Genomic DNA, 57,671 nt, shown 5'->3' with positions numbered 1-57,671 from the left:
TAAATTTGTATATCATAAAGAAAAAAGACCTTGCCATATATTTTTTCATTTGATCCATTGAAGCGGAAGTGTCCATTATGCATATTATTACTGCATTATATTCTTTATTTTTATTAAGTTTAACTCTACTATATCTTAAATCATCTTTTTTAAAAGGAAATCTTTCAGCTATATCTCTTCCCAATACCTTTTGGGTAGCCTGTTTTCTTTTTACTTTTTCTATAGCTGTTCTTCTTTTAGCTAACCTTGGAGATATACCATGTTTTTTAAATCCTTTTTTCCTTTTAAAACTATCATTTAATATCTTATTAAATTTTTTCTTTTTTAAATTAGGAAGTTCTAAATCATCAAATATACTCTGAAATATTTCCTCTATAGTTACTTCAGTTTCAAATATATCCTCACCTTCTATTTCTCCTGCTCCAGCTCCTCCACCTTGCTCTGATGCTCTTTTTAATGCTATTTTCTGCCCCTTCTTTTCATTTCCTTTTCCTACTACCACAAAGGATCTATTTTGAGAATATGTGAACTCATATTCCTTAACCCCCTTTATAGGTACCTTTATTTTTATGTTTTCTTTTTGTATAGATATATCTTCCTGTAGTAATACATCTACCAAATTATCTTTTATAGATTTCTCCACTAATTCTCTATGCCTTTTTCTATCCTCCCCTGCTCTATTATAAGAAATTGGTGTATAGATTCTAAAGATTGCCATTAATCAGTCCCTCCAAAAGTTGTTAGCAGCATATCTTAATGTATAAAATGCACATGTATCACAATATCCATTATTTTTTAACTTTTCTACTATAAATTTATATTTTTCATCTTGGGCTTTATTTCTTATTTTAGAAGGATTTATTATCCTACTAATCTCTCTTGATGATGATATTAATTTTCTTTCAATAGCTTCCTTTAAAGGTTTATAACAATTACAATTTATTTCTTCTCCCTTTCTAATAAGATATAATATATATGCTACTACATCCTTCCTAAAACCCTTGGATGAATTTTCAGTAACTCCTATTTCTTCTTCTATTTCTCTCATAAATTCTTCATCTGGGTCTAAATTTTCTCCTGTAATATTATCTTTTAGATAAACTTTATTTACATAGGCCTCCGCATGGTCTAGATAATTATTAAACAAAGCCTCTCCTTGTGAATTGAAACTTTCTATAAAAAATTTAGTAATTTCTTTATATAAAATTTTATTATATTCTTTTCTAACTACATCTTCTAAAAAACTAATATATTTATCCTCAACTTCCTCACATAGATCTTTTTCCTTTACTGCTGTTATAAGACTATTTATTACATCTATAGGATTTATGCAACTGCAATTACTTTCACATATAGCATTGTTTATTGCCTTTATTATAAACCTTGTAGAAACTCCTGTCATACCTTCTTTTTGTCTACATTCTTCTTCTAATTCTTCTCTTTCTATTTTTTTTATTGAAGCTTTTTCTACTATTTCTTCTCCATTGTATATTTTAAGTTTGGTCATTAAATCTACTTTTTCAGAAGAATTTAATCTAGTTAATATAGCAAACATAGCTGCCACATCTATAGTATGAGGTGCTATGTGCACTTGAAAATTACTATTCTTTAGTATCTTTTTATATATTTTTTTCTCCTCATCTAATTCTAAACAATAAGGAACCTCTATTTTTACAATTCTATCTAATATAGCTTCATTAGTGGGATCTGATTTAAACTTGTTCCATTCTCCTTCATTGGAATGGGCTATTATAACTCCATCATAATATACCATAGAGCCTTTTCCTGGAGAAGGAATTAATTTTTCTTGTGTGGCTGTAATTATAGAATGTAAATATTCTATATCATTTTTAAATATTTCTATAAACTCAACTATTCCTCTATTCCCAACATTAAAAGCTCCATTTAGGGAAAATATTCTGGGATCATGTTCCGAATATATATCCATTTTAGATATGTCCACAGATCCTACTAATACAGAAGTATCTTGATTATTAGGATCTACCGGCGGCACAACTCCTACTCCTCTTCGTTCCTTTATAGAGAAACCTATCTTCTGTACTGGAAATTTTTCAATTTCACCATTAAATTCTTCTCTAAGTCTATAAGTACATACTGGACATAAATCCCCTTCTATTTTCAAGTCTAACTCTTTTTCAAACTTTCTTCTTAAATTATTTGGAATTAAGTGTAAAGGTTCTTCTCTCATGGGACAATTTTCTAAGGCATATATGGGCTCACTATCTTCTAATGCTATTTTTATAGCCTCAACTATAGAAGATTTGCCAGATCCTACTGGTCCAACTAGATAAAGAACTTGTTTACTTTCCTCCCCTTCCATGGAAGCTGCATAAAAATAATTAACAATTTTCATAAGTGTTTTATCTATACCAAAAAAATCTTCTCCGAAAAAATTATATTTTTTTATACTTTCATTTTTATCTACTATATGAAACCCCTGTTTAATTATCAGATCATATATTCTCTTATGAGCAAACTTACACACCTCTGGATTTTCCTTTACTATATCTAAATAATCAAGAAAACTGCAATTAAATGCTTTTTTCTTTTGGCAATTCCTCTCTCTTTCTATTAAATCTTTTAAGTTCATAATTTCCTCCAAACAAATTTATAGTAAATCTTTTATTTTTATTGTATTTATATTAAAGATATCCTTTCTTTAGAACAAGTTCCAAAGCGAATTCAATGTTTAATTTTTAGAATAATTAGACTATAATTAAAAATATAACTATTTTAATTTTGGGATGGAGGTATAAAAATGGATTTTTTAGATTTGAGAAGTGATACCGTAACAAAACCAACAGAAAATATGAGAAAAGCTATGTTTAAAGCTAATGTTGGTGATGATGTATATGGTGATGACCCTACAGTAAATGAACTAGAAGAGTATGCTGCTAATTTGGTGGGGAAAGAAACAGCCTTATTTGTTCCAAGTGGAGTTTTTGGTAATCAACTGTCCCTTTTTACTCATTGCAAAAGAGGTGATGAAGTTATTTTAGGAGAGGATTGTCATATAATAATGCATGAAACGGGAGCACCTGCTGTTATAGCTGGTGTACAATTAAGACCTATAAAAAGCGAAAATGGATTCATGTCATTAGATGATATACAAAGTAAAATTAGAGGTGAAAATATTCATTTCCCTGATACTTCTCTTATATGCGTGGAAAATGCTCATTCCTGTGGAAGAGTTATCTCTTTGAAACATATGGAGAAAATATATAATATATCAAGGCAACATAATATACCAATACATTTAGATGGAGCTAGGCTATTTAATGCAGCTGCATATTTAGATGTAGGTGTTAAAGACATAACCAAATACTGTGATTCTGTAATGTTTTCCATTTCTAAAGGACTTTGTGCTCCTGTTGGATCAATACTTGCAGGTAGCAAGGATTTTATTAAAAAAGCTAGAAAGAAAAGAAAACTCATGGGTGGCGGCTTAAGACAAGCAGGGGTGTTAGCAGCACCTGGACTAGTAGCTTTAAAGGAAATGATTCCTCAATTAAAAAAAGACTATGAAAATGCATTATTATTAGGAAAAGAATTAAGTAAAATACCAAATATAAAAGTAAATTTAGATGATATAAATATTAACATGGTATTTTTTTCTATAGAAAATATAGATTATGATGAAGTAGATATAATAAATAAATTTTATAGTAAGGGTATAAAAATTAATGGTACCGAAGACGGTAAATTTAGATTTGCCACACATTATTGGATTAAAGAAGAGGATATTTCATATATAATAGAAACCATGAAAATTTCTCTGCAATAACTGAATTAATTTAACCTGCCTCTTTGTTATTAATTAGTATCATGTAATATTTGGTAACAGAATTAGTACTTTATTATTTTATAATTAGACTGTATAATGAAATAAAGAGGAGGGATTTTTATGAAAAAATTCATAGCATTATTAATTGTTCCATTTTTATTCTTAGCTTCTTGTAATAAACCTGAAACATCAGAGCCTAATTCTAAAAATGAAAATACAGCCTCCAATAAAGAGGTATTAAATTATACTGTTAAAGATTTTTATCCATTTAAAGAAAATATAAGGCTTAAATATAAAGGTGAAGGTAACGAATTTGCTGATAAAGATATTTATACTGACTTTATAAAAGGAGATAGAATTCAAATAAGGGAAGTAAATCCTGGAACTACTTCAGCTAAAGTAATGGAAATTAAAGATGGAGAATTAAGACTTATAACTGCAAAATCAGAGTTTTATTATAGAGATAATATAATAGATACTGATAATAAAGAATACGAGGTTTTATTAAAGGAACCTTTTAGTAAAGGAACCTCTTGGAATCTTCCAAATGGAGATAAAAGATATATATCAAATATAGATAAAGAAATCCAAGTACCATTTGGAAAATATAAAGCTATAGAAATAACCACAGAGGGTAAAAATTATAAAAACTTTGATTACTATGTAAAAGATATAGGACTAGTTAAGTCTTTATATTCTTCTGATGGCATGGAAATTAAATCAGAACTTGAGTATGCAAAAAATAACGTTCCTGTAGTTCAAACTGTAAAGTTTTATCATTATAATGCTGCTACAGATAAAATTGTCTTTGTACAAAACAAACTAAATTTCAAAACTAATGATACTGTTGTATCTCAAATGGAACCGTATTTTAAAAAATCACCATCTGAAGAATTAAGTCCATTAATTAATTCGGCTATTAAAATTAATAAGATTTCCTTAGATAGTAGCAAAAATACAGTAAATGTAGATTTCTCAGATAATTTTGTTAAAGCTATGAATGTAGGCGGGGGAATTGAAACATCCATGCTAACATGTATAACTAATACTCTATGTAATTATTACAATGTAGATAAAGCTTATATAACGTTAGATGGTAAACCATATTCTTCTGGTCATATTCTTTTAAATGAAGGAGAAACCTTTAAAGTAAATTATAATAATATAAGTGAATACACTAAATAAAATATAAAAAATACCCTGAATTATTTGTTCAGGGTATTTTTACTAACCTTTAATTACTACTTTTAAGATGAAAATATGACATTATAGTTTTATCATCTACAATTTCTCCTGAATTTATTTTATCCTCTAATTCTTCAAAAGAAAGCCATATTCCTTCAGTTACATCTACATCTTTAATTTTACTAGAGTTAAAGTCATCTTTTTTAATTCTAGTTTTAAATATGGTCATGTTACTTGCACTAAATCCAAGTATTGGTTTATAGGAAACTATTCTTTGTAAATTATTTTTTTCTACTTTTAGGGCTGTTTCCTCTTCTAACTCTCTTATTATGCAAGACTCTTCTGGCTCACCTGTGATATCTAATACTCCAGCGGGTATTTCTAAAGTTTCTCTCATTACTGAAGGTCTAAATTGTTTTACAAGTAATATTTCATCAAATTCATTTAGAACCATAGCCGAAACTGCATCATGATTTTTTAAAATTTCATATTCTTTATTTCCAATTAACCTTTTATATAATTTTAGCCATCCGCTGTATACTAGTCTTTCACTCATAAAAATCACCCCTTAGTTTTTAAAGCTATGTATAGGTGCAGGAATTCTTCCTCCTCTTTTTACAAAGTCTACACTTGAAAATTTGCTAACTTTCATAATTGGAGCTCTTCCTAAAAGTCCTCCAAACTCTACTTCATCGCCTAAACCTTTTCCTGGCACTGGTATAATTCTTACTGCTGTAGTTTTATTGTTTATAACTCCAATAGCAGCCTCATCTGCTATAATACCAGATATGGTTTCTGCAGAAGTATCTCCTGGTATTGCTATCATATCTAATCCAACAGAGCATACACAAGTCATAGCTTCTAGCTTTTCTATAGATAATGCTCCTTTATTTACAGCATCAATCATTCCAATATCTTCGCTAACAGGTATAAAAGCTCCACTTAAACCGCCAACATGACTACAAGCCATTACTCCTCCTTTTTTAACAGCATCATTTAAAAGTGCAAGGGCTGCTGTAGTTCCTGGTGCTCCACATCTCTCAAGTCCCATCTCTTCTAAAATATGAGCAACACTATCTCCCACAAAAGGAGTTGGGGCTAAGGATAAGTCTACTATACCAAAAGGTACATTTAATCTTCTAGATGCTTCTTTAGCTACTAATTGTCCCATTCTTGTAATCTTAAAGGATGTTTTCTTTATAGTTTCTGCAACTACATCAAAACTTTGTCCCTTTACATGTTCTAAGGCTGCTTTAACAACCCCTGGTCCACTAACACCTACATTTATTACGCAATCTCCTTCTCCAACACCGTGAAAGGCTCCTGCCATGAAAGGATTGTCTTCTACAGCATTTGCAAACACAACAAGTTTTGCACTTCCTATGCCTGCATTTTCCTTTGTAAGTTCTGCAGTTTTCTTTATAATTTCTCCCATTTGTTTAACAGCATCCATATTTATACCGCTTTTAGTGCAACCTATATTTACTGAAGAACACACTTTTTCAGTACTGGCTAATGCTTCAGGAATAGATTCTATTAAAATTCTATCACCTTTTGTGTAGCCTTTTTGTACTAATGAAGAAAATCCCCCTATGAAATTTACTCCCACAGTACTTGCTGCTTTATCTAATACCTTAGCAAATTCTACATAGTTTGTATCCTGAGATGCACCTGCTATAATAGATATTGGAGTAACTGAAATTCTTTTATGTATTATTGGAATACCATATTCCTCTTCTATTTCTTCTCCGGTTTTTACTAGTCTTTCTGCATTCTTACATATTTTATCGTAAATCTTCCTTCTAGCCTTTTCTCCATCTAAGTCTGCACAATCTAACAGTGATATTCCCATGGTTATAGTTCTTATATCTAATTTTTCTTTTTCTATCATTCTTATAGTTTCAAGTATATCGTATGAATTAATCAATTATAGTCCCCCTTTTCTATATTCTGTGCATAGAATTAAATATATCTTCGTGTTGAACTTTTATAGAAACCTTTAATTCTTCTCCCTTTTTAATTAACTCTTCTTTCAAATCTGTAAAAGAAACCTTTGACTTTTCCATATCTACAAGCATAATCATAGTAAAATATCCACCAATTATAGTTTGGCTAATATCTAATATGTTTACATTGTTTTTATATAATTCTGTACTAACTCCTGCAATTATTCCTTCTTGATCCTTTCCTATAACTGTTATCATTGCTTTCATATTATTTCCTCCTTTTTAATGCTTTAATTATAAACAGAGTTCTTGGCTTTAGAGGGAGTTTTTACTCCCTCTAAAGCTTATAAATCGTTATCCAGGGACTTAGCTGCCTTTACTCCCACTTTAAAGAAGATAAGAGTATTAGAGCTGGTAGTCATCGGATAAATCAAAATTTATATTCATATCTTTTAAAAATTTAACTTTTCTTATGTATATTTCTTCTCTTTCTTTTATTATCTCTTCTGCAGGAATACCCCTACATATTTCATTATATTCTAATTGCCATTTTCTTAAAAGTTCTAGGCATTTAATTATTGCTGTGCCTTGATTTGTAAACTGTTGTCCTTGCATTCTCAATGTCAGCTCTTTGCAAAAATCTAATAGAAGTTCTTTTTCTAATGGTCCTCCTCCTGCCCACACATGCTTTGGTTTAAGTCCACTCCATAATTCTGATTTAGTATCCTTCCAAATTTCTATAGCCTTATTCATATCTTCTTCTCTATTAGATAGCTCTTTTAAGCCTACATCCATACTTTCCTTTATTTCCCCATAAAACATATTTAAAACTCCACCAGTCTTTTTATAAGTGGATTGATATAAAAATTCTACCTTATCTAAAGGTAACATTCTTTCATATTCATTTAGTATGGGAGAATCTTTTACTTCTGGTAATACTTTAACCACTCCTGATAAATCTTTATTTAGTATGGTATATTCATAAAGTGTTTTACCTTCTAATTGTTCATAGGCTTCATTTATAGAACATTCTATTTGTATTAAAAATAACTTTACTGCAGATAGTTGATTTGGAAGCCATATACTTTTTTCATTAACATTATTATTTTTCATTTAAAGTCTCTCCCTTCAGCGTTTTTATAATTTCTTCATTAGTCATATTCTTATAGTCCTTATTACATAGTTCTTTTAATTTTCCTTCATCTTTTTCTACTAATTCATAATAAAACAATATACTACTTATAGCTTTATTTTTTAAGTTCTCTGGATTTAATGTGTAATCACTGTATTTTATAGCCTTAATATAAAATTCAAAAAATTTTTCAAATATTCCTAAAAGATAGTATATAAACCCTAAATTATAATAACAATCCCCATCATCACCTTTTAATTTTATCGCATTATTGAAAGCATCTTTAGCTTTAAATAAATCTCCATAATACATAAGATTTATTTCACCTAAAACATATTCTACATAATAGTTGCTTTTATATTTTCTTAGTTCTTTATGGTATTTTTCTACTAGAGTAACATTTTTCTCTTTACTAGCTTTTATAAATAAGACCATTAAAGTACTCCAGTTTAAATCCAATCCATTTTCTTTATCCATATATTCTTGAAAATAATCCTGTAAAAATTTACTATATTCAAATTCCTTAAGAATAATTTCCCTATAATTTTTTTCATAGATTACTATATCATAGTTTTTTTTAATTTCATCAACATACTTTTTATAATTAGCCATTTTCTGCCTCCTCTTTAAAATGTTCAATAATCATATTATATATCTTTAGTCCTTTAAAAATCCAGTCCCATTTTTGGTAATGAACAACTAACAATGAATAATTTAGGTGGATTTTCTTCCGCTTTGCTACAAAATAGCTTGTGTGACAAATGTAAATATCGCTTTACTTCTTATAAAATAGACTTAAAAGTTTTTGCTTAATAAACAACTAAAATAAATTCAAGGCAGCCTACTGACTTGCGACACAGTCGCTAGATTAATAGTAAATAATTTAATAAAAGTTTCGCTTCGCAAAATTTTTATTTTATGTTGTATAAAGAAAATGTAGCACAATAATTGTGCTACTAAGTATACAAATTTTATTTTTTGGAAATCCAAGGATTATCTTCTATGTAAAATCTCCATAAAAAATCTTTAGCTTCTTCCGCGTATTCTATACCTATTCTTTTGCTTTCCACTATATTAAATTTTTCTTTATCATTATGTTCTATGTAAAGAGTTCCTTCATTGCAAAGATCTTGCTTATTATTACTTTTATCTATATTTAAGGCTATACATAATTTTCCTGGCCCTGTGGTTAAATTTTTAAATTGTGTTTTACTTATTTCACTTATAGGCTTCTTGTATCTTAAATATGCCATTTTTTCAATTCCCTCTAAAGGTTCTATTGCCCTTATAAGAACTCCTTCTGCTTCTCCTTCTACTTTTGTAATCACATTAAAACAATGATACATTCCATATATAAGGTAAACATAGGCAGTGCCTGGCTTTCCATATAAAGGCATTACTCTTTCTGTTTTTTTCCCACCATAGGCATGACTTGCTTTATCAATAGCTCCAATATAAGCTTCCGTTTCCACTATCTTTCCCTTTAGGGTTATCCCTTCTACTTCATTAACAAGAATCTTTCCTAAAAGGTATTTAGCAACTTGCAGGGCACTTTTTTCATAAAACTTTCTTTGAATTTTCATAGGATACCTCCAAAAGCATACTTTAACTCTAATTATATAAATAATTTAAACTAAATTCCTATTTAGAGGTAGTTTTAGATTATTTAAAGTAATTTATTCCCGCTTCAAATATTCTTTGGTTCTTTTCACCTGGAATATTTTTATATAATCCTTCTCCTATTCTTTCTGAGTGAGCCATTTTACCAAGAATTCTTCCATTTGGACTTGTTAATGCTTCTACTGCATATAATGATCCATTTGGATTAAATTCTATATCATAGGTTGCGTTTCCATTTAAGTCCACATATTGTGAAGCTATTTGACCATTATCTATTAATTTTCTTAATACATCTTCATCAGCCATAAATCTTCCTTCTCCGTGAGATATAGGTAATGAGAAAACATCTCCAACTTTTATATTGTTAAACCAAGGAGATAAATTAGATACAACCTTTGTTCTAACTATTTTAGATACATGTCTTCCTATTTTGTTTTGAGCTAATGTAGGAGATTTTTCATCTAATTCTCTTATTTCTCCATAAGGTATTAAACCTAATTTAATAAGTGCTTGGAAGCCATTACATATACCTAAAATTAATCCATCTCTGTTCTTGATAAGATCCATTACTGCATCTTTTATTTTTTCATTTCTAAATACTGTAGCTATAAATTTACCAGAGCCATCCGGTTCATCGCCAGCACTAAAGCCTCCTGGAATAGCTAATATATTAGAATTTCTTATTTCTTTTGCATAAGCATCTATGGTTTCTTCTATATCTTTTATAGAATTATTTCTAAATACTAAACTAGAAACCTGTCCTCCTGCTTTTATAAATGCTTTTGCTGTATCATATTCTGAATTGGTGCCTGGAAAAGCTGGTATAAATACTTTTGGTTTTATATTTTTTATTATAGAAACATTTTTATTACCTTTTTCAAAGCTTATATTATTTATATTATCCTTAATCTGATCAGTTTTTGTGGGAAATATACTGTCTAAAGGTTTTATCCAACTTTCTAAGGCTTCGTCTATTTTTATAACTTCATTTTTGATTTTTATACACTCATATTCTATAGTGTCACCTATTAATTGCCAATTACTATCTTTTAATTCTCTATCTAAATCCATCTCCTTAGAAAATTCTAATATAATTGAACCATAACTTGGATATAATAACTCTTCTAAATTCCATTCTTTACTATTGTCAAAGCTTATTCCTATTTTATTTCCAAAGGCCATTTTATTTATAGCCTCTATTATTCCTCCCTCTTTAACGGTATAAGAAGATAGTACTTTTCTCTCTTTTATTAATGAATGAACTACTTTAAAGTTTTTCTTTGCCATATCTAAATTAGGAATGTAATTTTCATCTGTATCAACTTTTAACATTACAACTTTACTATTTTTCCCTTTAAATTCTTGTGAAATACTGTACTTTGTATTTAGTATCCCTACTGCAAAAGATATAAGCGTTGGCGGAACATTTAATTCTTTAAAGGTTCCTGACATACTGTCTTTACCACCTATGGCAAAGGTCTTAAATACCTTTTGTGCTTTAAGAGCTCCAAGTAGCGCCGCAAAGGGTTTTCCCCATTTAGTTTTATCTTCTCCTAGGCTTTCAAAATATTCTTGGAAGCTTAGATATATATCTTTATAATTTCCACCTAATGCTACAATTTTTGTTATAGATTCTAATACTGCATACAATGCTCCATGGAAAGGACTCCACTTAGATATATATGGATTAAATCCATAGGACATAATTGTAGCTGTTGTAGTTTGCCCATGTAAAACAGGAATTTTCGCAACCATACCTTCACTTGGAGTTAACGCGTATTTGCCTCCAAAAGGCATTAAAATAGTAGACGCTCCAACAGTATTATCAAATCTTTCAACCATACCTTTTTTACTACATACATTTAAATTTGAAAGAGTTTCTAACCATGCTTCTTTAATAGTTTTATATTTATCTGTACACTTAGTAAAATAGTTTTCTTCTTTTTTAGGTGATAATACTTCTACATCTATCTTCTTTTTTACTCCAAAACTATCTAAGAATTCTCTTTTTAAATCTAATATTTTATCTCCACGCCAGTACATTTCAAGTGTTTCATTAGAAGTTACATCTGCGATTTTAGTAGCTTCTAGGTTTTCTTCTTCTGCAAGACTTATAAATCTTTCTAAATTTTTGCCATCTATTACTATAGCCATTCTCTCTTGTGATTCAGATATGGCAATTTCAGTTCCATCTAATCCTTCATATTTTTTAGGTACTTTATCTAGGTCTATATAAAGTCCTTCTGTTAATTCTCCAACTGCTACAGATACTCCACCAGCTCCAAAATCATTGCATCTTTTAATCATTTTACATACTTCTTCGTTTCTAAAAAATCTTTGGATTTTTCTCTCTGTTGGAGCATTACCCTTTTGAACCTCTGAACTACATTCTACAATGGATTTTTCTGTATGTTCTTTAGAAGAACCAGTAGCTCCTCCACAACCATCTCTTCCTGTTTTTCCTCCAAGTAATATAACTACATCTCCTTCTTGTGGAGCATTTCTCACTACATTAGAAGCTTTAACTCCTCCTATTACAGCTCCAACTTCCATTCTTTTAGCTATATATCCTTCGTGATATAGTTCATCTACAAATCCTGTGGAAACACCTATTTGATTACCATAGGAGCTATATCCTCCAGCTGCTTCTGTAGTTATTTTCTTTTGAGATAATTTTCCCTTTATAGTGTCCTCTATTTTTCTTCTAGGATCTGCACTTCCCGTTACTCTCATAGCTTGATATACATAAGCTCTACCTGATAATGGATCTCTTATTGCTCCTCCAAGACAAGTAGCTGCTCCTCCAAAAGGTTCTATTTCTGTGGGATGATTATGAGTTTCATTTTTAAACATAATAAGCCACTCTTCAGTTTCTCCATCTACTTCTGCTTCTATTCTTATACTACAAGCATTAATTTCTTCACTCTTATCTAGTCTTTGTAGCATTCCTTTTTTTAAAGCTTCCTTCATGCCTATAGTAGCAATATCCATAAGTGATTGATATTTATCATCCTCTCTATCTTTATGGGTAAATTCTCTACTATTTAAATAATCCTCATAAGCATCTTTTATAGGTTCTGTTAAATGAGTCTCTTCTATTTTCACATTTTTTATTTCTGTATTAAAAGTTGTATGTCTGCAGTGATCTGACCAATATGTATCTATAACTTTTATCTCTGTTATAGTTGGATTCCTATTCTCTTTTTTAAAATAAGCTTGACAATATTTTAAATCTTCTATATCCATAGCCAAACCTTCCTGTTCTAGAAATTCTTCTAAGCCTTCTTCTTTTAAATCTATAAAATCTTCTAATATTCTCACACTTTTAGGTTTAGCAAAATTTAAATCTAGAGTATTAGGTTTATTAATACTTCCTTCTCTTGAATCTACATCATTTATACAATAATCCTTTATTTTATTAAAATATTCGTCTTTTTTTATTCCCTCTAGTATATATAACCTTGAAGTTTTTATATTTATACCACTTTTTCCTGTAAGAATCTGTACACATTGTACCGAAGAATCTGCTCTTTGATCATATTGACCTGGCAAATATTCTGATACAAAAAACTTATCTTTCTTTCCAATAGGAAATTCTTCTTCATACACGTTATCTACAACAGGATCTGAAAATATAGTGTTTTTAGCCTTTTCTAATTCCTCTGCATCTAATCCTTCTATATCATAGACATTAACTATTTTTAATTTTGAAATTCCTTCTATACCTAAAGTAAGTTTTAAATCCTGTTGAAGGTTTGATGATTCTACGTCAAATTTATCTTTTTTTTCTACATAAAGCCTAAATATATTTTTTTTCATAGAGTTTTATCCCCCTTAACGAATATTATGTATATATTTTTAATTTATGTTCGTATATATTATAACATATATTTTTTTCATTTCCCATATTATTTTAAAGTTTATAGAAAATTAATTGTTATTATAGCTTTAATGTGTTATTTTGATTTAATGAGGATAAATTTACTGGAGGTAATTAAGGTGATGAAATATAATACTAATAAAAAAATTTATAATTTAGGTGCTTTTAGATTTTATGCTATCCTATTAGGTTTATTTATTATAATTTTGACTTATAAATCTTATAAATTAGTGAAAATTATTTCTCCAATATATTTTAATAAAAATATATTATTCCCCACTCTTTATTGTGTAATACTTTTAATTGGCATTTCTATGCTCTTTAAGGATAAAATAAGTTTAATTCTTAACTTAATAATAAATTTATTATTAAGCATAGTTTACATATTTGATATATTTTATTTTGAATTGAAAGGAGATCTTTTATCCGTTGTTTCTATAAAAAATGGAACACTGGCTAAACTAGTATATTCTAATTCCATATTTAAAATATTAACCTTTAAGGACATGTTGTTTTTTATAGACTTAATTTTTTTAATACCTATTATTTTTATTTATTTTAAAAAAGTTAAATTCACTGTACCTTATTATTTTTACGCTATACCTTCTATTTTGTTTATAACATTAGGTATTACTTTAAATAATAAATACATAAATAAATTGGACAAGGAGCAACCTGGTTTATTGAAAAATATGTCCAACAAACTATATGTATCTAGAATGATAGGAAATATAAACTATCATGCATTAGATGGATATAATTATTTCTTTAGATGGAAAGAAGACACTCCTAACAAGTACTCTAATGAAGAAATTTATAAATTTTTTAATGAATATAGTAAACAAAACTCAGATAATAATCCTTATTTCAAAAAAGGTGAAGGAAAAAATTTAATAGTCCTTCAATTAGAATCTTTGCAGGAATTTGTTATTAATGAAAAATTTAATGGAAAAGAAATAACTCCTAATTTAAATAAGTTTATTAAAAGAAGCGTATATTACAAAAACTGTTTTTATCAAGTAGGAGAAGGAAACACTTCCGATGCAGAATTTTTATTTAATAATTCCCTGTATCCTTCTTCTAATGGTGCAACATATTATAAATATGCAGGAAATACATTTAATTCTCTCCCAAAATCTTTTAGGGAAAAAGGTTATAATTCTTATGTATTTCATGGAAATAATGAAGGCTTTTGGAATAGACATGTTATGTACAATAGCATAGGTTTTGACAAATTTTATGGTATAAAAGACTTTTCTCAAGGTGAAATATTAGGTATGGGAATAAGCGATAAATCTCTTTTTAAAGAGGGATTAGAAAAAATGGATACTTTTAAACAACCTTTTTACTCATTTTTAATTAGTCTGACAAGTCATTATCCTTTTAAAGACGTTGAGGAAATATTTCCTGTTGGTAATTTAAAGGACACTTTTATGGGTGATTACTTAAATTCAATACATTATTTAGATAAAGAACTTGGAATATTTTTGGATAATCTTGAGAAAAAGGGTTATTTAGATAATTCTATAATCGTAATGTATGGAGATCATAATGGAGTTCCTCCATATTTAACAGATGAAATTTACAAAGTAAGAAAAGATTTAGTAAATAATAATTTTAATAATTTTATGTTAAATAAAGTTCCTTTAATTGTACATTTCCCAGAGGATAAATACAAATCTTCTAAAAATGAATGTGTTGGACAAATAGATATGTATAATTTAGTAGCTAATTTATATGGTATAAAAAACCCATATATTTTTGGAAGAGATATTTTATCAACTTCTAATAATAAAGTTTTATTCAACAATGGGTCATTTATATATGAGGATATTTTATATATTTCAAATTTAAATAAATATTTTAATATAAACACTGGGCAGGAATTAATAGAAAATCAAAGACTCATAGATATAAAAGCTCTTTGTAGAAAAGAACTTGACATGGCTCAGCAAGTTTTGAAAGACAACCTTTTATTAATGAACAAGGAATAATGAACAATTTAGGTGAATTTTCTTCTGCTTTGCTACAGAAAGTCTTAAATTTTATTAGATAAAGCAGATAGTTAATCTCTGAATTAGTTCGTTTAGCAAAGCTAAACATCAAGTTTTTATATAATTAAAATCTTTTCGCAATGACAATGGAGAAAAGTTATCCATAATTGTTCATTGTTAGACGTTCACTAAATAAAAAAACTGTGTCGCAGTTTTTTTATTTTATGTTATAATTAATGTGTTTAATAATTTTTATACTAAGGTGGTATTTATATGAAGAAAAAATCTTTAATATATCTTATAATATTCTCATTAATATTTATGTTAGTTGGTTGTAATAAAGAAGAAAAAGTAATCACTAAAGAAAATTACCTTTTAGACACCTTAATACAGCTTAAAGCATATGGTAAAAACTCTGAAAAAGCTACTAATGAAGCTATGGACGCAATATCAGATATAGATGATATTATGTCTCCTACGAAACCTACCAGTGATGTAGTAAAAATAAATAATAATGCTGGAAAAGATTTTGTTAAAATAAATGAAAATACATTAGAAGTTATTAAAACTTCTATAAAGTACTCTAAATTATCTAAGGGAAACTTTGATATAACTGTGGGTCCTCTAGTAAAACTTTGGGGTATTGGTACTGAAAATGCTCGTGTACCTTCAAAAGAAGAAATAGATACTACTTTAAAGCTAATTAACTATGAAAATGTATTAATTGACGAAAAAAATAAGTCTATAAAACTTAAATCTCCAAAGGAAGCCATAGACTTAGGTGGTATAGCAAAAGGATTTGCTGGTGATAAAGCCCGTGAAATCTTAGAAAACAAAGGTATAAAAAGTGCTTATTTAAATTTAGGGGGTAATATTGTAACTATTGGTAATAAAACTGATGGCACTCCTTGGAATATAGGTATACAAGATCCTTTAAGTGATAGAGGTGAATATTTTGGTATAGTAAGGGTGTCTAATAAATCTGTGGTAAGTTCGGGAAATTATGAAAGATTCTTTATTAAGGATAATAAAAGATACCATCATATATTAAATACCAAAACTGGCTATCCTTCAGAAAGTGGTATTTTATCTTCTACTATAATATCAGATAAATCCATTGATGGGGACGCTTTATCCACCATTACATTTATCTTAGGTTTAGAAAAATCTATGGAAATTATAGAAAACATAGATGGTGTAGATGCTATTTTTGTTACTACTGATAAGAAGGTACATACCACATCTAATATAGCTAAAGATTTTAAGTTATCAAGTAAGGAGTATATTTATGAAAAAAGGTGATAAGATAGTTTCTATAATTATAGCCTCAATTATAATTTTAAGCTTTATTGGAATTTATGTTTATAAAAACAGTATTAAATCTGATACTAAAATTGCAGTAATTAAACAAGATGGTAAAATTATAAAAAAAATCAATTTATCTACAATAGATAAAACAGAAACTTTTTTAATAAAATCTAAAAATGGCAATGATGATAATAATGTAAAAATAGAGAAGGGAAAGGTAAGTATTTTAGAAGCTACATGTCCTGATCAGGTATGCGTAAAAGCAGGTCCCATATCTGAACCTGGAGACACCCTAGTTTGTCTTCCTAATAAACTTATAATAGTTATAGAGGGAAAAACTTCTCATGATAAAGATAAACTAGATGCTGTTACCTATTAAATGAGAGGTGATGTTTTGAAAAATATTAAAAAGCTTGTATTTATAAGCTTACTTGTAAGCATAGCTCTAATAATTTACATAGTGGAAGCTCAACTTCCTTTATTATTACCAACAATACCAGGTATAAAACTAGGACTTTCAAACTCAATATCTTTATTTGCCCTACTTACTTTAGGTGGCAAAGAAGCCCTTTTAATTATGTTTTTAAGAACGATTTTAGGTTCTTTTTTAGGAGGAAGCATGTCTTCTTTCTTTTATAGTGTTGCTGGAGGATTGTTTAGCAATATTATTATGATTTTTTTATATAATAAGTTTAAAGACAAGCTAAGCTTATGGTCTATTAGCATAATAGGTGCACTATTTCATAACATAGGTCAGCTGCTGGTGGCTTCTATAATAATTCAAGATTTAAGAATATATATGTATTTACCTATATTAATGCTATCTGGTATTATAACAGGTTATTTTATAGGAATTCTTACTAATTTGCTATACAAACATACTTCTAAAGTGCCACTTGTTAAGAATTTAAAAAATTTAAAATAAAAATCTGTGTTCCAATTATATGGAACACAGATTTTTTTATTTATCTTCAGTTTTCTTAGCTTCTTTAACTTCAGTTGCTGGTTTAGCTTTTGGAGCTACCTTTTGATCTTTCTTAAGATTTGCAATAGCTTTTGTAGGACATTTCTTTACACAAATTCCGCATTGAACACATTTGTCATAGTTTATAACTGGTAAATTATCTACCATTTCTATAGCTTCTACTGGACAATTTCTCGCACAAAGACCACAGGATATACATCCAACAGCACATGAATTCTTAACTGAAATTCCCTTATCATGTGAATTACAAGCAATACGTACTTTCTTTGACATTGGTGTTAATTCAATAACAGCCTTAGGACATATATCTACACAAGCTCCACAGCCTGTACATTTTTCTTCATCTATAACAGCTATTCCATCTTCTATAGTTATAGCATCAAATAAACACACTTGAGTACAACTTCCAAGTCCCATACATCCATATGAGCATTGTTTAGAACCTGCTCCTGGAATATTAGCAGCATCCACACAGGTCATTGCTCCATAATATTCATATTTTTCTTTAGCATTATTACATGTTCCTTGACATTTTACATATGCTTTTTTAGGCTCGGATGTATCCACTGTTACTCCCATTATTTCTGCTATTTTACTAGCACATGCAGCTCCTCCAACAGGACATCCACTCGGTGAAGCTCCTGCATTTACAACTGCATCTGCATAAGCATCACAACCTGCAAATCCACAACCACCACAGTTTGCTCCTGGAAGAGCATCTCTTACTTGAGGTACTCTTGGATCAACTTCTACAGCAAATTTCTTTGATGCATATCCTAATAGAGCACCGAAAATTATACCAAGTCCCCCTAAACTTAAGACAGGGGCTATTAAATTATTTAAATCCACGTTAACACCTCCTAAACTTTTACTTTATATTAGTCCTTGGAATCCTAGAAACGCTATAGCCATTAATCCTGCTGTAACAAGTGTTATTGGTAGACCTTTTAGTGCTTCTGGTATATATTCGTTAGTATCTAACTTTTCTCTAATTCCTGCAAGTAAAACAAGGGCTAATGTAAATCCTAGTGCCGCTCCTACAGAGTTTACTAATGATTCAATTAAAGTATATCCTTCATCACTGTTAATAACTGCAACTCCTAGAACAGCACAGTTTGTTGTTATTAAAGGTAAGAATATACCTAATGCTTTATACAAATCAGGACTTACCTTTTTAATTACCATCTCAACAAATTGAACTAGAGATGCTATAACAAGTATAAATGCCAATGTTGATAAATATGTTATCTCAAATTTTACTAGTATAAATTTTTCAACTAAATAAGTCATAATAGACGCTAACGCCATAACAAACGTAACTGCTGCCCCCATTCCTGTAGCAGTTTCTACTTTTTTGGAAACACCAAGGAAAGGACATATTCCTAAGAATCTAGATAAAACGAAGTTATTAACTAATAGCGCACTTAAAAATATGGTAAATATCTTCATATCCTTTAAAATCCACCTTTCTTATAAAATAAGCTTCAACTTATTTTTAATTGTTTTTAGCTTTCTTTAATTTTCTAGCATTTAATATTGCCAATAATATTCCTAATGTAAAGAAAGCTCCAGGTGCAAGTATCATTATTAGTGCTGGATTATATGCTTGTGGCATTAATCTCCAACCAAATACTGTTCCATTTCCTAATAATTCTCTTATTATTCCTAGTACAGTTAAGGATAAAGTAAATCCTAATCCCATTCCCAAACCATCAAATAACGAGCTTACTATACCATTTTTTGATGCATAAGCTTCCGCTCTTCCAAGTATAATACAGTTAACAACTATAAGTGGTATAAATATACCTAAAGACTTATTTAAATCTGGAAGATATGCTTTAAGTAAAAATTGCAACACTGTAACAAAAGTAGCTATTATAGTTATATATGCCGGTATACGAATTTCATCTGGAATAACTTTTCTAAGTAATGATATAGCTACGTTTGATCCTATTAATACAACAGTTGTTGATAATCCCATTCCTGCCCCATTCATAGCACTTGAAGTTACCGCTAGGGTTGGACACATTCCTAATACCTGAACAAAAGTTGGATTTTCTCTAATAATACCATTGTATAATCTATCACCCATTGACATTATTAATTTCCTCCTTTCAATTTGGAGTTATAAAATTCTATTGCTTTATTAACCCCATCTGTTACTGCATTACTTGTTATTGTAGCACCTGTTATAGCTGCTATTTCAGTATCCTTTGATGCAGTTCCTTTAACTACTGAAAGTTTTTCAGTTGGCTTATCCTTATATTGATCTGAAAAATCTGGGCTATCAGCATGAGCTCCAAGTCCTGGTGTTTCTGAATGATTTAAAACCTTTATACCAGTAATTTTCCCCTCTGTTGATATACCAACCATCATTTCAATAGCACCACCATATCCTTTAGGTGCAACTTTTATAGTATATCCCTTAACTTCAGAACCTTCTTTACCTTCTGATAAAGATAATATTCCTTCATCTAATTCTACATCCTTCTTCTCTTCAAAAGTAGATGCTACTGGAAGTATTTCTTTATTTGCTTCGTCTATAGTTTTCTTAGCTTGAATAGCTATAGGCTCTGCTGTTACTTGATTAATACCACCAAGTATTAATCCACAGACACCTGCTATAATTAATAAAACAATACCTAATTTTAAAATACCATTTTTCTTCATATTACTTCACCTTCCCAAATGTTCTAGGTGTTGTCCATCTTTCTATAAGTGGAACAAATAAGTTCATAATAAGTATAGAGTAAGATACTCCTTCTGGATATCCACCAAATATACGTATAAGAGAAGTAATAATTCCGCATCCAATACCAAATATAATTCTTCCTTTTGGTGTAATTGGACAAGTTGCATAGTCAGTTGCCATAAATATAGCCCCTATCATTAATCCACCTACAAATAATTCATAAATTACATTTCCTGATCTTCCTGCAATAGCAGTTATTATTAAAGTAGTTCCTATAAAAGTTACTGGTATTTTCCAGTCAATTACTCTTTTATATAGAAGATAAGCTCCGCCTAAAAGTAATGCTAAAGCTGAAGTTTCTCCTATACATCCACCAACATGTCCTATAAAAGCATCCATTACTCCTGGTAGAGTTGCTCCAGTTGCTTCAGCTCCCTTTAATATTGCAAGTGGTGTAGCAGTTGTAGCTCCATCTAAAGTCCAAGTTGTCATTTGAACTGGCCAAGAAGCAAGTAACATTGCTCTTCCTGCTAATGCTGGGTTAACTACATTTTGACCTAAGCCACCAAAAAATTGTTTTACAATAATAATAGAGAAAAATCCTCCAATTACTGGTAACCATAATGGCACTGATGCCGGTAAGTTAAATGCTAATAATAATCCTGTAACAACTGCACTTAAGTCACTTATTGTAACTTTTTGTTTAGTTGCTTTTTGCCATATGTATTCCGCTAATACACAGGATATTACTGATGCAAGTATAACTAGTAATGCTTCCATTTTAAAGAAATATACACCTGCAACTGTAGCTGGTAATAATGCTATAATAACATCTCTCATTATAGATTGTGTAGTGTCTTTTTCACGTATATGTGGAGATGATGACACTGTATACATTGTTGTTTCAGACATTAAAATTCACCTCTCTAAAATTATTTCTTTCTAGATGCTGCTTTTTTACCTGAACGTATTCTTTGCAATAAATGTCTTCTTGCTGGACATATGAAAGAACAACATCCACATTCAATACAATCTCTTCCATTAAACTCATTAAACATATCATAATTTCTTATAGATGATGCTACTGCAAGTTTTGTTGGAATTAAATTCATTGGGCAAACTTGTACACATTTACCACAATTTATACAATTTGATTCATCTTCGATTTCTGCAACCTTTTTAGTTAAGCATAATATTCCAGATGTTCCCTTTGCTGCTGGTACATCTAATGAATACATAGCTATTCCCATCATAGGTCCACCTGAGATTACTTTATAAGGTTCTTCTAAGAAACCGCCTGCAGCTTCTACTAATTCTTTTACAGAAGTTCCTATTCTAAATCTAATATTTTTAGGTTCTTTTATAGCATCTCCTGTTACTGTAACTACTCTTGAAACAAGAGCTTTTCCATTTACTACTGCATTGTATATCTCATATACTGTATCTACGTTTTGAACAATACATCCTGCATCAGCTGGTAATCCGCCTGATGGAACTTCTTTCCCAATTAAAGCATATATTAATTGTTTTTCTGCTCCTTGAGGATATTTAGTTTTAACAGATTTAACTTCTATTCTTTCTTCACCACTAGCTGCTTCTTTCATAGCTTTTATAGCATTTGGCTTATTGTCTTCAATTCCTATAAGACCTTTAGCATTTGGGAATAATTTAAGTATTACCTTTAATCCTTTAATTATTTCCTTACTATGTTCTAACATCATTCTGTGGTCACAAGTTAAGTAAGGTTCGCATTCAGCAGCATTTACTACTATATATTCTATTTTTTTATCTGGTGGTGGAGTTAACTTTACATTTGTAGGGAAAGTTGCTCCTCCCATACCTACTATACCTGCTTCTTTTACTATATTTATTATTTCTTCATTAGATAATTTTGTGTAATCCCTTTTTTGGGTTTCCACTTCTTCATACTGTCCATCATTTTCTATGATAACAGCTTTGCACTTAGCACCATTAAATTGAGTTATTTCTGATACATTCTTAACAGTACCTGAAACACTGGCGTGAACGTTTGCAGAAATAAATCCCTTTGCTTCACCTATTTTTTGTCCAACTAAAACCCTATCTCCTTTTTTAACTATAGGTTCTGCTGGTGCACCAATATGCTGTGACATAGGAATAACTATATCTCCCTCTGGTAAATATTCTTCAATTGCTTTGTTTTCACTGTAATGTTTACCATGAGGAGGATGTACTCCATTTTTAAACGTTAATATTTCCATAAAGACCCTCCTATCTCTTAATTTACACTTAATTAACTGCAAAATATAGTTAAATCATAAACAATGTCCATCCTCAATATTAAATTGTTATGTGAACCATGTCAAGAGTTTTTGGCTAATTTGAAATCTATGCCTTATCTTTAAAACCCAGCTTGTATCCATACTATCTATATTATACATTATTTTATGTGGAAAACTAATATTGTAGTAATAGTGAAACAAATGAATGAATTTCGACATACTATTTCATTTAAATTATAGCCTGCAATTATACTTGCACTATTCAAAGCTTTTTCTTACCATGTTCTATGGAATATGGTATAATATATTAAAACTTATCAAAGTAGAATAAAATAGGACAGGTGTATTTTATGGATATAACTAGAATACTTCATTTATCTACCTTTGCAGGTGAAATAATGCTCCAAAGTGGAGCAGAAATATATAGAGTAGAAGAAACTGTTTATAGAATTTGTGTATCCTACAGGTTAAAAGAGGTAGATGTATTTGCTACACCTACAGGCATAATAATCTCCGCTACAGATGAAAATAATAATACCATATCAAAAGTCAAAAGAATTAAATCTCGTACTGTAGATTTAGATAAAGTCTCTAGAGTAAATAATCTCTCTAGAGATATATGTACTAAAAACCTTTCTTTAGCATTAGTTCAAGCTTCACTTGAAAATATAAATAAATCCGAAAAGTATAGTAAGAAAACTATCTTTATAGCTTCTTCCATAGTTGCAGGTTTTTTTACCTTAGTTTATGGAGGAAATAGTAGAGATTTTTTAGTATCTCTTTTCATAGGCCCAATTATACAATTTTTTTCTATACTTTTATGTAAAATTCAAACAAATTCTTTTTTTATAAATGCCTTAGGAGGGGCTATTGCATCTTTTATAGCTCTATTAGGAACTTCTATTGGAGTTGGACATAGTACAGATCACATAGTAATAGGTTCTGTAATGCTTTTGGTTCCTGGATTAATTATAACAAATGCAATAAGAGATACCATAGAGGGGGACTTAATAACAGGTCTTACTCGTGCCTCTGAAGCTTTCTTAATTGCAATAGCTATTGCTCTAGGTAGTGGTGTTGTTTTTTCATTATGGCTTTATTTAGGAGGAAAATATCAATGATACTTCTACATTCTTTTTTTGCTTTTATAGCCACCTTTGCTTTTAGTATACTTTTCAACATAAAAGGCAGAAACACCTTTTTTGCTGCTGTTGGTGGTGGATTAGGATGGTTTGTATATAGCTTTTCTTTAAAGTTAGATTTTTCCACAATACTTTCTTTTTTTTATGCTTCTATAGTAGTTGCTATTTATTCCGAAACCATGGCTAGAATATTAAAAACTCCTGTAACAACCATCTTAATTTGTGCTATAATCCCTTTAGTTCCAGGAAGTGGAATGTATTACACTATGCTAGAAACTATAAAAGGTGATATTAATAAAGCTCTTTCAGAAGGTCTTATCACTCTCACTATAGCTGGAGTTATTGCCATTGGAATTATATTAGTTTCGTCTATAGTAAAACTAATAAACTATTATAAAACATATAAAAAAGGATTAAAGTAAAATTAGTTTTACTTTAATCCTTTTTTGATATTCTAAACTTTAATATCTTCCCTTTTATTTCATAAACATGGTCAAAGTTGATATCAATTCATCTATCTTCTCTTCAGGCATAGATTCAGCATCTTGCACAAAACAACCTTTAGCATAGTTTTGAAGTATTAAGCTCCCTACTTTATTTATTGCAGCTCTAATTGCAGCAATTTGAATCAAAACCTCTTTACACCCAGCATCTCTTTCCAACATATTTTGAATACCCTTAACTTGACCCTCTATTCTCTTTAATCTATTTTGTAAATCTTTTTTCACTAAATTCTCATTGTCCATAGAAATCACTCCTGTTAGTACCATTATGGGGTATGTAAATATTATTATAATATTTATTCATTTGTTAATCAATACACAAAATAAAAATTTCGCAAAGCAAAACTTTTGCTAATGAACAATTATGGACATTTTTTCTCCATTGACATTACAAAAAAATTTTAATTTTATAAAATACATCAAGATTTAAAATAAATGAACTGTTATATAATATAATAATTTATTTTAATTATTTACTATTAATCTAGCGACTGTGTCGCAAGCCGGTAGGCTGCCTTGAATTTATTTTAGTTGTTTATTAAACAAAAGCTTTTAAGTCTATTTTTTTATGCTGCGAATCAAAGAATATTATATAAATGCTTCTCATATTCTTTTAATATAAATACTTTTTAAAGGTGATTTAATTGAAAAGAAAATATATTTTTTTTATATTATTAGTTTCTTCTATATCCTTTATATTTATAAACTTTTCTATAGGAAATTTTAAGCTTCCTAAAAAAAACAAAGAGCTAAATCATTATACAAATAAGTTAATAGAAAATATAAATTCACAACCTAATTATCAATGTCTAATAGTAGATACTAATTTCTACAGAGAAGAAAATTTACAAAAAGAACATCTTTCAATTATAAAAAATTTCTTAAACAATATTAATAAAAATTCCTTTATTTTATACGATGAAAAAAAAGTGCCTAAAAATCCGCCCTATAAGATGTTTCTTATATTTCATAATGAAAAGTTTGTAATTAATGTATATAACGAAAACTATGTATCAATACATTCTTGGGATGGTTATCATAAAATGGATTATATAAACACATCCTCTATACCCTATTCCTATAATTTATATAATCTATGTAATTTTTTAATACCACGATAAAAAACTAGTTGGATATATTAGTTTTTTATTAATATATCAACTAGCTTTTTTATTTTAAAATTTCTTTAGTTTCTTATTATATTAAATAAATCTATATGGTATTATGAGCAAAGGATGCTATTCTATCAATAGGAATATCTGCTATTGATCCAGTGTTAGTTCCTCCACAAATAGGTCCTCCTGGTACACTTTGTCCGGGTTCTACACCCTCTTGAATACCTGAACAACAGTTTCCAAGAGCACATGCAGGTGCTGGTCCCATTCTAGTTAAAAGTCTTACAAAATCTTCATTAACTGCTAAAAGAACTCCTGTAAATCCAGCTCCTGAATCTCCTCCGCTAGTAGTAAAGATTGTAACTACTTTTCCCACAAAATCTTCCAAGTGATCTGCAAAAGTATCTTCTCCAATAGGCATTTCACTTTACCTCCTATAGTAGTATATTTTCAGACTCTTTTTAGTCTTTACTCTATATTATGTTTTTAATCTTAAATTGTTACTTTTAATATTTTTATGTGATATTATGGATAAAAGCTACTATTTTATCTATTGGTATATCCACTTCACAACCTAATTGGTTAATTTGTATATGCTCTTTTTGAGATTTTTCTATATTTTCCTCTTCTACCACCTTTTCATGAGATTCTCCTATATTCCTAACTTCTATTACTTTTTCATAAGATTCTCCTATGTTTTCCACTTCTATTACTTTTTCATAAAGTTCTTCTATAATTTCCACCTCTATTATTTTTTCATAATCTTCCTTTTCATAAATTATTTCTTCATAATATGGAAAATTTACATCTTGTAACTTATATTTATAAATCTGAGATTTATTTTTATCAATATGCTCTTTCATTTCCACCTCCAAGGCTTGATCATTCTCTCTATTCTCTTTTTTATGTTTTGAATATATTTCACTACAATAATTAGTCCAATTTAGAAAACTATTAAATTCACACCAATAAATACAATCCATTATTATACAATAGAGAAAACCACAAACTATAAATTTTATATGGATATTCTTTTCCTCCTGACTAAAATAAAATCTCTTCATATAATACACAATATGTATATATTAAAAAATAGCTACAACTTTATACCAAATTGACAAGGAATGTTGTTATCAATTGATAATATATTTCATTATTTTTTTCATGTGAATCATGGACATTATCAAGAAAATCTAATATAATGATATTATCATTTGAAAACTCGGAGGATATATTATGAATATTTATGAAGAAGGTAAAAAAGTTTCTTTAATCACCATATTGTTAAATATAATATTGTGTGTATTTAAAGTCGTTGCAGGTATATTAGGTAAAAGTAGCGCCATGATAGCTGATGGTATACACACTCTCTCAGATGTAATTACAACTTTTATGGTCATATTGGGATTAAAAATTTCAAATAAAGAAAAAGATAAGGAGCACCCCTACGGACACGAAAAGTTTGAGCCTGTTTTCGCTAAAATAATAAGTACTCTTTTACTTTTAACAGGTATATTTATAGCTTATGAAGGAATAAAAATATTGAGAAGTGGAAATTATAACACTCCAGGTAGAATAGCTCTAATGGCTGCATTTATATCTATAATATTTAAAGAATTTATGTATAGATATACAATTAATACTGCGAAAAAAATAGACAGTATTTCCATGGAAGCAGATGCATGGCATCATAGATCTGATGCTCTATCTTCAATAGGTACTTTTTTAGGTATTTTTGGTGCAAGAGCTGGTTTTAAAATTTTAGATCCCTTAACTGGTATAGTTGTTAGTTTCTGTATTATAAAAGTTGCTATTGAATTCTATCTAAAATCCGTTAAAAAATTAGTAGATACTTCCGCAGATGAAGGTATTATTAATAAAATTAAAGATGAAACCTTAAAAATCACTGGAGTCAAAAGTATCCATGATTTAAAAACTAGAATGTTTGGAAATAAAGTATATGTAGATATTGAAATATGTGTAAATAGTGAAATGACTGTTGCGGAAAGTCATAATATAGCTACAAAAGTTCATGACAATATAGAAAGTGAAATAGAAAATATAAAACATTGCATGGTTCACGTGGAACCCTTTTATAATGAATAACTAACAACTAACAGTGAATAATTATGGATATTTTTCTTCGCTTTGCTCTGAAAAATTTTAATTTTATCAAGTATGGTATCCATGTTCATCTTTAACCGAACATGAATTATATACAATTAAAAACTTTTCGTAATGACTATCTGGAAAAGTTCTCCTTAGTTATTCACTATTCACTATTAGTTATTCACTATTTTTGGTTAGCTAATCAAAAATGCATAGTATCCTTTTAAGGCTTCATATATATCTGCCTTGCTTGCTACTTCCCAAGGAGCATGCATATTTTGAAGAGCTATACCACAGTCTATAACTTCCATTCCATAGTGAGCTAATATATAGGCTATAGTCCCCCCTCCACCTTGATCTACTTTTCCAAGTTCAGCTGTTTGCCAATACACATTGTGTTCATCCATAATCCGTCTTAGTTCTGCAATAAATTCTGGATTAGCATCATTACAACCAGATTTTCCTCTAGCTCCTGTATATTTATTAAATACTAATCCTTTTCCAAAATAAGCCGCATTTCTTTTTTCCATTACTGATGGATAATTTGGATCATAGGCTGCACTTACATCAGCAGATAGCATTCTAGAATTAGCTAAGGCTTTTCTTAAATTTAATTCACTATATTGATTAGAACAATCCATTACTTCAGCTACAGCATTTTCAAAGAACTTCGATTGCATACCTGTAGCCCCAACGCTTCCTATTTCCTCTTTATCAACTAATAAAGTAATACAAGTTTTTTCAGTATTTTCTAAACTCATTATAGCTTCAAAAGAAGTATAGGAACAAATTCTATCATCTTGACCATAACCTATTACCATACTTTTGTCTAATCCATAATCTCTAGCTTTTCCCGCAGGTACAACTTCCAATTCTGCTGATACAAAGTCTTCTTCGCATATATCATATTTTTCATTTAATATTTTTAAAATATTATCTTTAACAGGATTTTTTGACTCTCCATTCTTTAATGGAATACTTCCTATTAGTATATTTAAATCTTCTCCTTCTATTCCCTTTTTTAACTTCTTTTCTAGTTGATCTCCTGCTAGATGAATTAAAAGATCTGATATTCCTATAACTGGCTCATCATCCTCTTCTCCTATTACTATTTCTTTTTTAGTTCCATCTTTTTTAACAACCACTCCGTGCAATGCTAAAGGAAGTGTTACCCATTGATATTTTTTTATACCGCCATAGTAATGAGTTTCAAAAAAAGCCAAATCTGTATCTTCATAAAGAGGATTTTGTTTTAAATCCAATCGTGGAGAATCCACATGAGCTCCAAGTATATTCATTCCTTCCACCATAGGTTTTTTACCAATTACAAATAAAGCTAATGTCTTATCTTTATTATTTACATATACCTTTTGTCCTGGATTTAATTTTTCACCTTTTCTAAATATATCTTCTAAATTTTTATATTCGTTTTCTTCTGCTATTTTTATAAATTCTTTTATACACTCTCTTTCTGTTTTACATTCTGATAAAAATCTCTTATATCTTTCAGCTATTTCAAATACATTTTTCATATCATTTTCATCATAATTATTCCAAACATAATTATATTTTTTTTCTAAAATATTTTGTTTCATATCCGCACTCTAATTAATTAGAGTATTCACCTCCATTTATATATTTAGGTTTAAATTTACTCATTTACTATTATATCATTAATTCTTACATCCCATTCATACATAGGTACAAAATCTACAATTTGAAAAGAATAGGCTAACCCAACTTTAGGAGTATCTTTTTTAAGTCTTTTAAAAAACTTATCATAAAAGCCCCCTCCATATCCTAGTCTTCCCCCTTTATTATCAAAAGCTAATCCCGGTGTGAAAACTATATCTATTTCCATAGGATCTACTTTTCGAGAAAAATCTACAGGCTCTAATATTCCTTTTTCCCCTGGCTTCAATTCTGAAAAACTCTTTATTTCTATTACTTCCATTCCATCTTTTAAAGATATTATTTTAGGTACACATACTCTTTTATTATCTTTTAGGGCTCTTTTTATAATTTCATGAGTATGTACTTCTGATTTATAACTCACAAATATAAATATACAATTTGCTTCTTTGTAATATTTACTTTCTATAACTCTTTCAAATATATTTCCATCATATTCATTTATTTTATCTTTAGATAAACCATCTCTTTTTACCATACTCTTTTCCCTTAGTTCTTTTTTATCAATCATGCTACTTCATCCTAACTTTTATTTATTCTTGAGATTCTCTTCTTTCATTCTAGCTCCTATGGTGTCTACTGGGCTACTATTAGAATTTAGATTATATCTGTAATTTGCGGCCGCTGCCTCTATTATTACTGCAATATTTCTTCCAGGTCTTATTGGTAAAGTTATTTTTCTTACTGGTACATTTAAAATATCCCTATTAATTTCATCTATGCCTAATCTATCATAATCCTGATCCTTTTTCCATTGTTCTAAGTGTATAATCACTCCAATAGTTTTTATATCTAACACAGAGCTTAAACCATATAAAGAGGGGACATCTATAATACCTAGCCCCCTAACTTCTAACATACCAGAAGTTACATAAGGAGAACTTCCTATAAGCTTTCCTTCAATTTCTTTTATATCCACAGCATCATCTGCCACTAATCTATGCCCTCTTTTTATAAGTTCTAGAGCCGTTTCACTTTTACCTATACCGCTTTCTCCAGTAATAAGAATACCTATGCCATAAACGTCCACTAAAACTCCGTGTAATCTTGTTTCCGGAGCTAATTTTTCATCTAAATAATTCATTAGTTTACTGGTAAATCTCGTTGATATATTACTAGTGTTTAACAGCCATCTGTTGTATTTTCTTGAATTCTCTAATACTTCTTTATGAGGTTTCAAATTTCTTGTAATTATTACGCAGGGAGTTTCAAACTGAAAAAATTTAGCCACTCTTTTCTTCCTAAGTTCCGGACTCATAACATCTAAAAAACTCCATTCAGTTTTGCCTATAAGTTGTACCCTTTCATTTGCAAAATAATTATAGAATCCTGAAAATTGAAGACCTGGTCTATTTATATCGCTTATATTCAATTCTATATCATCTTTGCCTTTATTTAATACTTCTAATTTTAAATCTTCTACTAGATTTTTAACCAAAACTCCCATAATTGCTCCTCCTTATAATTTAAGAAAAGGGTAAAATTTAAATTTTACCCATAGTTTTAAGTATTCCATTAGATATAGCTTTAGCATATTTATCTAAGTATTCATCACTTTTTAATTTTTCCACATCAGAAGGATTTGTGACAAACCCTAACTCTGCTAAAACCGTAGCTGTTGCTTTGGAGTTATTAACTAAATACAGCCAATTTCCATCTTTTAATCCTCTATTATATGTTCCAACTTCTTTTACTATATTATTTTGTATAGCTAAAGCAAGTCTTCTACTTTCTTCGTTCCCAACATTATATAGTGTTTCTGTTCCACTAGCACCAGAACTCTCAAAAGAATTACAATGTATACTTACAAAATATCTTGCACCAGCTGCATTGGATATATCAACTCTCTTTTGCAAACTCTCATTTACGGTCATACCATTTTTTGAACGCTGATCTGTTTTTCTTGTGTATACAACATCTACTCCATGTTTTTCTAGTATAGCACCAACCTTTAATCCAACTTTTAATGCAACTTCATCCTCTACTACTCCTCCAACTGCACCTGTGTCTCTTCCCATACCGTGACCTGGATCTATGGTTACTACATTGTTATTTGTACTATGTCCTTTTACATTCAAAGTAAGTATTATTTGTTGATTATAGCCTGCCACTGTTCCTTTATAAGTATACGTTCCTGCAACACTTGTGTTTACATTCTTATTATCCCATATAACTCCTACTTTTTTCACACTACCATTACTCATAGTAGCTTGTACAAAAGTAGGTAATGTATAAGAACTACCTGTACTTATATTCTCACTTATATTTTTAATAGAGCTTATTATAGGCTTTTCTTTAGTATTATCAGATAGATTTAGAGAATTTAGAATTCCTCTAGATATTCCTAAAGCTGCATTGTATTGAAAATTACTATCTGCTAGTATATTAGTTTCCTCAGCATTACTCATAAATCCTAGATTCACCATTATTGCATGAGCCTGCGTACCAAGTAATATTTCATGTTCTGGAAGTGCTGGTTTTATTCCTCTATTTCTTCCTTGGGTATTGTTTATTACTTCATCTTGTACTGCTTTACTTAAATTTTGTGAAATAGAATCCCAATCTCTATAATATGTTTCTATACCGCTGTCAATAGGGTTATCACTATAATTACAATGTATACTCACAAAATAATCAGCCTTATTATTGTTTGCCATATTAAATCGATAGTTAAGATCTTCATCACTACTCCAAGGGATATTATCATCTTTTCTAGTGTAAATTACATTAATCCCTTTTTCCTCTAACATCTTTCCAACTTCTAACGCCACAGATAAGTTTATAGATTTTTCTTTAAGTCCATAAGGAGATACATAACCACTATCTTCGCCTCCATGCCCTGCATCAATACAAACGGTATAGCTTTTATATTCATCATCCTTATTTCTAATTGTAAAATCTAATTTTGCAGATTTTATTAATTTCTTTCCTGATTTAGATTTTACACCATCCTTTAAGATCATTTTATATTTTTTTTCAAAATCATATGATTTTGAAGGCGTGACTACTACCGTTTTACCCTTAGATCCTATCTCTAATTTCACAGGAACTTTTCCACCATTTTCGTTTAAAACCACTATATTATCTCCTGTTATAGTGGCAGGATCTAGTGTATTGTTAAACTTTACAGTCCAAGACTTTCTCGAATGTACATTTAACTCTACACCTTTGTCATCATAAACTTCTTCTGCTTTAACAAAATTAAAGCTTCCTAAAAACGTAAAAACTGCTACTGCTACAAATAAAAACCACCATTTCTTTTTATTTTTCATGATCAACCTCCATTACTTTTTCCTATCTGTAGACTTAACATATATATTATAATATATATTATATAAATATGTATAATTTTATTAAGAAAATTTATGTAATGTGATGAAAAAAAGGTAAATTTCCTAATAAAAAAGGAAATCTACCTCAATTATTCACTATTAATTATAATACTAAATTACTTCTTGATAGGTGATGTTGGGCATCTACAAATCTTATTGTTCCAGTTTTAGATCTCATAACTATAGATTGAGTAGTTGCCCAATTATTTTTAGAATATACAACTCCTTTTAATAAATCGGAATCCGTAACAGCTGTTGCAGCAAAATATATATCATCACTTTTTACTAAATCATTTATATATAATGTGGCCTCCACATTTTCTATTCCCATGGATTTACATCTTCTTATTTCTTCTTCGTTTTGAGGAACTAATTTAGCTTGCATATCTCCACCCATACATTTAATGGCAGCTGCCGCTATGACGCCTTCTGGTGCTCCTCCTGTACCCATCATCATATCTACTCCTGTACTTTCAAACCCACATGCTAAAACCGCTGCTACGTCACCTTCTGAAAAGAGCTTAACTCTTGCTCCAACTTCTCTTGCATCTTTTATTATATCATTGTGTCTTTCTCTTTCTTGAACCATTATAGTAAGTTCTGTTACATCTTTATTTAATGCCATTGCCACATTTATAATATTTTCTTTATTTGTTTTATTTATATCTATTACACCTTTTGCAGAAGCCCCTACTGCAATTTTTTTCATATACATATCTGGTGCATTAAGTAAACTTCCTTTAGGTCCCATAGCCATTACTGATACAGCATTAGGTAAACCTTTGGCTATAAGAACAGTTCCATCTAATGGATCCACGGCTATATCCATTTCTTCCATTCCATCTGTTCCTATTCCCAATTTTTGACCTATATAAAGCATAGGTGCCTCGTCCATTTCTCCTTCTCCAATAACTACAGTTCCCTTTATAGGTAACATAGAAAAAGCTTTCTCCATCCCATCTACCGCTGCTTGGTCTGCTGCAATTTTATCTCCTCTTCCCATATATTTAGAAGAACATAGAGCTGCAGCTTCTGTTACTCTTACAAGGCCCATTGCTATATCTTGTTTTATCATACATTTTCCCCCTTTAAAATTGATAATTATAGGTTATTTTTTATATAGTATAGCTTATATCTATTTTAAATTTATTTTTCTTAATATATTATATACTAATTTCCTTAATATTATATCATATTTAATTTCAAGAACAAGTATTGTTAGATTTCTTTTATTACAAAAAAACCAGAAGTTTTTCTTCTGGTTAGCATCTAAATACTGTTTTCTCTTAAAAACAAGTTTACTTCGTTATTTAGAAATTTTAATATTTATTTTTTAATTCACATCCTAGGTCATAAGCCTTTTTCATAATTTCTTCATTTTTTTCTATGGGAATATGGTCTGTATTCACCCCATAAACCTTATGTATGTCCTTTACATCCATGGCTGCAAAAGCTAGACCTAAAACTTCTTCCGAAGACATAAACATATTGTCCCAATAGGTTCCTCCTACAGCTAATACTACACCTGTTTTTTCCCTTATATTTTCTCTGTCTTTTCTTATGTATTTTTTACTCCAATAAACTTGAAGTCTATCAATCAACGCTTTTAGCGGTGATGGTACATTAGCAAAATAAATTGGTGTTGCTATTACTATAAGGTCACTTTCATTTATTTTTTTGTATATTTCTATCATATCATCCTTTATAGCACACTCTTCTATTTTGTAGCATACTTTACAATCTATACAGGGTCCTATCTTTTTATGATAAACATCTATAAAATCTACTTCTTGATTTAGTCCTTCTAAAAACTTTTCTAATAATTTAAATGTATTTCCTTTTTTATTTGGGGAAGAAAATAATACTAGAACTTTCACTTAAAGTCCTCCTTATACATAGCTATATATTTTTACAATTTAATTTCTACAATAAATTCAATATAATTTTTATCCATTATACATTCTTTTTCTATTTTACATATTAAACTTTTTATATCTACTTCTTCTTTTAGTTCATCTAATATTTGATCTACTTCATCCATTGCGATCTCTTTTAAGAATTGACTTTTTAAATCCTCTTTAGCAATATCTTTTAACTCTCCTAGCATATCTCTAGCATAAGATTCTGATGCTTCAATTTCATAGTTATTGAATTCATATCTAAATTTTATATTTAGAGTATCCATTTCATCTGTTCTAATTTGACTAATACTTGTCAGCCCATCATCTAGCAAAAATTGAAGTATAAATTGTCTCTTCATATTATCCTCCCATATACAACAAGGATATGGAGAAGCCATATCCTTTATATTTTTTACTAAAGAAGGTTTTTAAAGTCTTCTAAAAATGTATCTGCATTTTTATAATCCTCTGAAGATGGTACAAACTTAAATTTAAATCCTTCTTCTACTACTTTTAATTTTAAGGATTTCAACCTCTCTGTCATCATAGGAACTCCTTCACCACTCCAACCAAAAGATCCAAAGGCACCTGCTGGCTTCCCTCTATTTACTATTGGAGATACTAAGGACAATACATCCCAAACAGGTTTTACAGCATCTTGATTTATTGTAGGTGAACCTATTAAAAACCCCTTAGATTTTTCTATTAATTCTGCACACTTATCTATTCCTGACTCTGTAATTTCATGTATATCAGCTTTTATCCCCATATTATTTAATTGTTTATAAAAATAGTCTGCTACAGCTTTAGTTTGATTATATGCAGAAATATAGAATATTTCTATTTTCTTTTCTTCTTCATTATTGCCAGTTGCAAATTCTCTATACATATTCATGTATTTTTTTATATTTTCTTTAGTATGAACTGTTCCATGACTTGTGCATACTAAATCAAAGTCTAAGTCCTTTATTTTATCTAAACCTGCTAATACAAACTTTTTAAAAGGAGACATTATTACATCAAAGTAATACACCATTTCTTCATAACTATCCTCTGATTCCCCATCAAAGATATTTGTTGATGGACAGTAATGAGCTCCTAAAAAATCACAAGTGAATAAAGCTTTTTTCTCTGGAACATAAGTAAACATAGTATCTGGCCAGTGAAGATTTGGGGCGGTTATAAAATTCAAAGTAGTATTTCCCAAACTAAGCTCCTTTGGAGCAACTTGATGGTTAAACTCTTTATTTAAAATATTCTTTAAGTAAACTGAAGCTGCCATAGAACATATAACTTGGGCTTCTGGATAATCTCTTAAAAGGTTTATAAGACTTCCTGAGTGATCTAATTCTGTATGTTGAACTATTATATAATCTACTTTTCTCTCTCCTATAACTTCTTTTATATTTGAATAAAATTTATCATAAAATCCATCTTTTACTGTATCTATTATTGCTACTTTTTCGTCATCTATTAAATATGAATTATAAGTTGTTCCACCATTTGTTTCCATTATTATATCGAAAACTCTAAGGTCTGGGTCTTTTACCCCTACACTATAAATATTGTCCCTTATTTTAAAACTACTCATATTATACCCTCCTATCAAATAATAAATTGTAAATGATAATTATTATCATGAAAATATTATATAAAACTTGATAAAGTTTTTCAATTCACATTTTGTAAATTTTTATTATATCTTATTTATTTGATAAATGTACTCTAATTATAAGTCACATTTAAAATAATTTCTAGCTTTTATATATATTTTATGAGATTCAATAGAAATAAAGAGAATAATCGTTAAATCATTAACTATTATTCTCCTTATTGTTATACTTTATTTCTAAAATTAAAATATTACCTAATTTCATTTTACAGATTATTCTTTATTAATTGCAACTTTAATACCCTACTCAAAATTCTTATTACACCATAAGCTAATATACCATCAACTAAATGATGAAATACAGTTCCTAATCCTACGGTAATCAATATACTCTTAAATGTTATACCAAAAGGAATCACTACCAAAGCCTCTGCTATGCCATGTACGAAAGAAGTACTTATTACTACCTTAAAATATGAGACTTCTCTTTGAATAAGATAAGCTCCAAACATACCAACAATGCTATGCATAAGTGCTCTAGCCCCTACATAAGCTCCCTTTGTAATAAAAAATCCTAGTCCTGATCCTATACCAACCATTACAGATGCTAATGGTCCTAGAAACATTGATAAAAACATAGGTACATGTGAAGCTAAGGTAGCCGTGAAAGGTCCTATTTGTATAGCTAAGAAGCTAAAGGTCAAAGGTATTACAATTGATAGAGATATTAAAAGAGCAGTGTATACCATCTTTCTTATATTATCCATATTCATCCTCCTATACTAATGTATATACACTAGTATATACCTACTTATTCTTTTTGTAAACAAAAAATAAAATTTGGAACATCATTCATCCTAATGAATATTCCAAATTTTAAATATATATCTTTATTTTCATATACTAAGCCATACATAAGGTTTTTTCTAGTCCCTGTAATCCTATGTTAAAGAATTTCCAATGTCCATTTAAATCTTCATATCCCTTACAATATATAGCTCCTTTTTGAAAATCATAACCTATTCTCTCTAATTCTTTTCTATTTTCAACATTACATCTTATATCTTTTAAATCTTCTATATTAACATTTACAGTTTTATTTTTATTAGTTTCTACTACTGCTATAAATCTTGGTAGTTGTCCATCTTCAAACTCTTCAAAGTACATGTCCTTTATTTTAAAGTTAACACATTCTTCTAAAGATATTGCACCTTTATATATTCCCCACCCTTGTGCTAGTGAAGTATAATCACCTACTTTAAATATGCTTTCCCCTATCATACAAGCTTTTATTCTATTCTCTTTCATAACTAGACCCCTCCTCTTTTTTATATCCTCTTTTAACTTGTTTATATTTTATCATACTTGTTAAAACTTTGTCAATATGTTTTTTTTAAATTTTTCTGAATCTTTTAAGATTTTAAAATAAAAAATAAAGCTGGATTATCCAGCTTTATTTTTTTTCTTCCATCATACTTTTTACCTTCATAAGTCTAGTTAGATTTCCTCTTTCATTTTCATCTAACTTCATTATTATAAATTTAATGGTTTCTTCAAGTTGAGGAATAGTCATGTATTCTAATGCATTTACTCTTCTTCTTGTCTTTTCAATTTCGTCTGCCATAAGTTGGCATGTTTTTTCCACCTCAGCTAGTTCTAATAGTTTAGGTAAAATACCATATAATTTTTCAATGGCTGTATCCAATTCTCCAGAAGTATTTACATACCCATATGGATATATACTCCCCTCATCTTCTTCCATTTCTCTTTTGAACTTCATTATTGGTACATTTACACTCATAATATTTTTCTTAGCGATTTCTAATGAAATACTTTCTTTCGGGTAAACTATTGCCTCCTCTAAAAACTCTGATGACATTAAAGCTCTTGCCATTACAAAGTCTTTTAAAGATTTTTGAAGTTCCTCTTCTACACTTTTTCTTAATTCGTTATTATGTTTTACTAGGTCAATAAATCTTCTCATTAATTCATCTTGTTTATCTTTTAAAAGTTTATGTCCTCTTGTTGCCGTTGCCAATCTCTTTTTGAGCTTTGTAAGCTCCATTCTCGTAGGATTAACATTTAATCTCATAGACTTTCATCCCTTTATTCCTTACTTTTTTCTTTAGGTAAGTATTTTTCTAAATAAGCATCTCTTATTCTCTTGAGTTCTGTTCTTGGCAATATGGACAATAACTCCCATCCTAAATTAAGGGTTTCTTCTATAGTTCTATTTGTAGTAAACCCTTGAGATACATATTGTTTTTCAAAAGCATCTCCAAATTTTGCATACTGCTTATCAACATCAGATAACGCAGATTCTCCTAATATTACTGCCAATTCTTTTGCTTCTTTACCCTGCGCATATCCAGCAAATAACTGGTTCATAGTATCAGCATGGTCTTCTCTTGTTTTCCCCTCACCAATACCTTTATCTTTAAGTCTTGATAAAGATGGTAAAACATCTATTGGAGGCATAACACCTTTTCTATAAAGTTCTCTACTAAGTATTATTTGTCCTTCTGTTATATATCCTGTTAAGTCCGGAATTGGATGTGTTTTATCGTCTTCTGGCATTGTTAGTATAGGAATTTGTGTAATAGATCCTTCTTTACCTTTAATTCTTCCTGCTCTTTCATATAAAGTTGCTAAATCCGTATATAGATATCCTGGATATCCTCTTCTTCCTGGAACTTCTTTTCTTGCAGCAGATACTTCTCTTAAAGCTTCACAATAATTTGTTAAGTCTGTAAGTATTACAAGTACGTGCATACCTTTTTCAAAAGCTAAATATTCTGCTGTAGTTAACGCCATTCTTGGTGTAGCTATTCTTTCTATAGCTGGATCATTTGCCAAGTTCATAAATAATACTGATCTATCTATAGCTCCAGTTTTAGTAAAGTCATCTACAAAGAACTCTGCCTCTTCAAAAGTTATACCTACAGCAGCAAATACAACAGCAAATTTTGAATCTGAATTTAGAACTTTAGCCTGCCTTGCAATTTGAGCAGCTAATTGAGCATGTGGAAGTCCTGATCCTGAAAATACTGGAAGCTTTTGTCCTCTTACTAAAGTGTTAAGACCATCTATGGCAGAAATACCTGTTTGTATAAATTCTGATGGATAGTTTCTTGCCACTGGATTAATAGGTATCCCATTAATATCTAATCTCTTTTCTGGTATTATTCTTGGTCCTTCATCCTTTGGTCTTCCTAATCCATCAAAAACTCTTCCTAACATATCCTCAGATACACTTATTTCTAATGGTTTTCCTAAGAATTTAGCTTTACTTCCCTTTATATTTATACCAGCTGATCCTTCAAAGAGCTGAACTAATGCTTTATCTTCATTTATTTCTAGAACTCTTCCTCTTCTTATTTCTCCAGTTTGAATTTCTATTTCTACTAGCTCATCAAACTTTACATTTTCTACTCCATCTACAAGCATTAGAGGACCAACTACTTCTTTAACTGTTCTATATTCTTTAAGCATCTAAAATCCCCCCTTTGCTGATTAGATCTTCTATGTCTTTTGTTAATTCTTTTGATATTTCATCTATACTTAATATATCTTTTTCATCTATATATTTTGCTCTAGCTATTTTATCTCTAACTGGTAAGTTTAATATATCTTTTAAATAAACACCAGATTCCAATGCTTTTCTTGCTTCATCTCCAAATTGAAGAACGGCTTTTAACATTCTATATTGTTTATTTAATGGTGCATAGGTATCAACATCATGGAAAGCATTTTGTTGTAAATAATCTTCCCTTAGTGACTTAGCTACTTCTAGTTTAAGTCTATCCTCTTCTGATAATGCATCAATACCAACAAGTCTGGCTATCTCTTGCAAATTAGCTTCTTCTTGTAAAAGAGCCATAGCTTTTTGTCTTAATTCTACCCAATCTTCTGCTACATTTTCATTCATCCAAGGACCAACTTTATCCAAATATAATGAATAAGAATTTAACCAGTTTATAGCAGGGAAGTGCCTTCTATAAGCCAATTGTGAATCCAGTCCCCAGAAAACTTTTACTATTCTTAATGTGGCCTGAGTTACAGGTTCAGATAAGTCTCCCCCTGGAGGTGAAACTGCTCCTATAGCTGTTAATGCTCCTTCTCTTCCATCCTGACCTAAACATATAACATTACCTGCTCTTTCATAGAACTCTGCTAATCTAGATCCTAAATAAGCTGGATAACCTTCTTCACCTGGCATCTCCTCTAGTCTTCCAGACATTTCTCTTAGAGCCTCTGCCCATCTAGAAGTCGAATCTGCCATTAGTGCTATTGAATATCCCATATCTCTAAAATATTCCCCTATTGTTATACCAGTATATATAGATGCTTCTCTAGCTGCAACAGGCATATTAGATGTATTTGCTATTAACACAGTTCTTTTCATTAAAGATTCCCCGGTTTTAGGATCCTTTAATTCTGGGAACTCATTTAAAACGTCTGTCATTTCATTTCCACGTTCTCCACATCCTATGTACACAACTATTTGAGCATCAGCCCATTTTGCAAGTTGGTGTTGAACAACGGTTTTACCACTTCCAAAAGGTCCCGGAACACACGCAGTTCCTCCTTTTGTAACTGGGAAAAATGTATCTACTACTCTTTGACCAGTTACCATAGGCGCACTAGGATTTAGCTTTCTTTTATAAGGTCTTCCTCTTCTTACAGGCCATTTCTGCATAAGTGTTAAATCTTCTATACCTTTATCTGTTTTTATTTCTCCTATTTTATCAATTACTGTATAATCTCCTTCATTTAAAGAAATTATCTCACCTTTTATTCCAGGAGGTACCATAATTCTGTGTTCTATAACGGAAGTCTCTTGAACTAAACCTAATATATCTCCCGTTTCTACTTTATCTCCAGCTTTTTTAGTGGGGTTAAAATGCCAAACTTTTTCTCTACTTAAGGATGGCACATCTATACCTCTTGTAATAAAATCTCCTGCTTTAGCTTCTATTGCATCAAGAGGTCTTTGAATTCCATCAAACATAGCTTCTATTAATCCTGGCCCTAATTCAACACTTAAAGGTGCTCCAGTTGTTACAACTGGTGCTCCAGGACCAAGACCTGAAGTTTCTTCATAAACCTGAATAGAAGCTTTATCTTCTCTCATTTCTATTATTTCTCCTATAAGACGTTCATCTCCAACTCTTACAACGTCAAATAGATTAGCTTCTTCCATACCTTCAGCAACTACTAAAGGTCCTGACACTTTTACAACTCTACCAGTCTTCAAGTCCACCTACCTACCTTCCTATAAAATATTAACTCCAACTGCCTTTTCTACATTATCACTAATTCTTTTTAGACCTATATTAAGTGAACCTTGATTACTTGGAATAAGTATAATAGCTGGCACAATCTCTCTATTGTATCTTTCAATAGTCTCATCTAAATCTTTAGCTATTTGTTCTGTTATGAAGATAACACCATATTTTGTTGCTGCCATTTTATCTACTGCTTTTCTTGCTTCCTTTGAATTTACAACTGGAAACACATCTATACCTATTGATTTAAACGCTAAGATTGAATCTTTGTCTCCAACTACCCCTATCTTAAACATAGGCATCACGCAGCCTTTCTCTTATAATATTTGGTGCTATACTATTTAATTTACCAACCATTATTATTCTTATTATTTTTATTTCCGTTTCTTTTGCAATTATATATCCAATTAAAGGTTCAACTCCAAAGCTTACTTGCTTTGCTTTTTTTATAAAGTCCATTATATAATTCTCGGAAAGTTTTTCAAAATAACTTATGTTATTAGTTTTACTATACTCTTCTAATCCTAGTCTTATTATTTTTTCATATGGAGTATATGAAAGTTTATTAGCTATACTATCTGATGTTTCACTTTCATAGCTTATTAGTGTTTTCTTATCAATAGTTCCCCCATCTAAAATAATAGCTTCAAAAAACTTTCTATGTTTATTTTGAGCTTTTGCTCTTAATAATGCTCTTATATTGTTTAGGTCTATAGACATTTTAATATAGTCATTTATAAATTTTTCATTTACTTCTTCTGATTTTGATAATATTTCTTTATACGCATAGCTATCTAGAATTAAATCTATTTTTTGAGGATCTTTATCCCCTTCATATTCACTTTCTGCTTTTTCTAAAGCTTCTCTCATCAAAGGAGTAAGTTCTTTATAAAATTCCGTAGCAAATATTTGTTTTAATTTATCGTTACTTATAGTTCCTACTGGTATTAAAAGATATGTTAAATCTTTTTCTAAGTATTTGCCCTTTAGCATTACTTTTAAATTATGGTAATCATATCTTAAAGCCATTATATCTATAATAGATCTTTCAGGGCTAATACTATATAAAAGAGTATATAATCTTTTAAGTTCCTCACTTAAAAGTATTTCATAATCTTCAGGGCTTCTTACATTTGACATATAATTTAAATACTCAGTTTCTCCAAGTATCTTTAAAGCTTCTTCAGCGGAGGAACTATCTATCATTCTTTCAATCTTGGATCTATCAAGAAGTCTAGTTTCAAGTACTCTAATTCTTGCAATAGCATGGGTGAATTGCAAATTATCCATTGTAACTCCCCTCCTAACTGAACAAGGTGTCTATAATAACAGGTTCTAAATCATCTTTAAGAGAAAGTATTAGTGCTTCAAAAGTATTATTTATTTCTATACCATCTTTGTTTAGTATAAATCCGCCTCTAAAATCTCTCTTTTTATCACTTATTTTTATTTCACCTTTTTTTCCCTTGCTTTTTAACTCTTTATTGATTTCTTCTATGGTTTCTTTATTTATATATTTTTCATCTTGAGATAATATTATTTCTTCATCTCCGTATATTTCTAAAGCTAATATACTATCTTTTATAAAGTTTAAATATTCTTCTTTATTTAATTTAGCTAGCTTATTTAATGCTTCTTTATAAACTTTATCTATTACCTCTTGTTTTGCTTCTAATTTTCTATTTCTTACAAATAAATGTGAATTAGATATAATTCTTTCCTTCCTATTTTTGCTTTCTAAATAGGCTTTTTCTATGATTTTGCTTTTTATACTTTCTCCTTCTTGCTTTTGACCTAACATAATTTTTTCTTCTTCTCTTTTAGCTTCATCTAAAATAATCTTCGCCTTTTCTTCTGAGTCTTTTATTATTTTAGAGGTTAAATTCTCTAATCTAGACATTATATTCACTCCCTTAATTTTAATTTTTTAGGGATATTATCTTAACATTAATACTGACATAACGAAACCTAAAAGAGCATATGTTTCAACCATAACTGTTAAAACTATACCTTTAGTATTGTGTTCAGGTCTTTTTGCAAGAATAGATACTGCAGATGCTGCTGTTTTAGCCTGTGCTAAAGCTGATTTCCATCCAACAAATGCAATAGGTAAACATGAAAGTAAAACACTAAATCCAGCTCCCAGTTCCATACCAACACTCATTTTTCCCATTGCCATGAAAGCTATAACGAATCCATATAATCCTTGTGTTCCTGGTAATAGTTCAAGAATAAGCGCTTTACCAAATTTTTCTGGCTCCTCAGTTAAAAGTCCTGATGCGGCTTCACCAACTAGACCAACTCCTCTAGCTGATCCTATTCCTGGTAATATAGTTGCTAAAGCTACTCCAAAAGCAGCTAATAAAACTCCTCCATTTTGTAAAAAGAAACTAAAGAAATTATTGTTCATTTATTATTCCTCCCTTATTCTGTCTTAATTTTTATAAATTTATTTGTATATTTGAAAGGAGTAAATGGTTTTCCTCCCCCTTCATAAAACTTTCCAAAATACTCTACATATTGAAGTCTTGATGTATGAACATATGCTCCTAATGCATTTATTAATAAATTAAACATATGTCCTATTACAAATATCAATGGTCCAAATATCCAAGCTTTCACCCCTGTTCCAAGGTAAGATATAATTAAGTTTAAAGCTCCTCCAATAAATCCAGTGGCAAGCCCTAAGGCCATAAGTCTTGAATAGGATACAAAATCTCCTATATATCCTGTTATTCCATATAATCCATATAATCCTGCACCTAATCTTGCTCCAATATTTTTATTTTCTCTTCCTTGGGTGAGTACAAGACCTATCATTGCTGCAAACATTATATATTTGATAATGTTCATACTACCTTTTAGCGCTTCTACATTTCCAAAGCTACCGGCTAAGAAAAGTATTACAGTAACTAAAGTTATATACCATAATCCAACATCATAAAAGGCATCTAAGTATTTACCTTCTCTCATATATAAGTATCCTTTTATTCCAAGCCCAATAAATATTTGAACCAATCCAAAGGCTATAGATGCAAATAGTAGTAAATTCGCATTATCCTCTGGTTTCATCCAAACAGCTGGTATATCTATAGCACCTGTAAAGAAACTGCCATACATTATTCCCCAAAACATAGTAGGAATACTTAAATAAAAGAATAATTTCACAAAATTCTTTGGTCCTTCTTCTAATGGTAAAAACCTCAAAGCCAGTAATGTTCCTACAAACATTACCAATCCATAACCTGCATCTGAAAGCATCATTCCAAAGAATATTAAGTAAAATGGCATTAAAAGTGGCGTAGGATCTATTTCATTATACTTAGGTAAACTATACATAGATGTTATAGACTCAAAAGGCTTTACCAAAGAATTATTTTTAAGTTCTATTGGAACATCTTCATCTTCCTCTGGCTCTATAAAATCTATATAATAGTCTTGAGTTATTTTTTCTATTTCATCTTGTAATTCTTTCTTATTTTCCTCTGGAAACCATCCATTTATAGCTACCATTCTATCTGTTTTTAAGAAATTTTCTGATACATTTGCTTTGTTTAACTCATTTTCAAAATACTCATATATAATTTTTAAATCCTCTAAGTAATTTAAATAGCTCTTTATTTCGTAAGCTATACTTTCTTTTTCCCCTTTTATATCCCCTATTTTTTCTTTTGCAGAACTTATAAATTCTATAGGGGATTCTTTATAATTCAAAGTTGTTTTGCTAAAAGCATATTTTCTTAAAATATCCTCTGCTTCATTTTTAAAATCCTTATGAACTATTAGTAATAGATTTAAATCTTCTTTAACTTCACTTATCTCTTCTACATACCCTTGTTCAAAGGAATCTTCTACATCAACCCTAAAGTCTTCCTTTACTCTTTTAGGTATAGCTCCTATAAAAGCAACACAATTTCTTAATGATTGTAATTCTTGAAAAGATACATCTAGCTTTCTCCATGGAATCAAAGTTTCTATATCAGAATTTAATTTTGATATTTCATTATTTAGAATATTTAATTTATCTTCCTTTTCTTTTATACTTTCATATATTTTTTCCCATTGTGATTTCTTTTCAAGATTTTTTAGCTCCTCATAGGATAAAATCTTTTTACCTTTAAGACTTTCTTTGATACCACCCTTTTCTTCATGGTATCTTTTTAAAATATCCAGTGCAAATTTTACTTTGTATTTCTTGCTTTCTAATTCACTTACCTCTAATGGCGATGAGTCCTTGTCTAAATAATCTAACAATTGTTTTTCCTCATCTCCACATGTTTCTTCTTTTAAGTCAATAAATTGCACCTTTGAAAAATTCTGAAGTCTTTCAAGTAGTTGCTTTTTTTCTGATTGAAATACAAGCAGAGAGAATTTATTCATTTTAACTATTGCCATGACTTTTCACTATCCTCTCAACTATAAGATTAATAGCTCTATTAAATTTATCACTAGATACATCTAGTATTTTTTTAACTTCTTCTTCACCATCACTTTTTATTGTTTCGGCTTCTTTTTCTCCTTCTTCCATTCCATTGTTAATTATGATTTTACTTTCTTCATTTCCTTCATTAATTATGCTTTTATACTTCTCTTTAGATTTTACTTCTGCATCTTTTATTATTTCTTTACCTTTTATTTGTGCTTCCCTTATGATTTTATCCGCCTTATCTTCGGCAGTCCTTATACTTTTTATTGCATCTAACGCCAAAATACCACCTCCTTAATTAATAAAAAGTATTCATTAATAGATACTATTTATTATAATATTATTAGCATAAAGTTTTCAAGGATTTTTATTGCTATGTTAATTAGCAACGTAAAAGATGAGAGTTATTAAATTTAATTATACTCAATAATGTATCTTTTTACAATTGTTGTTATATTTTTAACCGATTTTCTATTATTATCGTCAAATAATATGAAAACCCATCCTTTTTCGAGCGTAGATATTTCTTCGTATTTTAGTACATCTATTTTAAATTTTTCAATGTGGTAATTATTTATATTCTCTGATTTATCTACAATTCCCTGTTCTTTTAGTATCATCTTTATCTGTCTCTCTTCTTTTTTATCCATATGTCTTTCTAAAAATTCGGGTAACCATTTTTTCTTGTTAAATTTTAAATAATCATACTTTATTATTTCTTCTAAAATGTATGATTTTTCTTTTAATATTTCCTCACTAAAGTCAAGGAAAGCCTTGTAATAACTAACAGAAGATATACTTCTAGAAAAATATCCTCTACTATAGAAGTATTCACTTAATTTTTCATAAAATTCAAAAGGTGTTTGAAATTTTTTAATAAAATATTTTAATATATTATTAAATTGCCCAGAATTGTAATATTTATCTAAAACTTCTTCAACTCTTTTAAGTTTTAATATTTCTTCGTAACTAATGTTATTTGTTTTTAAAATTTCATAAGGAGTATAAGGTGAATATATCATTCCCCATTTATCTGCTTCTTCCCTCATAGATGAGCCTTTTAAGAGTTTTAAAAAACCTAATTGTATTTCATTTGGCTCTATACTATATAAATCATTAAAAGAGTTTTTAAAAGAATTATAATCTTCTCCTGGAAGTCCTGCTATTAAATCTAAATGTTGATTTATATTTTTAATTTTTAAAAGTTCTTCTACTTTTTCTTTTATTTCTAAAAAATCAGCATCTCTATTTATATTTTTTAACACTTCTTTATTAGTACTTTGTACTCCTACTTCAAATTGTATTAACCCTTCTTTTGCCTTTGACAAAAGATTTATTTCTTTTTCAGTTAAAAGATCCGCTGAAATTTCAAAATGAAAAGTTATATTTTCAGGACTTTTCTCTATTATGAATTTCCATATTTCATATGCAAATTCATGGTCACAATTAAAAGTTCTGTCAACAAATTTCACTAACTTTACTTTTTTATCTATAAAAAATTGTAATTCTTTTTTTACTCTATTTATATTTAAAAATCTTAATCCATGAACAGTTGAAGATAAGCAGTATTTACAATTAAAAGGACATCCTCTGGATGCTTCATAATAAATTATTTTATTATTTAATTCCTCTAGTTCTTCATAAGGAAATACAATATCATTCATATCCATTAAATCTCTTTTTCCTGTATATATTATTTCGTTATCCTCAATATAATACAAAGCTTTTATATTATTTATATGTTCTTTTTCTTTATTTTTTTCTAATAGATAAGCTATAAGTTCTCTATAAGTCTCTTCACCTTCTCCCTCTATTAAAAAATCACAGTATTCTTCTTTTAAATAATCTCTGGCATCAAAAGAAACTTCTGGTCCACCCAGTATTATTTTAATATTAGGATTTATTAACTTAATAAGTCTTGATACTTTTTTTATGTAGGATATGTTCCATATATAACAAGAAAAAGCCACAACCTCTGGTTCCTTTAAAATAATTTCTTCTACAATTCTTTCTACCCTATCATTTATAGAAAACTCCTCTATACCACATGTGTATTGTAAATCTTCTGTAAATCTTTTTAAGTATCTTACTGCTAAGTTACTATGTATAAATTTCGAATTTATTGCAACTAATATAACTTTCATTTATGTCTTCCTTTCTACTTAGAATTTCTAGCTTTTATAAAATATATTCCAAATTCATTTTTTATGTCTAGTATATCATAATATTTTTCAAGTATTTTCACTGTAGATTCTTGTGAGTTATCCTTTAATATATTAAAATTCTTAACATAAAAATCTTTTTGTGTACTATTAGGTAGTTTTATTACTACTTTATTATTAAAACACTTTTTAAAACCTTTATCTATATCCCATATATAGATGTAACCATCTTTTTTCATGTATTCTTTTACTTCTTTAAATAATTTCTCCTTAGACTTTTTAAAGTGAATATTATTTAAAATAAACATCAATGTACAATTATCATAAAAGTTTTTTTCTATTAAACCTTTTTCTTCCTTTCCATTAATATACCCTAAATCAACCTCCTTATTAAAATACTTATATCCATTATATAAAATACCCTTATTATGAAATCCTATATCCAATAAATTTCCCTCAAATACTTCTTGGTCTATATTTATTTCTATACTCTCATCTTTTCTCTCCAAATACATCCCCACCTTATATTTAGTGAATAGCGAATAGTTTAGGAAGCCTTGCTTATATATAGTTAGATTCTTTATAAAATAATAAAATCCTCCAATTGGAGGATTTTATTTACTCAAATTTAAAAAACTCTCTTCATTTTTTACATTCTCATAATAATCTAAAAGAAATCCTGCAGTAGTTTTTTGAGCTTCCTTTAATACTATTGAAGCAATTTTACTATATTTTTCTTCTCTATTCTCTACATTCATATACTTTATGTAGGTATTATTAGCTAAAAAGGCATTATTAACTATATATTCATCTAAATTACTATACCTCACAATTTCATGTTCTGCCATAAAAGAGTAATCATTTAAAAGCCTGCTTATTATCCATAGTTCAAATCTTCTATGACTTTTTAAAAGCTTATTATTAACATGTTGAGGCACCGTAACATCTTGTATTAGATGACAAGCAGCTCCTAGAAAAAACATAGCTTTATCTAAATCACCTTTTTCTAAATTCTCTAAGGATTTATCATAATATTTTTTGCATTCCAATAATGCATTAGAAAATCCATATAGCCCTTTTCCTTTACTAAAATGAAAAAAATGATTAGAACTCTTAAAGTCTTGGTCTGCCCAAGTAGTACCTTCGTTTAATTTAGCTAAGTTGTCTTTAAAAAAATTATAGGCCTCTTGATGTTCACTATTTTTTAGTATATCTAATGATTGAAGCATTATAAATTTGTGTACCGTACAATAGGTTTTTAAAAATTTTTTCTTCAATGGATTTACTGCATGAAATAATCCTTTAAGTGCACTTCCATAGGTTTTCTCTATCCTATTTCCCATACCTTTTAGAACTCCTTTTTATAATATCTTTAGTCATTTATTAACTAATTATACTACTTATTTAATCAAATTCAATATATTCTTTTATAGCTTTTATTTTGTAAGTTCTATATGTTCCTTTTCCACTAAAGAAAGAGCATCAAATACTTCTCTAATTCTATCACTACATAAATCACTATAATATTTTTTATAGTATTCTACTGCATGAATCTCTCTTTTATTTGCCATTTCTACTAATATTGTATCATTATTATATTTGCTATAGTCCATTTCTTTGAGTTTAGGAAGTTTTTTTAATCCATTCAAACTCATGTGTATTCTTGCATGCATGTATTCTATGTTGGATAGAGCTTTAAACATTTCTTTTAGTTTTATATCTTCTGTTATTAAAGAAGCTTGTCTATAAAAATCTCCATTAAAAACTTCTAATTTCATTGCATGATCTAAAATTTTATTTGTTTCTTGGTCTAATTCTCCAACTTTTCTATTTAAAAACTTTTCTTCTTTATTTATTATATATTCTTCCTTAGCCCCGCAAAATGGACATCTTTTTATATCCCCTATGGTGTTTTTTTCTATAAATGCCTCTTCATTATACCTAAAATTATTTTCATTTATTATCATCCCACATACTTTACAAAAATATTTCATCATTTTATCAGCCCTCTCAAATATTAACTAATATTTATTTTAGTATATATTCTAGATTTAATCTAGTATTTTACTTAAGTTTTAGCATGTAATATTACCTTACATTCTTGAATACATATTAATGTTATCAATTTTTGAGGTATATAAAATGAAAAAAGATTCCTTTTTTAGAGATTCCTTTATATTAACTTTTTCCAATTTAATAACTGGTATTTTAGGATTTATATTTTCTATAATACTTTCTCATAAATTAGGCGCTGAAGGTATGGGACTTTATGGACTTATAATGCCTATTTATGATTTATTCATATGTCTCATTTCTGGAGGAATGATAGCTGCAATATCTAAAGTGTCTGCGGAATATTTCTCAAAAGGAGACTTTAAGAATTTAAATAAAACTATAGATGTATCAATAGCCTTCGATATTTTATGGGGACTTTTTGTAGCTGTTATTGTATTCTTTACTTCTACTTTCATAGGTAAATATGCATTAAAAGATACTCGTTCTATACTCTCTATTAAGGTAATTTGTCCTGCTATGTTATTTATAACTATATCTTCTATATTGAAGGGATATTTTTATGGTATATCTAAAGTTAAAATACCTGCTTTTATAGATGTTTTTGAAAAAACATTAAGAATATTTTTTCTAATTCTTATAGTTTCTGCATTCTCTTTAAAAAAAACAGAAAGTACAGTAACAGCAGCATATATTACTTTAACAATAGGTGAATTTGTAAGCACATTTTTACTATATATAGCCTATATAATACATAAGAAAAAACTTAACTTTGGATATAGACATGAAGGCAAAGCTCAACTTCTATTCAATGTATTATCTGTGTCTTTTCCTTTATGTTTAACTGGATTTCTTACTACACTACTTTTTACTCTTTCTACTATATTAATTCCTAGAAGATTGTTAGCTGCTGGGTTTACTTATAATGCTGCTTTGTCTTTAATGGGAAAATTCTCGGGAATGAGTTTAAATATAATATTTTTTCCTATGGTTATAATACACTCAATTTCTACAATACTAATACCAGATCTATCCCAAACTGTGAGTAATAAAAATTACTGGGCTGTAGAAGATAGAATAAATCAGGTTTTAAGAATAAGTCTTTTATTGGGATTGTCCACAACTATAATATGTTTAACTATACCACAAAATTTAGGAAATCTATTTTATAAAAGAAATGACCTAGGAAACTATATATCTTTTGCTTGTCTTTCAGCACCTTTTTTATATCTATCTGCAACTAGTCATGGTATCTTAAATGGTTTAGGCAAGCCAGGAGTTATTCTAAGAAATTCTTTAATAGTAGCTATAGAAGAAATTGTTTTAATATTTATATTAGTAAGAATCCCATTTATAAATATATATGGTGTAGGTATAAGCTTTATAATTACATCTATAACGGAGCTTACTCTTAACTTAAACATTATTAAAAATAATTACTTTATAAATATGGGTAAAAATGAATTAGCTATAATAACTCTTTTATCAATATTATTTTTCTTTATATTAAATATACTTAAATCTTTACTTGTGGATAGTTTATGTAAATACATTATTATAATGATAGTTGGTTTTTGCCTCTATCCTGTTTATCATATTTTAAGACAAAAAAGTAAATAGTTTATGGTCTTTTAAAAAGACCATAAACTATTTATTTCATTTTCTCCATTATAAAATTAGGTATAAATCTATTTAATTTTCTTGGAAAAACCTTAAAGTCTTCCTTAGTTATTCCTCCTGTAATTACCATAGCAAATAAATAGGCATACATTCCTAGCACTACAGCAATTATGGTTACTATGGTATTAGCAAAATAACCCTTTAAATGCAAATTAAAAAACTTACTCAAAAATAAATTTGATAAAATAACTACAAGTCCCATAAAGATAGATGCTATAGCTGGTTTTTTTGCCTGTTCTAAAAGTTTGAACTTTATATTTAAGGATTTTAAAAGCATTCTATGATTTAATAGTATTGGTACTAGATAACCTATAATACTTCCGTAAATAGCTCCTAATATATTTAAAGATGGTATTGCTATTAAAAAATAATTAGCTACTATTTTACATACTATACCTATTACTGCATAAAGTGTAGCCGTATATAGTTTACCTATACTCTGTAATATAGTAGTTTGTATTTGCATAATAGACATTAAAACCACAACTATTGAACCATATTTCATTAAATAAGCACCATCTCCGAATTTTAGCATATTAAATATAGCTCCACTTAATATACCTAGCCCAACAGCTGATGGTATTGCTATTAGAAAGCATATTCTAAAAGCATATCTAATTTTAGATTTTACAGTATCTCTGTCATTAATAGCTGCCGCACTTGATATAGCAGGTAGTATAGCCACTGCTAATGAAGTTATTATTGCTATTGGCACATTTATTAACTGCTTGTACTTTACTAAGAACCCGTATAACCTTGAGGCTTCTCCTTCTAATTTTCCTCCCACTATTAATCTTCCCATGGTATTACTTAAATCAATTAAATCTCCTGCGTAAGTCATTCCAACACAAACTGTTATAGGTATTCCATAATTTACTATTTTTGAAATTATCTCCTTATTAGTGTGTCTTTTTATTTCAACTTCCTTAAATTTACTAGGAATTTTTATCTTTTTATTTTTTTCATAAACAATAATTAAAAATATTGCTGAAAGAAATGCCCCTATGGATGTCCCCATAGTTGCTCCAGCGCAACCTGCTTCTAAACCATATTTAATTAAAAAAATCCCAAATAAGAGGGTAAATATAGTATTTCCAACCTGCTCTATAACTTGAGATATAGCAGTAGGAGTCATATTTCCCCAACCCTGAAAATATCCTCTATACGCCGAAGCTATAGAGGTAAAAAGTACTGCTGGTGAAAGTGCGATTATAGATAGATACGCCCTCCTTTGATTTATACCTTTAGAAATAGGTGCTGAAAAAAGCAGCATTAAACCAGTCATAAATATTCCTATTATAAGAAGCATAAATCTTGCTATTTTAAATGTTTTCACTGCATCTTTATAATTACCTACTGCAGTGAGCTCTGATATTAATTTTGAAATAGCCACCGGTATCCCTGAGTTAGTTAGAACAAAGATAAAAACATATACAGAATAAGCAGCACCATAAACTCCATAGCCCTCATCTGTTATTATTACTCTTAAAAAGGGTATATATAGTAAAGATAATACTTTTACCATCATTCCTGCTAAAGATAATATAGCAAACCCTTTAGTAGTTGATTGCTCTTTCATAGTAATATCTCCTTATTTTTAGAACTTAAACACATCATTTTTTATTTTTTTCAAAATAGGCGGTAGAGCTTCTGCTATAGTTTTATTTTCTAGGTATCTTAATTTATCTGTACAGTTTCTAAAAATCAGTTTATAAGCATATAGATATTGATAGTCAACACCATATTTATTATAGAAAAAGCTATTTAATTTTTTGCTGCCATACTTTTTATCTCCAACTATAGGATTTCCTAAAGAACTTAAATGTGCTCTTATTTGGTGACTTCTTCCTGTTATAAGTTGGATTTCTAATAAAGAATATGTGCCACAGGTTTGTATAGTTTTAACTTCCATCTCAATTTCTTTAGAATTTTTTTTAGGTTCTTTATGTATATATGACTTATTGGATTTTTCGTCCTTAACTATATGTGCTTTATATAATCCATCTTTTATTTTACCACATACTAAAGCTTGATAATACTTATCTACATGCCTCTCTCGTATCATCTGATTTAAGTCTTTTAAACTTTCATAATTCTTTCCAAATATAATTATGCCTGCTGTGTTTCTGTCTAATCTATTGCAGGATGCTGGAGTAAAAGTAATCTCTTCTTCTGGCACATAGTCCCCTTTATCATATAAATATGATAATACATAATCTGTTAAGGTAGGATCTGAGTTTTTCTTATCTGAATGTACTAAAACTCCAGGTTTTTTTTCAACTATTATCATATTTTGGTCTTCATAGGTTACCTTTAATTCATTTGCTCCTTCAATAGCTTTAAAATCATTGTGTTTTTCAGCATTTGTTTTTATATCTCTAATCTCTACTATATCACCCAAATTTAGAGAGTATTTTTCTTTTACCTTTTTACCATTTATCTTTACATCGCCTTTTCTTATACTTTTATAAATAGCACCTAATGGAACATCCGTTAACATTTTCCTTAAAAACTTATCCATTCTCTGACCAGATTCATTTGCACCTATTTCTATTTTCATTAAAACACTCCTTTTATTATCCCTTATAATAATTTATTTAGTTTTCCCATCTTGCTTCTATAATATCTCCATCTTTTAATTTAGTATTATAGGAAGCTTCTTCTCCATTTAATTTCAATATTAATTTACCATGAATTTGTGTTAAATCCATTTGTATATAATTAAATATATCTACAAAAATATATTGTTTTTTACCTTTTAAAGAGAAACTTTGTCCATTAATCTTTATATTAATTTCTTTATTTGAACTATCTTCTGTTTTTATACTTACTGTATTTTTCTTTTCTTCTTCTGTAACAATTGATTCTTCTTTCAAATCATTTTTTTCTAGCTCTTTTATATTTATTTTTTCATCTTTTATTTTATATATTCTGTCCCCTTCTTTTATGAGATAAGAATCTGCTAATTCTATACCCTGTAGATAATATTTATAGTTTAAATTTTCATTATCTATATACCTTTTAAATTCTCCTAAAGTTTCTATATTTATTATATCTACATTATCTCCTTCTTTTATTTCCTCTTGTGCACTTGATTTTTCTCCGTTAATTAGTGCCATAGGTTGTATTGTATAGATTATATCATTTAAATAGAAATCAATTGAGTATAATTTTTTAATATAATCCTTTACTTTAGGTAATGGGTCTTGCCCATCTTTAGCAAAAATTATATCTATATTTTGTCCTTCATTTATTTCCGAATCTATGTTAGCAATTTTTCCATCTAGTTTTACCTCAGCATTAGTAGCTAATGTTCCAAAAGCAACTCTAGAAATTCCATTTAAATTAAATCTTATATTCTTACCATTTTTCCCTATGAGTAATTTAGGATTTATTCCTCCTTGTACCATAACATCCATAATAGTATGCCTCTTAGATCTAAAGAGGCTAACTATATTGCCATTTAATATAACATCTATAAAATCATGTCCTAAATTTTTTATAGATACCAATGCAATACCCAACACTGTTACCCCTATAGCATCTAAGCTTTCATCTTTACATACACAGGATTCTATTGAAGCCCTTCCTTTTACAGCTATTCTTTGTTCTGGTAACTTGAGTTTTTCACTTATATATTTTTTTATCCCTGGAGTATAAGCTCCCCCTCCTACTAAAAACACAGCACTAGGATTCTTTCCTCCATTTAATTCTAGAATTTTCTTTGAAATTTCTTCAGATATGTTATTAACAACAGGATCTATTATATTCTTAACTTCTTCTGAACTTATTTCATTTTCTAAACCTAATACATCTATATATTTTATTATTTCACATTTATCTATATTCTTTTTAATTTCCTCTGCCGTGTTAAAGTCTACAAGACAATTCTGAGCTATTGCCTCTGTTATTTCATCACCTGCTAAGGAAACCATTCCATAAGCAGAAATAGTTTCTTTACTACTAATAGCTATATCTGAAGTACCAGCCCCTATATCTACAAGAGCTAAATTAAGTAACCTTAATTTTTGTGGAATAATTGCCTCTATGGCTGCTATCGGCTCTAAAGTTAGACTAATAACTTTTAAATCCACTTTATTCATCACAGAATATATACTATCTACAACAGACCTTGGCAAAAATGTAGCTATGATTTCCGTAGCTATATCTTCTCCTTTATGACCTAATAAATTACTAATTACATATCCATTTAAATAGTAATTAATAACACTATAACCAACACAATAAAGCTCTCCCTCATCCTTTTTCACTTCATTTTCTGCTGTCTTTATAGCAGTTAGTTCTAAGCTTCTTATTAAATCTTTATCTATTTCACTATTACCTTCTATTTCTAACTTTTCCTTTACTGTAATGGTCTTTAAAAATCTACCTGCTGCTGCTATAGATACCTGGGACAATTTTATATTTAATTTTTCTTCTAATTTTAATTTTATCTCTCTTACACTTTGGGCTACTAGATTTATATCATGTATTTGTCCATCAACCATTGCCCTTTCTTTATGCTCTAAATAAAATTCTTCCATTACATTAAATTTTTTATCCTTAACTACTCCTACTGTACCCAGTATAGATCTAGTTCCTATGTCTAAAGCAAAAATAATATCCTGTACATTTTTTTCTTCTCCCATGTCAAACTCTACCTCTTTTAAAACAATTTAAAAGCTCATATTCCTAGAATATGAGCTTAATAAGATTATATAATATAATTTAAACATATTCAATAAAAGATACTTTTAAGCATCTTTTGTCACTTTTTGAATTAATCCATTTATATTTATTACATCTAATTTAAGCATTCTACATATTCCATTAAAATCTATGATTATCTTATTTTCTTTTACTTTTCGAATTTTTCCTTCTCCTAAATATTTATGCAATACTACTTCATCTGTGTTATAACTATCTTTCAAATTTAAATTACATTCCTTTAAGAATCGTGAATAAGGTAAATATTTGCCTCTTATATTACTACATATGCATAAATTTAAATTAGAAATACTTCGAGTTAAAGCAACATAAAACAATCGTCTTTCTTCCTCTAATTTAAATTTATCTTCTAAATCATTTACATTACTATTATGTGGTATATTTCCATCATTGCAGTTTATTATAAATACACTTTTAAATTCCATTCCTTTAGAACTATGAATACTACTCAAAGTTATGGCATTTTCCTTTTTTTCTAAAGCTTTATTTTTACTTTCCTCTATATATCTTATAAAATCCTCTAATGAAGTAAAATCTTCTAATGCCTTCTTTAAAACATAAACTATATACAAAAGCTCTTCTTCATCTATTTTTAGTTTTTTTGAGTAGCTATGTATATATTCCTCATATCCTATATCTTTCATTATGTAATCTACAATCTTATCTATATCAAGTTTCTTTATTTTATTTATATTTCTTTTTAAAGCTTTAATAGTCTTTATTTGTAATAATGATATATTTAAATTGCACATTATATCAAAGCAATTATCCTTTCTTCTAAATCCTTTTAGTTTTTCTATATGTGTTTTACTTATATATCTAAATGGTTTATTTATTATTCTAGTAAAACTATGTCTATTTTTATTATCTAATGAAAGTTTTATATAGCTTAGTATATCATTACATATGAAATGATTATATATATTAAAATATTTCTGATTAAGATTAAACTCCACATTATTTCTTAGGAAATAATCTATAATTATAAGTGCCTCTGTATTTCTTCTATAAAGTATAGCTATGTCTTTGAAATTATACCCTTTTTTCTCTATATTATAAAGTACTTCTTTTAAAATATTCTCTATTTGTTCCTTTTCATCTTCACTATATATTATATTTATTTTTCCTTCAAATTTATTATAAGTGAATATTTCTTTAGA

56 protein-coding genes (2 of these 56 only partly in view) are annotated in these 57,671 nt (G+C 28.9%); 11 read left to right on the top strand and 45 right to left on the bottom strand.

Annotated features, from left to right (window positions below):
* Together yhbH and B5D21_RS03325 are read right to left on the bottom strand one after the other, a co-directional pair.
* On the bottom strand, positions 1-718 hold the 5' portion of the coding sequence (gene yhbH, locus B5D21_RS03330; RefSeq protein ID WP_011099286.1) for a sporulation protein YhbH. It extends 443 nt beyond the left edge of the window; 718 of the gene's 1,161 nt are visible here — the first part of the coding sequence; its start codon is at positions 716-718; its stop codon lies off the left edge, out of view.
* Positions 719-721: 3 nt separating this feature from the next.
* Complete coding sequence (locus tag B5D21_RS03325; protein WP_035110076.1) at positions 722-2,611, bottom strand: hypothetical protein; 1,890 nt, start codon at positions 2,609-2,611, stop codon at positions 722-724.
* 168 nt (positions 2,612-2,779) lie between these two features.
* Here B5D21_RS03325 and ltaE point away from each other — a divergent pair, with 168 nt between their 5' ends.
* Both ltaE and B5D21_RS03315 read left to right on the top strand, forming a co-directional pair.
* A complete protein-coding gene (gene ltaE, locus B5D21_RS03320; RefSeq protein ID WP_011099284.1) occupies positions 2,780-3,805 on the top strand; it encodes a low-specificity L-threonine aldolase in 1,026 nt (341 codons plus the stop codon).
* Between the two features lie 120 nt (positions 3,806-3,925).
* The gene (locus tag B5D21_RS03315) at positions 3,926-4,990 is read left to right on the top strand and encodes a GerMN domain-containing protein (RefSeq protein ID WP_011099283.1); all 1,065 of its coding nucleotides are present in this window, start codon (positions 3,926-3,928) and stop codon (positions 4,988-4,990) included.
* Between the two features lie 49 nt (positions 4,991-5,039).
* Here the strand turns inward: B5D21_RS03315 and B5D21_RS03310 are convergent, their stop codons facing one another.
* The 7 genes from B5D21_RS03310 to B5D21_RS03280 all read right to left on the bottom strand — a co-directional run bounded on the left by B5D21_RS03310 (position 5,040) and on the right by B5D21_RS03280 (position 13,507).
* A complete protein-coding gene (locus B5D21_RS03310) occupies positions 5,040-5,546 on the bottom strand; it encodes an NUDIX hydrolase (protein WP_035110079.1) in 507 nt (168 codons plus the stop codon).
* A gap of 12 nt (positions 5,547-5,558) precedes the next feature.
* A complete protein-coding gene (locus B5D21_RS03305; protein WP_011099281.1) occupies positions 5,559-6,917 on the bottom strand; it encodes a PFL family protein in 1,359 nt (452 codons plus the stop codon).
* Between the two features lie 16 nt (positions 6,918-6,933).
* Entirely contained in the window at positions 6,934-7,203 is a 270-nt protein-coding gene (locus tag B5D21_RS03300) for an ACT domain-containing protein (protein ID WP_035110081.1), read from the bottom strand.
* A gap of 138 nt (positions 7,204-7,341) precedes the next feature.
* A complete protein-coding gene (locus B5D21_RS03295; RefSeq protein ID WP_011099280.1) occupies positions 7,342-8,049 on the bottom strand; it encodes a hypothetical protein in 708 nt (235 codons plus the stop codon).
* The gene (locus tag B5D21_RS03290) at positions 8,039-8,680 is read right to left on the bottom strand and encodes a tetratricopeptide repeat protein (RefSeq protein ID WP_035125319.1); all 642 of its coding nucleotides are present in this window, start codon (positions 8,678-8,680) and stop codon (positions 8,039-8,041) included. The genes B5D21_RS03295 and B5D21_RS03290 overlap by 11 nt, the downstream gene beginning before the upstream one ends.
* A 359-nt stretch (positions 8,681-9,039) precedes the next feature.
* Positions 9,040-9,651, bottom strand: coding sequence for a DNA-3-methyladenine glycosylase (locus B5D21_RS03285; protein WP_011099278.1), 612 nt, complete (start codon positions 9,649-9,651; stop codon positions 9,040-9,042).
* 79 nt (positions 9,652-9,730) lie between these two features.
* The gene (locus B5D21_RS03280) at positions 9,731-13,507 is read right to left on the bottom strand and encodes a phosphoribosylformylglycinamidine synthase (protein ID WP_011099277.1); all 3,777 of its coding nucleotides are present in this window, start codon (positions 13,505-13,507) and stop codon (positions 9,731-9,733) included.
* A 183-nt stretch (positions 13,508-13,690) separates the two neighbouring features.
* Between B5D21_RS03280 and B5D21_RS03275 the strand changes: the two genes are divergently transcribed.
* From B5D21_RS03275 to B5D21_RS03260, 4 genes are all read left to right on the top strand, one after another.
* Positions 13,691-15,562 carry an LTA synthase family protein gene (locus B5D21_RS03275; protein ID WP_035125394.1) on the top strand — a complete coding sequence of 624 codons (1,872 nt, stop codon included), beginning with the start codon at positions 13,691-13,693 and terminating at the stop codon, positions 15,560-15,562.
* Between the two features lie 273 nt (positions 15,563-15,835).
* Positions 15,836-16,864, top strand: coding sequence for an FAD:protein FMN transferase (locus B5D21_RS03270; protein WP_011099275.1), 1,029 nt, complete (start codon positions 15,836-15,838; stop codon positions 16,862-16,864).
* Positions 16,851-17,249 carry a NusG domain II-containing protein gene (locus B5D21_RS03265; protein ID WP_011099274.1) on the top strand — a complete coding sequence of 133 codons (399 nt, stop codon included), beginning with the start codon at positions 16,851-16,853 and terminating at the stop codon, positions 17,247-17,249. The genes B5D21_RS03270 and B5D21_RS03265 overlap by 14 nt, the downstream gene beginning before the upstream one ends.
* Positions 17,250-17,795 (top strand): Gx transporter family protein, encoded by a 546-nt coding sequence (locus tag B5D21_RS03260; RefSeq protein WP_011099273.1) that lies wholly within the window; start codon positions 17,250-17,252, stop codon positions 17,793-17,795.
* Between the two features lie 36 nt (positions 17,796-17,831).
* Here B5D21_RS03260 and rnfB read toward each other — a convergent pair whose 3' ends face one another.
* Genes rnfB through rsxC form a run of 6 tightly spaced genes read right to left on the bottom strand, consistent with a single transcriptional unit; the run spans position 17,832 to position 22,787 of the window.
* On the bottom strand, positions 17,832-18,704 hold the full coding sequence (gene rnfB / locus B5D21_RS03255; RefSeq protein ID WP_011099272.1) for an RnfABCDGE type electron transport complex subunit B: 873 nt from the start codon (positions 18,702-18,704) through the stop codon (positions 17,832-17,834).
* Positions 18,705-18,728: 24 nt separating this feature from the next.
* Entirely contained in the window at positions 18,729-19,304 is a 576-nt protein-coding gene (gene rsxA / locus B5D21_RS03250) for an electron transport complex subunit RsxA (protein ID WP_011099271.1), read from the bottom strand.
* Positions 19,305-19,350: 46 nt separating this feature from the next.
* On the bottom strand, positions 19,351-19,953 hold the full coding sequence (gene rsxE / locus B5D21_RS03245; protein ID WP_011099270.1) for an electron transport complex subunit RsxE: 603 nt from the start codon (positions 19,951-19,953) through the stop codon (positions 19,351-19,353).
* Positions 19,954-19,955: 2 nt separating this feature from the next.
* The gene (locus B5D21_RS03240; RefSeq protein WP_011099269.1) at positions 19,956-20,525 is read right to left on the bottom strand and encodes an RnfABCDGE type electron transport complex subunit G; all 570 of its coding nucleotides are present in this window, start codon (positions 20,523-20,525) and stop codon (positions 19,956-19,958) included.
* A 1-nt stretch (position 20,526) separates the two neighbouring features.
* Positions 20,527-21,459: an RnfABCDGE type electron transport complex subunit D gene (locus B5D21_RS03235; protein WP_011099268.1), complete on the bottom strand. Its 933-nt coding sequence runs from the start codon at positions 21,457-21,459 to the stop codon at positions 20,527-20,529.
* Positions 21,460-21,479: 20 nt separating this feature from the next.
* Entirely contained in the window at positions 21,480-22,787 is a 1,308-nt protein-coding gene (gene rsxC / locus B5D21_RS03230; RefSeq protein WP_035125328.1) for an electron transport complex subunit RsxC, read from the bottom strand.
* 371 nt (positions 22,788-23,158) lie between these two features.
* On the opposite strand from rsxC, the gene B5D21_RS03225 reads away from it, so the two are divergent.
* The gene (locus tag B5D21_RS03225; protein ID WP_035125330.1) at positions 23,159-23,929 is read left to right on the top strand and encodes a threonine/serine exporter family protein; all 771 of its coding nucleotides are present in this window, start codon (positions 23,159-23,161) and stop codon (positions 23,927-23,929) included.
* Positions 23,929-24,372, top strand: coding sequence for a threonine/serine exporter family protein (locus B5D21_RS03220; protein WP_035110492.1), 444 nt, complete (start codon positions 23,929-23,931; stop codon positions 24,370-24,372). The genes B5D21_RS03225 and B5D21_RS03220 overlap by 1 nt, the downstream gene beginning before the upstream one ends.
* A 54-nt stretch (positions 24,373-24,426) precedes the next feature.
* On the opposite strand, the gene B5D21_RS03215 is transcribed toward B5D21_RS03220, so the two are convergent.
* The gene (locus B5D21_RS03215) at positions 24,427-24,696 is read right to left on the bottom strand and encodes a metal-sensitive transcriptional regulator (RefSeq protein WP_035110094.1); all 270 of its coding nucleotides are present in this window, start codon (positions 24,694-24,696) and stop codon (positions 24,427-24,429) included.
* Between the two features lie 401 nt (positions 24,697-25,097).
* Here B5D21_RS03215 and B5D21_RS03210 point away from each other — a divergent pair, with 401 nt between their 5' ends.
* Positions 25,098-25,574: a DUF4883 family protein gene (locus B5D21_RS03210; protein WP_011099264.1), complete on the top strand. Its 477-nt coding sequence runs from the start codon at positions 25,098-25,100 to the stop codon at positions 25,572-25,574.
* A 91-nt stretch (positions 25,575-25,665) separates the two neighbouring features.
* Here B5D21_RS03210 and B5D21_RS03205 read toward each other — a convergent pair whose 3' ends face one another.
* Together B5D21_RS03205 and B5D21_RS13885 are read right to left on the bottom strand one after the other, a co-directional pair.
* On the bottom strand, positions 25,666-25,989 hold the full coding sequence (locus tag B5D21_RS03205) for an LSm family protein (protein ID WP_011099263.1): 324 nt from the start codon (positions 25,987-25,989) through the stop codon (positions 25,666-25,668).
* Between the two features lie 94 nt (positions 25,990-26,083).
* Entirely contained in the window at positions 26,084-26,632 is a 549-nt protein-coding gene (locus B5D21_RS13885; protein ID WP_128993683.1) for a hypothetical protein, read from the bottom strand.
* A gap of 172 nt (positions 26,633-26,804) precedes the next feature.
* Here B5D21_RS13885 and B5D21_RS03195 point away from each other — a divergent pair, with 172 nt between their 5' ends.
* Positions 26,805-27,674 carry a cation diffusion facilitator family transporter gene (locus B5D21_RS03195; RefSeq protein WP_011099261.1) on the top strand — a complete coding sequence of 290 codons (870 nt, stop codon included), beginning with the start codon at positions 26,805-26,807 and terminating at the stop codon, positions 27,672-27,674.
* Positions 27,675-27,871: 197 nt separating this feature from the next.
* Here the strand turns inward: B5D21_RS03195 and B5D21_RS03190 are convergent, their stop codons facing one another.
* The 23 genes from B5D21_RS03190 to B5D21_RS03080 all read right to left on the bottom strand — a co-directional run bounded on the left by B5D21_RS03190 (position 27,872) and on the right by B5D21_RS03080 (position 50,087).
* Positions 27,872-29,272, bottom strand: a complete 1,401-nt coding sequence (locus tag B5D21_RS03190; RefSeq protein ID WP_011099260.1) for an aminopeptidase — start codon at positions 29,270-29,272, stop codon at positions 27,872-27,874.
* Positions 29,273-29,328: 56 nt separating this feature from the next.
* Positions 29,329-29,880: a 5-formyltetrahydrofolate cyclo-ligase gene (locus B5D21_RS03185; protein ID WP_011099259.1), complete on the bottom strand. Its 552-nt coding sequence runs from the start codon at positions 29,878-29,880 to the stop codon at positions 29,329-29,331.
* An 18-nt stretch (positions 29,881-29,898) separates the two neighbouring features.
* Complete coding sequence (gene hprK, locus B5D21_RS03180; protein ID WP_011099258.1) at positions 29,899-30,816, bottom strand: HPr(Ser) kinase/phosphatase; 918 nt, start codon at positions 30,814-30,816, stop codon at positions 29,899-29,901.
* A 37-nt stretch (positions 30,817-30,853) separates the two neighbouring features.
* Positions 30,854-32,641, bottom strand: coding sequence for an N-acetylmuramoyl-L-alanine amidase (locus tag B5D21_RS03175; RefSeq protein ID WP_035125334.1), 1,788 nt, complete (start codon positions 32,639-32,641; stop codon positions 30,854-30,856).
* A 163-nt stretch (positions 32,642-32,804) separates the two neighbouring features.
* Positions 32,805-33,776, bottom strand: a complete 972-nt coding sequence (glpX, locus tag B5D21_RS03170) for a class II fructose-bisphosphatase (RefSeq protein WP_011099256.1) — start codon at positions 33,774-33,776, stop codon at positions 32,805-32,807.
* Between the two features lie 244 nt (positions 33,777-34,020).
* Entirely contained in the window at positions 34,021-34,578 is a 558-nt protein-coding gene (locus B5D21_RS03165) for a flavodoxin family protein (RefSeq protein ID WP_011099255.1), read from the bottom strand.
* Positions 34,579-34,610: 32 nt separating this feature from the next.
* Positions 34,611-34,961: a hypothetical protein gene (locus B5D21_RS03160; protein WP_035125337.1), complete on the bottom strand. Its 351-nt coding sequence runs from the start codon at positions 34,959-34,961 to the stop codon at positions 34,611-34,613.
* A gap of 56 nt (positions 34,962-35,017) precedes the next feature.
* A complete protein-coding gene (locus tag B5D21_RS03155) occupies positions 35,018-36,193 on the bottom strand; it encodes an FprA family A-type flavoprotein (protein ID WP_035125338.1) in 1,176 nt (391 codons plus the stop codon).
* A gap of 287 nt (positions 36,194-36,480) precedes the next feature.
* The gene (locus tag B5D21_RS03150; protein WP_035125340.1) at positions 36,481-36,981 is read right to left on the bottom strand and encodes a hypothetical protein; all 501 of its coding nucleotides are present in this window, start codon (positions 36,979-36,981) and stop codon (positions 36,481-36,483) included.
* 136 nt (positions 36,982-37,117) lie between these two features.
* Complete coding sequence (locus B5D21_RS03145; protein WP_011099251.1) at positions 37,118-37,522, bottom strand: hypothetical protein; 405 nt, start codon at positions 37,520-37,522, stop codon at positions 37,118-37,120.
* A 145-nt stretch (positions 37,523-37,667) separates the two neighbouring features.
* A complete protein-coding gene (locus B5D21_RS03140; protein WP_011099250.1) occupies positions 37,668-38,306 on the bottom strand; it encodes a V-type ATP synthase subunit D in 639 nt (212 codons plus the stop codon).
* Positions 38,307-38,320: 14 nt separating this feature from the next.
* Positions 38,321-39,706, bottom strand: a complete 1,386-nt coding sequence (locus B5D21_RS03135) for a V-type ATP synthase subunit B (protein WP_011099249.1) — start codon at positions 39,704-39,706, stop codon at positions 38,321-38,323.
* On the bottom strand, positions 39,699-41,471 hold the full coding sequence (locus B5D21_RS03130) for a V-type ATP synthase subunit A (protein ID WP_035125396.1): 1,773 nt from the start codon (positions 41,469-41,471) through the stop codon (positions 39,699-39,701). Before B5D21_RS03130 ends, B5D21_RS03135 begins: the two co-directional genes overlap by 8 nt.
* 18 nt (positions 41,472-41,489) lie before the next feature.
* Positions 41,490-41,798 carry a V-type ATP synthase subunit F gene (locus tag B5D21_RS03125; RefSeq protein ID WP_035125398.1) on the bottom strand — a complete coding sequence of 103 codons (309 nt, stop codon included), beginning with the start codon at positions 41,796-41,798 and terminating at the stop codon, positions 41,490-41,492.
* Complete coding sequence (locus B5D21_RS03120) at positions 41,791-42,792, bottom strand: V-type ATP synthase subunit C (protein ID WP_011099246.1); 1,002 nt, start codon at positions 42,790-42,792, stop codon at positions 41,791-41,793. The genes B5D21_RS03125 and B5D21_RS03120 overlap by 8 nt, the downstream gene beginning before the upstream one ends.
* A gap of 13 nt (positions 42,793-42,805) precedes the next feature.
* On the bottom strand, positions 42,806-43,402 hold the full coding sequence (locus tag B5D21_RS03115; protein ID WP_035125342.1) for a V-type ATP synthase subunit E: 597 nt from the start codon (positions 43,400-43,402) through the stop codon (positions 42,806-42,808).
* Positions 43,403-43,438: 36 nt separating this feature from the next.
* The gene (locus B5D21_RS03110) at positions 43,439-43,912 is read right to left on the bottom strand and encodes a V-type ATP synthase subunit K (protein ID WP_023437859.1); all 474 of its coding nucleotides are present in this window, start codon (positions 43,910-43,912) and stop codon (positions 43,439-43,441) included.
* 14 nt (positions 43,913-43,926) lie between these two features.
* Positions 43,927-45,897 (bottom strand): V-type ATP synthase subunit I, encoded by a 1,971-nt coding sequence (locus tag B5D21_RS03105; RefSeq protein ID WP_011099243.1) that lies wholly within the window; start codon positions 45,895-45,897, stop codon positions 43,927-43,929.
* Complete coding sequence (locus tag B5D21_RS03100; RefSeq protein WP_011099242.1) at positions 45,884-46,210, bottom strand: ATPase; 327 nt, start codon at positions 46,208-46,210, stop codon at positions 45,884-45,886. Before B5D21_RS03100 ends, B5D21_RS03105 begins: the two co-directional genes overlap by 14 nt.
* 131 nt (positions 46,211-46,341) lie before the next feature.
* The gene (locus B5D21_RS03095; protein WP_011099241.1) at positions 46,342-48,072 is read right to left on the bottom strand and encodes a B12-binding domain-containing radical SAM protein; all 1,731 of its coding nucleotides are present in this window, start codon (positions 48,070-48,072) and stop codon (positions 46,342-46,344) included.
* Positions 48,073-48,086: 14 nt separating this feature from the next.
* Entirely contained in the window at positions 48,087-48,605 is a 519-nt protein-coding gene (locus B5D21_RS03090) for a hypothetical protein (RefSeq protein WP_035110116.1), read from the bottom strand.
* A gap of 99 nt (positions 48,606-48,704) precedes the next feature.
* Positions 48,705-49,433, bottom strand: a complete 729-nt coding sequence (locus tag B5D21_RS03085; protein ID WP_011099239.1) for a phospholipase C — start codon at positions 49,431-49,433, stop codon at positions 48,705-48,707.
* Between the two features lie 93 nt (positions 49,434-49,526).
* Positions 49,527-50,087 (bottom strand): ferritin family protein, encoded by a 561-nt coding sequence (locus tag B5D21_RS03080; RefSeq protein WP_011099238.1) that lies wholly within the window; start codon positions 50,085-50,087, stop codon positions 49,527-49,529.
* A gap of 145 nt (positions 50,088-50,232) precedes the next feature.
* Between B5D21_RS03080 and spoVB the strand changes: the two genes are divergently transcribed.
* Positions 50,233-51,723 (top strand): stage V sporulation protein B, encoded by a 1,491-nt coding sequence (gene spoVB / locus B5D21_RS03075; protein WP_035125344.1) that lies wholly within the window; start codon positions 50,233-50,235, stop codon positions 51,721-51,723.
* Between the two features lie 31 nt (positions 51,724-51,754).
* Here spoVB and B5D21_RS03070 read toward each other — a convergent pair whose 3' ends face one another.
* From B5D21_RS03070 to B5D21_RS03055, 4 genes are all read right to left on the bottom strand, one after another.
* The gene (locus B5D21_RS03070; RefSeq protein ID WP_011099236.1) at positions 51,755-53,362 is read right to left on the bottom strand and encodes a putative polysaccharide biosynthesis protein; all 1,608 of its coding nucleotides are present in this window, start codon (positions 53,360-53,362) and stop codon (positions 51,755-51,757) included.
* 18 nt (positions 53,363-53,380) lie between these two features.
* Positions 53,381-54,343 carry an RluA family pseudouridine synthase gene (locus B5D21_RS03065; protein WP_011099235.1) on the bottom strand — a complete coding sequence of 321 codons (963 nt, stop codon included), beginning with the start codon at positions 54,341-54,343 and terminating at the stop codon, positions 53,381-53,383.
* 37 nt (positions 54,344-54,380) lie between these two features.
* A complete protein-coding gene (locus B5D21_RS03060; RefSeq protein ID WP_011099234.1) occupies positions 54,381-56,432 on the bottom strand; it encodes a cell division protein FtsA in 2,052 nt (683 codons plus the stop codon).
* 105 nt (positions 56,433-56,537) lie between these two features.
* Positions 56,538-57,671, bottom strand: the 3' portion of a protein-coding gene (locus B5D21_RS03055) for an ATP-dependent helicase (RefSeq protein ID WP_052042387.1). The gene runs 873 nt beyond the window's last position; 1,134 of the gene's 2,007 nt are visible here — the last part of the coding sequence; the start codon falls outside the window, past its right edge; the stop codon is at positions 56,538-56,540.

This window comes from Clostridium tetani, from assembly GCF_900167265.1.
Lineage (GTDB): Bacteria > Bacillota > Clostridia > Clostridiales > Clostridiaceae > Clostridium_G > Clostridium_G tetani.
This window is presented reverse-complemented; position numbering and strand designations above follow the sequence as displayed.

Coding starts and splice junctions, on each gene's coding strand:
- B5D21_RS03325 (WP_035110076.1), bottom strand. CDS start 2,611: ATGAACTTAAAAGATTTAATAGAAAGAGAGAGGAATTGCCAAAAGAAA.
- ltaE (WP_011099284.1), top strand. CDS start 2,780: ATGGATTTTTTAGATTTGAGAAGTGATACCGTAACAAAACCAACAGAA.
- B5D21_RS03315 (WP_011099283.1), top strand. CDS start 3,926: ATGAAAAAATTCATAGCATTATTAATTGTTCCATTTTTATTCTTAGCT.
- B5D21_RS03310 (WP_035110079.1), bottom strand. CDS start 5,546: ATGAGTGAAAGACTAGTATACAGCGGATGGCTAAAATTATATAAAAGG.
- B5D21_RS03300 (WP_035110081.1), bottom strand. CDS start 7,203: ATGAAAGCAATGATAACAGTTATAGGAAAGGATCAAGAAGGAATAATT.
- B5D21_RS03295 (WP_011099280.1), bottom strand. CDS start 8,049: ATGAAAAATAATAATGTTAATGAAAAAAGTATATGGCTTCCAAATCAA.
- B5D21_RS03290 (WP_035125319.1), bottom strand. CDS start 8,680: ATGGCTAATTATAAAAAGTATGTTGATGAAATTAAAAAAAACTATGAT.
- B5D21_RS03285 (WP_011099278.1), bottom strand. CDS start 9,651: ATGAAAATTCAAAGAAAGTTTTATGAAAAAAGTGCCCTGCAAGTTGCT.
- B5D21_RS03280 (WP_011099277.1), bottom strand. CDS start 13,507: ATGAAAAAAAATATATTTAGGCTTTATGTAGAAAAAAAAGATAAATTT.
- B5D21_RS03275 (WP_035125394.1), top strand. CDS start 13,691: ATGAAATATAATACTAATAAAAAAATTTATAATTTAGGTGCTTTTAGA.
- B5D21_RS03270 (WP_011099275.1), top strand. CDS start 15,836: ATGAAGAAAAAATCTTTAATATATCTTATAATATTCTCATTAATATTT.
- B5D21_RS03265 (WP_011099274.1), top strand. CDS start 16,851: ATGAAAAAAGGTGATAAGATAGTTTCTATAATTATAGCCTCAATTATA.
- B5D21_RS03260 (WP_011099273.1), top strand. CDS start 17,250: ATGAGAGGTGATGTTTTGAAAAATATTAAAAAGCTTGTATTTATAAGC.
- rsxA (WP_011099271.1), bottom strand. CDS start 19,304: ATGAAGATATTTACCATATTTTTAAGTGCGCTATTAGTTAATAACTTC.
- rsxE (WP_011099270.1), bottom strand. CDS start 19,953: ATGTCAATGGGTGATAGATTATACAATGGTATTATTAGAGAAAATCCA.
- B5D21_RS03240 (WP_011099269.1), bottom strand. CDS start 20,525: ATGAAGAAAAATGGTATTTTAAAATTAGGTATTGTTTTATTAATTATA.
- B5D21_RS03235 (WP_011099268.1), bottom strand. CDS start 21,459: ATGTCTGAAACAACAATGTATACAGTGTCATCATCTCCACATATACGT.
- rsxC (WP_035125328.1), bottom strand. CDS start 22,787: ATGGAAATATTAACGTTTAAAAATGGAGTACATCCTCCTCATGGTAAA.
- B5D21_RS03225 (WP_035125330.1), top strand. CDS start 23,159: ATGGATATAACTAGAATACTTCATTTATCTACCTTTGCAGGTGAAATA.
- B5D21_RS03215 (WP_035110094.1), bottom strand. CDS start 24,696: ATGGACAATGAGAATTTAGTGAAAAAAGATTTACAAAATAGATTAAAG.
- B5D21_RS03205 (WP_011099263.1), bottom strand. CDS start 25,989: ATGCCTATTGGAGAAGATACTTTTGCAGATCACTTGGAAGATTTTGTG.
- B5D21_RS13885 (WP_128993683.1), bottom strand. CDS start 26,632: ATGAAGAGATTTTATTTTAGTCAGGAGGAAAAGAATATCCATATAAAA.
- B5D21_RS03195 (WP_011099261.1), top strand. CDS start 26,805: ATGAATATTTATGAAGAAGGTAAAAAAGTTTCTTTAATCACCATATTG.
- B5D21_RS03190 (WP_011099260.1), bottom strand. CDS start 29,272: ATGAAACAAAATATTTTAGAAAAAAAATATAATTATGTTTGGAATAAT.
- B5D21_RS03185 (WP_011099259.1), bottom strand. CDS start 29,880: ATGATTGATAAAAAAGAACTAAGGGAAAAGAGTATGGTAAAAAGAGAT.
- hprK (WP_011099258.1), bottom strand. CDS start 30,816: ATGGGAGTTTTGGTTAAAAATCTAGTAGAAGATTTAAAATTAGAAGTA.
- B5D21_RS03175 (WP_035125334.1), bottom strand. CDS start 32,641: ATGAAAAATAAAAAGAAATGGTGGTTTTTATTTGTAGCAGTAGCAGTT.
- glpX (WP_011099256.1), bottom strand. CDS start 33,776: ATGATAAAACAAGATATAGCAATGGGCCTTGTAAGAGTAACAGAAGCT.
- B5D21_RS03160 (WP_035125337.1), bottom strand. CDS start 34,961: ATGAAGAGACAATTTATACTTCAATTTTTGCTAGATGATGGGCTGACA.
- B5D21_RS03155 (WP_035125338.1), bottom strand. CDS start 36,193: ATGAGTAGTTTTAAAATAAGGGACAATATTTATAGTGTAGGGGTAAAA.
- B5D21_RS03150 (WP_035125340.1), bottom strand. CDS start 36,981: ATGGATAATATAAGAAAGATGGTATACACTGCTCTTTTAATATCTCTA.
- B5D21_RS03145 (WP_011099251.1), bottom strand. CDS start 37,522: ATGAAAGAGAATAGAATAAAAGCTTGTATGATAGGGGAAAGCATATTT.
- B5D21_RS03140 (WP_011099250.1), bottom strand. CDS start 38,306: ATGAGATTAAATGTTAATCCTACGAGAATGGAGCTTACAAAGCTCAAA.
- B5D21_RS03135 (WP_011099249.1), bottom strand. CDS start 39,706: ATGCTTAAAGAATATAGAACAGTTAAAGAAGTAGTTGGTCCTCTAATG.
- B5D21_RS03125 (WP_035125398.1), bottom strand. CDS start 41,798: ATGTTTAAGATAGGGGTAGTTGGAGACAAAGATTCAATCTTAGCGTTT.
- B5D21_RS03120 (WP_011099246.1), bottom strand. CDS start 42,792: ATGGATAATTTGCAATTCACCCATGCTATTGCAAGAATTAGAGTACTT.
- B5D21_RS03115 (WP_035125342.1), bottom strand. CDS start 43,402: ATGTCTAGATTAGAGAATTTAACCTCTAAAATAATAAAAGACTCAGAA.
- B5D21_RS03110 (WP_023437859.1), bottom strand. CDS start 43,912: ATGAACAATAATTTCTTTAGTTTCTTTTTACAAAATGGAGGAGTTTTA.
- B5D21_RS03105 (WP_011099243.1), bottom strand. CDS start 45,897: ATGGCAATAGTTAAAATGAATAAATTCTCTCTGCTTGTATTTCAATCA.
- B5D21_RS03095 (WP_011099241.1), bottom strand. CDS start 48,072: ATGAAAGTTATATTAGTTGCAATAAATTCGAAATTTATACATAGTAAC.
- B5D21_RS03090 (WP_035110116.1), bottom strand. CDS start 48,605: ATGTATTTGGAGAGAAAAGATGAGAGTATAGAAATAAATATAGACCAA.
- B5D21_RS03085 (WP_011099239.1), bottom strand. CDS start 49,433: ATGGGAAATAGGATAGAGAAAACCTATGGAAGTGCACTTAAAGGATTA.
- B5D21_RS03080 (WP_011099238.1), bottom strand. CDS start 50,087: ATGATGAAATATTTTTGTAAAGTATGTGGGATGATAATAAATGAAAAT.
- spoVB (WP_035125344.1), top strand. CDS start 50,233: ATGAAAAAAGATTCCTTTTTTAGAGATTCCTTTATATTAACTTTTTCC.
- B5D21_RS03070 (WP_011099236.1), bottom strand. CDS start 53,362: ATGAAAGAGCAATCAACTACTAAAGGGTTTGCTATATTATCTTTAGCA.
- B5D21_RS03065 (WP_011099235.1), bottom strand. CDS start 54,343: ATGAAAATAGAAATAGGTGCAAATGAATCTGGTCAGAGAATGGATAAG.
- B5D21_RS03060 (WP_011099234.1), bottom strand. CDS start 56,432: ATGGGAGAAGAAAAAAATGTACAGGATATTATTTTTGCTTTAGACATA.